Genomic DNA, 55,153 nt, shown 5'->3' with positions numbered 1-55,153 from the left:
GGCGGCGGGCGATCTGACCGGCGGACCCTTCCCGCTCGGGGACTGGGGCGAGCCCGCCGAGCGGCTGGACGAGCTCTACCGGCGGGTCGAGGCGGATGCGCTGCGCACCGCGGAGTGGTACATGTCCGACCGTGCGTGGAAGCGCCGGGGTGCGCGGATCCTGCGCGTGGGCGCCGCCGCGGGGGCGGTCGTCGGCGCCGCGATGCCGCTGCTGGAGCTGACCGGGTCCGTGCCGGGCGCCACCACGTACGGCTGCCTCTCGCTGCTGCTGGCCGCGGCCTGCGTGGCCTGCGACAAGTTCTTCGGGCTGACCTCGGGCTGGATGCGGGACGTCGCGACGGCCCAGGCGGTGCAGCGCCGGCTGCAGACCCTGCAGTTCGACTGGGCCTCGGAGAACGTGCGGGAGGTGCTGGGCCCCACCGAGGGCACGGCGAGCGAGGCCGCGGAGCGCTGCCTGACGGTGCTGCGGCGGTTCTCGGAGGACGTGACCGAGCTCGTGCGCTCCGAGACCGCCGAGTGGATGCTGGAGTTCGGTTCGGGGCCCGCCCCGCTGGTGCTCCAGGCACTGGGCGCGCCCGCCCCCCGCCCGGAGGCCGGGGTCCCGCCGGCCCGGTTCCCCCTGCCGCCGGGGACCCGGCCCAACATGCCGCGGCAGCGCCCGCCGGAGCAGCCCCGCTGAGGCGCGGGGCCGACCGGCGCGCCCTCAGCTGAAGATGATCATCGAGCCCTGGCCGAGGCTACGGGTCGCGGCCGCGTGCAGGCCCAGCCAGACGTGCCGCTCCCGGGCGAAGGGGCTGTCGTCGTACGGAACCGGACCTGCCGGCTCCTCCAGTGCGGTCGGCCGGCCCGGCGGGGCCGGCGCCACCGGCGGGTTCCCCGGGTCGATCCCGATCGCCGGAGCCACCACCGCCAGCTCCCGCAGCAGGCCGTGCGCCGACCCCAGCGGCCCGCCCGCGGCCAGCAGCTCCTCGTTCGCCAGCGGCGCCGCGAAGTCCACCGGGACGTAGGCCCCGGCGTGGTCGTAGTGCCACACCAGGTGCGACTGCTGGGCCGTGGCCTCGAACATCTCCAGCAGCTGCTCATAGTCCCCGCCCAGCCCGTCCACCGGGGTCACCGGCAGCCCACACACCTGGAGCAGGTACGCCCGCCGCAGGAAGTGCAGGGCGTCGTAGTCGAAGCCGGCGACGGGGGCGACGTCGCCGCTGAGGCCCGGCATGTACGCGAACACCGGCACGGACGGCAGTCCGGCCTCGCCCAGCGCCCTGTCGTACGAGGCGATCTCTTCCGCGAAGGGGTTGTCGGGGCTGTGGCACAGCACGTCGACAAGGGGGACCAGCCACAGGTCACAGGCCACTCGGGCTCCGATCAGTCAGTCGTTGCCGCCGATGCCGCCAGCGTAGTGCGCCGGACACCCTCCGCGAAGGCCTGCGCAGAACCCGGCCGGAGCCGGGTTCCGCGGCGACCGCCCGGCTGCTGCCGCGACGGGTGCCTACGCCCCCGGCCGGGCCGGGCCCGCGCCCGCCTCCGGGCGGGGGCCGACGCGCCAGACCCACACGTCCCGCACCTTCTCGGGCTGCTGCCCCAGCAGGTCGCTGATCAGGCCCTTCAGCTCGTCCGACCGCTCCTGGAACGGCAGCACCACCGCGCCCGCCTTCCAGAACTCCAGGTCCTGCCGGGCCTGCTCCCGCCACTGCGGCGTCACCTCGGGCGGCGCGGCCCCGTAGCGGACGTCCCGCAGCAGGTTCGACAGGTGGCGCGGGGCCGCCCCGTAGATCCCCACCCGCTCGGGCCCCCACGGGCCGTTGAAGTAGCCCCCGGCGAGCCGGAAGCCGAAGTCCGCCTCGACCTGCCAGTGCAGGGCGTCGGCCTGGCCCGGGTCGGGCAGCGGCACCGGGACGAGCACCCCGCCCTGCTCGACGTAGCCCTTCCAGGCGCCCGAGGTGACGAACGCGGGCACCGGCGCGCGGTCCCGGACCGCCAGCGGCAGCGGCAGGACCGGGACCAGGGCCGCCGCGACCGCCAGCACGCCGGCGGTGCGCAGCTCGCGGCTGCGGGCGCCGGCGACCCGGTCGAGCGCGAGGGCCACCAGGACGCCCAGGACCGGCGCGCACACCATCGCCACCCGGCCCTCGATCACCGATTCGAGCAGCGGCAGCTTGCCCAGCAGCGCCCAGGGGCCGGGGAACGCGAGGTCGGTGCGCGGTACGGGCACCCGCGGCCCGAGGGACAGCAGCAGGGCCACGGCCCCGGTGATCGCCAGCGCGCGGACGGCGGGGCGCCGCCACATCGCCGCGCACACGGCCGCGCCGAGGGCCAGCAGCGGCCAGCCGTAGAAGGCGTTCTGCTCGGTCGTGTTCATCGACAGGCGCCCCGCCGTCCCGGCATCGCCGAAGAGGGAGCGGGCGGCGTACTCGATCAGGGCGAGCGGACTGTTGCCGGCGTTGTCCCCGTGCAGGACGGAGTGGTAGCTCTGCGGGCCGAGGAACTGCCAGTACAGCGGGAAGGCCAGCAGCGGCAGGCAGACGGCCAGGGCGATCGCCAGGCCCCGCGCGAGCGGGGGCGCGGCGGCGAGGGCGCGACGGCGGTCGACGGCCAGCCAGGCGAGGCAGTAGACGAGCATGCCGAGGGCGGCGATGAGCAGCGGCTCCTCGCCCAGGAAGATCTGGTACGCCGCGAACAGCCCGAGCAGCACCCCGTCGCGGACCACGTTCCGCCCCTCGGCGAGGCGCAGCGCCCGGTCGACGATCAGCGGCAGCATGAACAGCACGACGAAGTTCGGGTGGCCGTTGGCGTGCGACACCATCGGCGGTGCGAACGCGGCGAGCGCTCCGCCGATGGCGGCCGCCCAGCGGTTCGGCGTGCAGCGGCGGCGGATCAGCCAGTACCAGGTCCAGGCGCTGGCGGCCATGCCGAGGGTCAGGACCAGGGCGAACGTGACGGTCTCGCCGAACAGCAGCGTGACCGGGATCAACGGCACGGTCAGGCCGAGCATCGTCGCGTTGGCCATCAGGTTCACGCCGTCGGGCATGCCCTGGGCGGTGGTGAAGAACGGATTGCGCAGGTGGGCGATGTTGTCGGTGGCGACGCCGACGAACCACTCCCACTGGTTCTGGTCCTGGAGCGCGTCCTTGAGGTAGCGGCCGTCGAGGTCGGCCCACAGGCCGTGGAACACGTAGAGGGAGAGGGCCAGGAAGACGGCGGCGACGGTGAGGCCGCCGGCGTTCAGGCGCAGCAGCTCCCCGAACCGGCGGCCCGGGCCGTCGGCGCCACGGCCGGCCGGCGCCGGCCGGCCGGCCCGCACCGCGGTCCGGCGGCGCACCGGGAGCTCCTGCACGGCCCCGGCTCCGGCCCGGCGCCGCAGCAGGCGCGTGACCTCGGCGTCGACGGCCGGGCCGTCGAGCGTGGAGGAGGCGAAGGCGGCCCGCGCCCGGTCCCCGTCGAAGAGGGCGAAGCCGCAGGTGTCGGCGCGGAACCCGGGGATTCCGGGCACGCCGAGGGCCCGCACGAAGCGGTTCCCCGTCCGGCCGAGGACGGCGGCGGGGGCGTCGGTTCCGCCGGGGGCGGGGGTACGGGGGCCGGCGGGGGTACGGGGGCCCGCGGGGGAGGGGGCGGGGGCGCCGGTGGGGGCGGGGGCGCCGGTGGGGGCGGGGGCGCCGGTGGGGGCGGGGGCGCCGGTGGGGGCGGGGGCATCGAGGAGCTGTTCGAGCCGGTCCAGCTCGTCCAGCGGGGTGCCGAGCCCGGCGTCGGTCAGCAGCACCCGCCGCCCGGCGGTGACCGCCACGCCGGCGCGCAGCGCCGCGCCCTTGCCGCGGGGCCCGTCCAGGCGGACCAGCCGGATCCGCGGGTCGCCGGCGGCCGCCCGCCCGGCGGCGGCCGCGGTGTCGTCCGCGGAGCCGTCGTCGACGACGACGAGCTCCCAGTCGCCGGGCCCGGTGCCGTAGCGGACGTCGAGGTGTTCGCGTACGGCGGTGACCGTCGCGCCGATGCGGTGCCCGTCCGCGCGGGCGGGGATGACGACGGAGAGGCCGACGGACCCGGCCGGGCGCCGCGGCTCCTGTGCGGTCGCCGCGCCCGCCGCGACGCCCGTGTCCGCGGCGATGCCCGCGCCCGTGCTGTGGTTCACGCCCGGGCCGGTCACGGGGCGACCGGCTTCAACGTCGCGGCCCAGTCCAGGCTGTGCTGGTTGTAGGCGTACACGAGGCGGCGCACCTCGTGGGCGTCCGCCAGCGCCACCGCGTCGACCAGCTCGTTGTGGCCCGACCACAGTCCGGCGTGCAGGTCCGGTGCCGCCTTCAGGTGCGGCACGGCGAAGGCCCAGCACTGCACCCGGATGCGGTGCAGGAAATCAGAGATGTACGTGTTGCCGACCAGCCCGCTCAGCTCCCTCCAGAAGCGCAGGTCGTAGCCGATCAGCACTTCGAGCGAGCCGCTCTGGGCAGCCCGACACGCCTCCTCGGCCCGACGGCGCACCGACACCAGCATTTCGCCCGAGCCGGGCGCTGTGCCGCGCTCCACGAGCCGCCGGAAGATCCCGTCGACTATGAGCGTACGGGCCTCGATCATCCCCCGGAAGTCGTCCGGGGTGTAGACACGCACGCGGAAGCCCCGGTGCTGCACCGACTCCAGCAGCCCCTGGGCGGAGAGGTCGACGAGCGCCTCGCGGACCGGGGTCGCGGAGACCCCGTACTGCTCGGCGATCTGCTTGACGGTGAACTCGGTGCCCGGAGGCAGCCGTCCCGCCAGCACCTCGTCGCGCAGCGCGTCCGCGATCTGCTGGCGAAGTGTGTTGCGGGTGACAGCGGCGCCGCCTGGCATAAGGGTCCGTCTCCTTCGGTGAACTTCGGACACCTTAGGCCAGGCGGTGCGGCCGAAACCGTTCGATTCCGGGCTGTTATACGGATCTATACGTACATACAGATCGCGTTCGGGCCCGTCAGCCGGCCGTGGTGTGCCGGTCCGCGACGGTCAGCGCCTCGTCGAGGAGCGCCAGGCCCTCCTTCGCCTCCGCCTCCGTGACGGTGCAGGGCGGCACGACGTGCACCCGGTTCATGTTGACGAACGGCCACAGGCCCGAGGCCTTGCAGGCCGCCGCGAACTCGGCCATGGGCACGTTGTCGGCGCCGGCGGCGTTGTAGGGGACGAGGGGCTCACGGGTCTCGCGGTCGCGCACGAGCTCCACGGCCCAGAACGCGCCCAGGCCGCGGACCTCGCCGACCGACGGGTGCCGCCCGGCGATCTCGGCGAGCGCCGGGCCGATCACGTTCTCGCCGAGGTGGGCGGCGTGCTCGACGACCCCCTCCTCCGCCATGGTGGCGATGGTCGCCACGGCGGCGGCGCAGGCCAGGGGGTGGCCGGAGTACGTGAGCCCGCCCGGGTACGGCCGGCGGGCGAAGGTGTCGGCGATGGCGGCGGAGATGGCGACGCCGCCGAGGGGGACGTATCCGCTGTTCACGCCCTTGGCGAAGGTGATCAGGTCGGGGGTGACGTCCCAGTGCTCGGCGGCGAACCAGGTGCCGGTGCGCCCGAAGCCGGCCATGACCTCGTCGAGGACGAAGACGATGCCGTGGCGGTCGCAGAGCTCGCGGACGCCGGGGAGGTAGCCGGCGGGCGGGACCATGATCCCGGCGGTGCCGGGGACCGTTTCGAGGATGATCGCGGCGATGGAGGCGGGCCCCTCGAAGGCGATGGTGTCCTCCAGGTGGCGCAGCGCGCGCTCGCACTCCTCGGCCTCGGTGGTGGCGTGGAACGGGGAGCGGTAGAGGAAGGGCCCCCAGAAGTGCACGACCCCGGCGGCGCCGACGTCGGAGGGCCAGCGGCGCGGGTCGCCGGTGAGGTTGATCGCGGCGGCGGTGGCGCCGTGGTACGAGCGGTAGGTCGAGAGCACCTTGTGGCGGCCGGTGTGCAGGCGGGCCATGCGGACGGCGTTCTCGACGGCCTCGGCTCCGCCGTTGGTGAAGAACACCTTGTCGAGGTCGCCGGGGGTCCGCTCGGCGATCAGCCGGGCGGCTTCGGAGCGGACGTCGACGGCGAAGCCGGGGGCGAGGGTGCACAGGCGGCCGGCCTGCTCCTGGACGGCGGCGACGACCTTGGGGTGCTGGTGGCCGATGTTGGTGTTCACCAGCTGGGAGGAGAAGTCGAGGTAGCGGCGGCCGTCGTAGTCCCAGAAGTACGAACCCTCGGCCCCTGCGACGGCCAGCGGGTCGATGAGCTCCTGCGCGGACCAGGAGTGGAAGACGTGCTTGCGGTCGGCGGCCTTGACGGCGACTCCGTCCGCGTCGAGAGGGAGGTGAGGGGTCATTCGGCCACGCTAGAAGTGCGCAGGTCGGAGGGGACATCGGCGGACTGTATGGACCCTGGGCCCACCCCTCGGCAGTCTGTCGCCCGGCCCGCACGCCGACCCGCTGCCCCACTCCCCACCATTGACAGCATGCTGGCGAAATGCCAGCCTACTGTCATACGAGCGCACGGAGCTCCACCCCTTCGAACGGCAGGAGGCACGGCCATGGCAGCGCAGAAGCGGGTCCACCTGGCGGTCTACGACACGTACGCGGACTGGGAGACCGGCCACACCACGGCGCACCTGACCCAGCGCGGCCACCGGATCCGCACGGTCGGCCTCAGCGCGGAGCAGCCGGTCACCACCATGGGCGGCGTCCGCATCCAGCCGGACATGGCCCTCGCGGACCTCTCGCCCGAGGACTCGTCCCTGCTGGTCCTGACGGGCGCGTCCCTGTGGGACACCGGTGACGCGCTGGCGCCGTTCGCGGCGAAGGCGCGGGAGTTCCTGGCGGCCGGAGTGCCGGTCGCGGCGATCTGCGGCGCCACGGCGGGGCTCGCCCGCGCGGGGCTGCTGGACGACCGCGCCCACACCAGCGCGGCCGCCGAGTACCTGGCGCACCAGCCGGGCTACGCGGGCGCCGGGCGGTACGTGGAGGCCGACGCGGTGGCGGACGGCGACCTGATCACGGCCGGGCCGACGGAGCCGGTGGCCTTCGCCCGCGAGGTCTTCGCCCGCCTGGGCACGTACCAGCCGGAGGTCCTGGACGCGTGGTACCGCCTGTTCCACGACTCGGACGCGAGCGCGTTCCCGGTCCTCATGGCGGCGGCGGAGCGCGGAGATGCCTGACCCGGAGCCGGGCACGGGCACGGCAGGCCCCCTGTCTCTGCGCGCCCGCCAGGACCTGCTCAGTCGCACCGCCCTGGGCGTCTTCGGCCTGAACGGACGCTTCCTCGCCCTCTCGGAAGAGCTGGCCCGGCCGGCCGGGCTGACGGCGGCGCGCTGGCAGGTGCTGGGCGCGGTCCTCCAGCAGCCGCTGCCGGTGGCGGGCATCGCCCGCGCCATGGGCATCACCCGGCAGAGCGTCCAGCGGATCGCGGACCTGCTGGCCGCGCAGGGCCTGGCGGAGTACGCACCCAACCCGGCACACCGGCGCGCGAAACTGCTCCGCCCGACGGACGAGGGCCGCGCCGCGGTCGCCCGCATCAACCCCGGCCACGCGGCGCTGGCCACGGCCCTGGCGGAGCACCTGGGCGAAGCCGCGTTCCGCGAAACGGTGGCGGTCCTGGACCGCCTCACCACAGCCCTGGACTCCCTCCCGCCCCACCCGTCCGACCCCACCGACGCTTGAGCCGCGGGGCCGCCCTCCCGGCCCCGCCAGCGCCTGAGGCGCGGGCCCGCCCTCCCAGCCCCGCCGGCGTTTGAGGCGCGGGGTCCGGGGCGGAGCCCCGAAGCGCCCGGCTGCGCCGCCTGCCCGGGCCGGGCCGAGGCGGGTCCGGGGCGGAGCCCCGGGGAACGGGGGAAGGGCGGGGCGGGGAGGAAGCCCCGCGCAGCGGCACACCGGCGGCCGCATCCCACGCCACGCCACCCCACCCCAGCCCGGCCCGGCCCGGCCCGGCCCGGCCCGCCCCAACATGACGAAGTCAATAAGCCTGCGGGCAAGGCTTGTTGCCCGCCCCCAGCCCCCCGCACACTGCCGCCCATGGACCCGTTGAAGGTAGTGGCCCAGCTATGGGAGCGCATCGACGCACACGACTGGCACGGCGCGTCCCTCCTCCTCTCCGAGGACGCCGTCATCGAATGGCCGGTCAGCGGCGAACGCATCGTCGGCCGCGCCAACTTCATCGCCGTCAACAGCGATGACGCCTACTCCGAGGCGAGGCGCGTCCATGTCCTCCGCATCTTCGCCGCCGCCGACGGCGACGACGTGGTCACCGAGGTGGAGATACCTCAGGACCACGTCGTCTACCGCGCCGTCTCCCTCTGGACCGTCCGCGACGGCAGCATCGTCGCCGCCCGCGAGTACTGGACCAGCCCCGGCCAGGACCCGGCCCCCCGCTGGCGCGCGGGCTACGTCGAACCCCTGCTGGCAGACTGAGCCGCGTGCTCACGCAACTCATCGCCGCGACCGGCGTCCTGGCACTGCTCACCCTGGTCCCCGGCCCCGACATGGCCATCGTGACCAGGCGTGCCGTCGCCCGCGGCCGGGCGGACGGCCTGCGCACCGTGGCCGGGATCACCGTCGGCCTGCTCCTGTGGGGCGTGCTCACCGTCGCCGGCCTCGCCACCCTGCTCGCCGCCTCGGCGGAGGTCTACCTCACGGTGAAGCTCGCGGGCGCCGCCTACCTCTGCTTCCTCGGCATCCAGTCGCTGCGCCGCCCGGGCGCGGACCCGGCCCCCGAGGGCCCCGGCGTCCGGACGGAGGGCGCCGGCGCCTGGCGCACCGGCCTGGTCAGCAACGCCCTCAACCCCAAGATCGCCGTGTTCTACACCGGCCTGCTGCCCGCCCTCGCGCCGTCCGGCCCGCGCCCGGCGGCGGGCATGGCGCTGCTGGTGCTGATCCACGTACTGCTGACGGTGGCCTGGCTGGGCACCTACGTGTACGTCCTCTCGCGCGCCCGGCGGTTCTTCGGCAGGCCGCGCGTGCGCCGGGCCCTGGACCGGGTGACCGGGGTGGTCCTGATCGGCTTCGGCATCCGGGTGGCGACGACCCCGTAACCCGGCCCGGGTCACTGCGCCGTGTGGCCGCCCAGCCGGTCGAGTTCCTCGCCGATGGCCGCGCGCAGCCCGTCGTGCCGGGGGCCGAGCTCGTGCTCGCCGCCCCGCCAGTACTGCTCCTCGTACAGCCAGACGGGCAGCTCGACCCGGTCGGCGGGCTCCCAGTCGTAACGCGGCCAGACGTGGGCGTGGAGGTACGGGTCCTTGTTGCCCAGGATCTCGATGTTCACCCGGCGGAACGCCGGGTCGAGGCGCCGGCAGGCCCGTTCGACGGCCTCGGCGAGCCGTTCCATGTCGCCGAGGTACGCGGCCCTGCGCGCCCGGGGCAGGTCGGAGAGCCGGGTCACCGACGGGTCGTCGGTCAGCAGGACCGAGTAGCCGGGCAGGAACTGCCGGTCCCCGATCACGGCGAAGCCCTGGCCGAGGCGGCGCAGCACGGTGGGGTTCCCACCCCGGTGCGCGCTGCCGATGCGGTCGTTGCGCCAGTCGTTTTCGGTCATGTCCGTCACCGTAACGGCCGCTGCTCCGCCGCGTCGGGCCTCAAGTCCACGATCTGCGAGGGGGCTTGCACTCCGCCCGGGGGATGCAGCCCGACGGGTCATCGACTCCGCCTCCCGAACAGCCCCGCCTGGCTCCCAGGTTGCCCCTGTCATACCTGAGAGCTATTCACAAAGGCGGCTCCCCAGCGGGACGCCGACCAGGTCCTTCCCTTTCTAACTTCGATACCAGAAAGCGCAGTAGAGCCGGCCGCCGTCACAGGCACCGCTCGGAGGGGCCGAGGGGCACCGCGCGCAGGCGAGCGAAGGAGCAGGGGGACCGCCATGACCCGCCTCGAAGGACGCCTCGAAGGACGCCTTGACGAGCTGCCCGACGGACCCCCCGAGGGGCGGCCCGCAGGACGGCCCGAGGGACGCCGCACCGCAGCCCGCCTGCGCGGCCGTCTGCGCCGCACCCTGCTGGCGGCCCTCGTCGCCGCGGCCGTCGCCGTCCCCGTGTCCGCCGCCGCCTCCTCGGACGTGCCGGCGCCGGTACCGGCGGCCACGGAGCGGGCCGCACCCCGGGAGGCGTACGCCACGAACCTCGCCAACCTCGCCGAGGCGGCCCGCACGGCCCGCGACGCCGGGCGGACCGGCCGCGCCGACCGGCTCCGGGCCATGGCGGCGGAGGGGACCGCGCAGTTCCTCGCCTTCGACGGCCGGGGCCGTGGGCGTGCCGTCGAGGTGTTCGGCGACCTGGAGACCGCCGACCGGATCACCGTCCTGGTGCCCGGCTCCGACACCACCCTGGACACCTACCAGCGGTTCCGGGCCGGGGCGGTCGCCCTGCACCAGCGGCTGAAGGCCGAGCACGGCCGATCCGCCGTGGTCGCCTGGCTCGGGTACGACACGCCCGGCACCGTCAGCGCGACCGTGCTCACCGCCGGCCGGGCGGATGAGGCCGCCGCCGGACTGGCGCCGTTCCTCCGCCGGTTGGAGGAGCTCTCCGTCCCCGACGCCCGGCTCTCCCTCCTGTGCCACTCCTACGGCTCGGTGGTCTGCGCCCGTACCGCCACCGGCCCCAAGGTCGGCGACCTGGTCCTGTACGGCAGCCCCGGCACGGGCGCGGCCTCCGCCGCCGAGCTGCCGACGGCCGCCAGGGTCTGGGCCGGGCGCAGCGCCGACGACTGGATCGGGCGCGTCCCGCACGTCCGGGTCGGCGCGGTCGGGTTCGGCACCGATCCCGTCTCCCCCGCCTTCGGCGCCCGTGCGTTCGCGGCCGGGCCGGGCGCCCACAGCGACTACCTCAAGCCCGGCACCGAGTCCCTCGACAGCCTGGCCCGCATCGTCCTCGGCACCCCGGAGGTCCCCCGTGCGTAAGCTCCGCGCCCGCTGGTCCGCCCTCGCACACCGGGTGGAGGCGGCCACGCCCGCCGGCCGGGACCGGACGGTGGATGCGCTGCGGGCCTTCGCCATCCTCGGTGTGGTGCTGGGGCACTGGCTGGTCACCGCGCTGACCGCCACCGCCGACGGCGGCCTGAGCACCACCAGCCCGCTGTCCCGGATGCCCTGGCTGGCACCGGCGTCCTGGGTGCTCCAGACGCTGTCCGTGTTCTTCCTGGTCGGCGGTCATGTCGCGGCCCGCGGGCAGGCGGCGGCGCGTGAGCACGGGGTGTCGTACGGCGCCTGGGTCGGGCAGCGCCTGTCCCGGCTGTTCCGGCCCGTGGCCGCGGTGCTGGCCGTGTGGGCCGTCGCCGCGGGCGGGATGCTGCTCGGCGGTGCGGAGCCGGCGACCGTCCACGCGCTGGTCCGGCTCGTCCTGTCCCCGCTGTGGTTCCTCCTCGTCTTCGCCGCGCTCACCGCCGCCACCCCGCTCGTGGCCCGGCTCAACCCGCTGTGGCCGCTGGCCGTGGTGGCCGGCGTCGACCTGTGGCGGTTCGGGCTCGGCGGGCCCGAGTGGATCGGCTGGGTCAACGTGGCCGCCGGCTGGCTCGTCCCCTACACCCTCGGCGCCGCCTGGTCCCGGGGCGCGTTCGCCCGGCGCACCCCGGCCGTCCTGCTCCTGGCCGGCGGTGCGGCCGGCACCGCCGGCCTCGTCCTGTGGGGCGGGTACCCGGCGTCCATGGTCGGTGTCCCGGGGGCGGCGATATCGAACCTGAACCCGCCGACCCTGGCCGCGGCCGCCTTCGGCCTCGCCCAGTGCGGGCTGGCGCTGCTGCTGCGCGCGCCCCTGGCCCGGGCCATGCGGCGACCCCGGGCCTGGGCCGCGGTGGCCCTGGCGAACCTGTCCGCGATGACGGTCTTCCTGTGGCACCAGACCGCGATGATGGCCGTCACCGCGCTCGGCCTGCTGGCCCCCGCCGACCTGCCCGGGCTGCACACCGTGCCCGACTCCCCGCTGTGGATAGCGGCCCGGCTGCTGTGGTTCCCGGTCTTCGCCGCCGCGCTGGCCGTGTGCTGGACCGCGTTCCGGGCGTACGAGCAGGCCGCGCGGCCCCGGCGGGGCACCCCCTCCCGTAGGGTCGCGGGCTCCGCCGTCCCCGCCGCCCGTCGGCCGGCAGCCGAGGAGAAGATCACCCATGTCTAGGCTGGGCCGCGTGACCGACCAGAGCGAACGACCGGCAGCCCTCGTGGTCCGGGCACCGGGCGGAACCGCCGGCCCGGCCCGGACCCCGGCCCCCGCGGAGACCGCCGCGCGGGGCCGGACCCTGTTGCGCACCGTGGCGCTGGACCTCTTCACCCTGGAACGGAACCCGCTGCCCAGGCTGTCCCGGCCCCGCTGGCTGGCCTGGCTGCCCCACGCCGTCGTCGTCTACGTCGCGGTGTTCTTCACGTTCCTGACCACCGAAGAGATGAGCAACAGCTACCACGTCACCGGCGGCTGGCCGCTGGTGGCGGCGCTGGCGACCGGCGGGTCGATCCTGCTCGCGCTGTTCCGGCCCGTCGCCGCCTGGTGGCTCGCCCTCCTGGCCGCGGGCCTGGTCGCGACACATATCCACGACCACGTCGGTGAAGGGCAGTCCTGGCCCTGGACACCGAACGGGATGGTGGCCTTCGCCGTGATGCTGCTGCTGGCGGCCCTGCGGGTGCCGCCGCGGGTGACCGCGACCCTCGTCACCGTCCCCGTCGTCCTCACCGGGCTGGCCGAGACGCTCCTGCAGCCGAAGCACAGTGAGAGCTTCATCCTGGGCGTCCTGCTCCTCTTCGGCTTCGTCGGCCTGCTCGGGTACGCGCTGCGCGCCACCCGGCTGGCCCGCACCAAGCTCGTCGAGCAGGAGACGCTCACCGAGGAGGAGCGCGCCCAGCGCACCCTGCTGGAAGAACGCAGCCGCATCGCCCGCGAGCTGCACGACGTGGTCGCCCACCACATGTCGGTGATCTCCATTCAGGCGCAGGTCGCCCCGCACCTGGTCGAGAACCCGTCCGAGGAGCTCAAGGAGAACCTGGCGGGCATCCGGGAGAACGCGCTGGAGGCTCTCACGGAGCTGCGCCGGGTGCTGGGCGTGCTGCGCTCCGAGCACCCCGACGACGCGGCGAACCCGCACCACCCGCAACCCACGCTCGCCGAACTGGACGGCCTCGTCGACAACGTGCGCGGTGCGGGCCTGACCGTCACCACCGAGATCGCGGGGACACGCCGGCCGCTGGCCCCGGGCGTCGAGCTCACCGCGTACCGGATCGTGCAGGAGGCGCTGAGCAACTGCCTGCGTCACGCGCCCGGTTCACGGGTCGAGGTGGGCGTCGCGTACGGGCCGCGCGAGCTGCTCCTGTGCATCGCCAACACCGCGCCCACCCGCCCGGCACCGCCCTCGCCGGGGACGGGGCACGGGCTGCTGGGCATGCGGGAGCGGGCGGGCATGCTGGGGGGCGAGCTGGCCGCCGGTCCGCGGCCCGGCGGAGGGTACGAGGTGAGCGCCGTGCTTCCGATGGACCCCGTGACGAAGAAGGGCTGAGAAGACAGATGACGACGCCGGCCGACCCGATCCGGGTGATGATCGCCGACGACCAGATGATGGTCCGGCAGGGCTTCACCGTCCTCCTCAACGCGCAGCCGGACATCGAGGTCGTCGGACAGGCCGTGGACGGCGCCGACGCGGTGGCGAAGACCGCCGAGCTCGGGCCGGACGTGGTGCTGATGGACATCCGGATGCCCGGCATGGGCGGCATCGAGGCGACGTCCATCATCACCGCCGCGGGCTCCGCCGCGAAGGTGCTGGTGCTGACCACCTTCGACCTCGACGAGTACGTGTACGAGGCGCTGCGCGCCGGGGCCTCCGGCTTCCTGCTGAAGGACGCTTCCGCCGACCAGCTCGCGGAGGCGGTGCGCGTGGTGGCGGCGGGGGAGGCGCTACTGTCCCCGAACATCACCAAGCGGCTGATCACCGAGTTCTCCCGGCTGGGGCCGCCGCGGGCGCCGTCGAAGGCGCGGATCGCGGAGCTGACGGAGCGGGAGACGGAGGTGCTGGCGCTGATCGCGCAGGGCCTGTCCAATGCGGAGATCGCGGCGCGGCTGGTGGTCGCCGAGCAGACGGTGAAGACCCATGTGGGTCGGATCCTGGTGAAGCTGGGCCTGCGCGACCGCACCCAGGCGGCGGTGTTCGCGTACGAGACGGGTCTGGTCCGTCCATCGGGCTACTGAAGGCGGCGGGTAGTACCTGAGAGGGAGGCCGGGAGATCCCCTTCAGCGCCGACGCGGACGACGGGGAGCCCGGCCTACCGTGGGGGCATGACCGAGACGACCACATCCGGGGCGCCGCCCCGGGCCCCCGAGTTCCGGCTGGCTTCCGAGCTGCTGCAGGGCCTGCGCGAGGACCTGATCACGGATGCGTTCGCATACCGGCCGCTGCCGCCGATGCGCACCGACGGCCCACTGCTGCGCCGGCTCCCGCAGCGGATACGCAGGCGGTCGGTGTACCTGCGGCATGCCGTCGTGGCCGCGGTCGCCCTGTTCGTGCTGCTGCTCGCCGCGACCAACAGTGGCACCGACTGGGCGCTCGGTAGTCTCGTGGTGGGGCTGGTTGCGGCCGCGCCGGTCCTGATGACCCTGGTCCGTCCCGTGGGGGCGTTCTGGGCGGCGCTGTTGGCCACCGGGGCCCTCTCGCTGGTGGGTTCGGACGTGGGCCTGTGGCCCCGCTCACCGGGCGCCTTCGTCATGTACCTGTTCGTGGTGACCGTGGTGGCGATGCGGACCCGGCCCCGGGCCGCCGGCTGGATGTGGCTGATCACCCTGCTGGTCGGGCTGGTGATCCCCACCCTGCTCGGGCTGGGCGAGCCGGACTACGTGGCGCCGATCGCCTTCCTCCTGGCGGTGTCCCTGCTGGTGGTGACGGTCCGCCATGTCCGCCGGGAGGCCGCGCAGGAGGTCAGTGCGCAGCTGGAGGTCACGGCCGTCGAGCGGGACCGGCGAACCCTGCTGGAGGAGCGCACGACGATCGCCCGCGAGCTGCACGACGTGGTGGCGCACCACATGTCGGTGGTGGCGATCCAGGCGGAGGCCGCACCCTACCGGGTGAAGAACCCGCCGCCGGAGCTGGAGGCCGCGTTCGCGACCATCCGGGAGAACGCGGTGGCGGCGCTGACGGAGCTGCGGCGGGTCCTGGGCGTGGTCCGCTCCGCGGACTACGCGGCGCCCGACGCCCCGCAGCCGACGCTGGCCCTGTTGGACGGGCTGCTGGCCAATGTCCGCGATGCCGGACTGGGCGTGGAGAAGACGGTGACGGGCGCGGTGCGGGAACTGCCGCAGGGCGTCGAACTGTCGGCGTACCGGATCATCCAGGAAGCGCTGAGCAACACGCTGCGCCATGCCCCGGGCGCGGCGGCCGAGGTCGAGGTCAGCTATGTGCTGGGCGGGCTCGGGATCCGCGTGGTCAACGGGAAGCCGACCGGGGGCGCGCGCCCCTCGCCGGGTGCAGGGCACGGGATCACGGGGATGCGGGAGCGGGTGGCCATGCTGGAAGGGGAGATGACGGCCGGGGAGACGGAAGCGGGAGGGTACGAGGTGGCGGTGTTCATACCGGTGCGGGGACGGCAGGAACCGGCCCAGGACACGGCGCAGGCACCGGCATGACGATCAGGGTGCTCATCGTCGACGACCAGATGATGGTCCGGGAGGGCTTCTCCGTCCTGCTGAACGCGATGGACGGGATCGAGGTCGTCGGTGAGGCGGTCGACGGCCGGGAGGCGATCGCCCGGGTCGCGGCGCTGCGGCCGGACGTGGTGCTGATGGACATCCGGATGCCGGTGATGAACGGGCTGGAGGCGACGCGGGAGATCGTCGCCGCGGACACGGACGCGAAGGTGCTGGTCCTGACGACCTTCGACCTCGACGAGTACGTGTACCAGGCGCTGCGGGCCGGGGCCTCCGGCTTCCTCCTGAAGGACGCCTCGGCCCGGCAACTGGCCGAGGGGGTGCGGGTGGTCGCGTCCGGGGAGGCGCTGCTGGCGCCGACGGTCACCAAACGGCTGATCCTGGAGTTCTCGAAGCTGTCGGCGACGCCGCGGCTCGCCGGTTCGGCGGCGGTCGAGGCACTGACGGAGCGGGAGACGGAGGTGCTGGTCCTGATCGCCCAGGGCCTGTCCAATGCGGAGATCGCGGACCGGCTGGTGGTCGCCGAGTCCACGATCAAGACGCATGTGAGCCGGATCCTGGTGAAGCTGGGCCTGCGCGACCGCACCCAGGCGGCGGTGTTCGCGTACGAGACGCGGCTGGTGACCCCGTCGTAGCGGGGTGTCCGCCCACCCAGAGCGCTGTTCCGGGTGGGCGGACGGGCGGACCGGCAAGTGGTGCACCGGTCCGACGGGCGCCTCGCGGGCGTCCGGCAGTGTTTCCTACGGATCCACGGTGATGTGTCATTCGTCGGTGTCATGCCGTGTGTCTGGTGCCGATGCCGTTCGTTTCTCGCCCCGGCCACGCTGGCGGAACGTGTCGGCTGGTGCACCGACCTGGTAGCCGGCATGACCGCCAGGCTGCATACGCCACCTCGCCGCCGAGGCCGGCATCGCCGTGGTCACGGTACCCCCGCGCAACACCTCCAAGCACTGCCCCATGTGCCTCACGTCGCTCCGGCATCGCAAGGCCCCGACCGGCCCACCGCGAGCGGCTGGAAGTGGGCCATCTGCCCCAACCCCGGGTGCGGCTGGCAGGGCGACCGCGACCAGGGCGCTTGGCGCCGTATCGCCGCACGCGGACTCGCCCACCAGGCCAAGACCTTTGCGGACCGCACCAGCGGCACCATGGTGATCCGCGCATTGACGGACACGATGGAGGCCAAGGCCGTCATCACCGCGTATCCGGAAACCAGCCGGGCCGACCGGTCGAAGACCGGCTCCACCCGGCCGAGCCACAACCGCCCCGCGCCCAGGCGACGCAGGGTTCCCTCCCCGGCGCGGCTTTCGGGCCATGCCGGCCAGCGTCCGGAGGGACACGCACCAACGGGCCGGAGGATGCTGCCCCGCGCAGCCCACCGGCACCAGGGCGTGCACGCGATCAGCACACCCACCACCCGCCGACACCGGCTAAGAGGAGCAGCACTGGGCGCGGGATTCCACCTCCACGCTCACGCCGCCCCACCCAGGTGGGAAGAACCCACGCCGAACTCCACGGTTCGCATGGCATCGCTCAGCTGATCAGAGACACTGCGGAGATGGGCTTTGATCCGTGGGATGCCGCGTTCGTCGCCGATCCGTACCCCGCCTACCGGGAGCTGCGCGCTCAGGGCCGGGCGATCTGGTGGGAGACCACCGGGCAGTGGCTGGTGCCGCACTACGCCGATGTGAGTGCGCTGCTGCGCGACCGGCGGCTGGGGCGGACCTATCTGCACCGGTTCTCGCACGAGGAGTTCGGGCGGCAGGCCCCGCCGCCGGAGCACGAGCCGTTCCATGTGCTGAACGGGAACGGCCTGTTGGACCTGGAGGATCCGGCGCACGGTCGGGTGCGGCGCCTGGTGTCGAAGGCGTTCACCCCGCGGACGGTGGAGCGGCTCGCGCCGGCCGTGGAGCGGCTCGCCGGGGAGCTGGTGGGGCAGTTGCTCGCGGACGGCGGCGGTGATCTGCTGACCGTCGTGGCCGAGCCGCTGCCGGTGGCGGTGATCGCCGAGCTGCTGGGGGTTCCGGAGGCGGACCGGGGGCTGTTGCGGCCCTGGTCGGCGGACATCTGCGGGATGTTCGAGCTGCGGCCGGACGAGGAGACGGCGCGGCGGGCGGTCCGGGCGAGCGTGGAGTTCAGCGCGTACCTGCGGGAGCTGATCGCCGAGCGGCGGGGGCGGCCCGGCGAGGACCTGATCTCGGGGCTGATCGCCGCGCACGACGAGGAGGGGCGGCTCAGCGAACAGGAGATGATCTCCACCTGTGTGCTGCTGCTGAACGCGGGGCACGAGGCGACGGTCAACACCACCGTCAACGGCTGGTGGGCCCTGTTCCGCAATCCGGAGCAGCTGGCCGCGCTCCGTCCGGAAAAGTTGTCCACAGCTGTGGATGAGCTGATGCGCTACGACACTCCGCTCCAGATGTTCGAGCGGTGGGTCCTCGACGACATCCGGGTCGGTGACACGGTCATCCCCCGCGGGGCGGAGGTCGCCCTGCTGTTCGGGTCCGCGAACCGGGACCCGGCCCGCTTCGCGGACCCGGACGTGCTGGACCTGTCCCGGACCGACAACCCGCACCTCAGCTTCGGCGCGGGCATCCACTACTGCCTGGGCGCCCCCCTGGCCCGCCGTGAGCTGACGGCTTCCTTCGGTGCCCTCCTGGCCGACGGCGTCCCGCCGCTGAAGCTCGTCCGCGAACCCGAGTGGCAGCCGGGCTACGTCATCCGGGGCCTGCGCGAGCTCCAGGTCGCCTTCTGAGTCGGGGGCCGTCGCGGACGGTACGCGCCGACGGCCCCCGCGGATCACGCGGGGGCCGTCGGCGCGTTCCGGGTCAGGCGGCGAGGTCCCTGCGGCGGAGGGCGGCGAGGCCGGCCGCGAGCAGGGCCGCCGCGAGGGCGGTCAGGGCCAGCAGCGGAGTCCAGGCCAGGGCCTGCGCTCCCGGGAGCTTCGGCAGGTGGGCGAAGGGCGAGAGGTCGAGGACGCCCTGCGGGAGGTTCAGGGCCGGGCCGATCCAGCCCAGCAGCAGCACGGCTCCGGCCACCCCCCAGGCGCCCGCGGCGTACTTCGGGGCGGCGCCGTGCAGCAGGGCCGCCAGGGCGCCGATCACCCACACCGCCGGGAGCTGGGCGAGGGCGGCGCCGGTCGCCGCGGCCACGTCCCGGCCGTGCCCGAGGCCCAGGCCGAGCCCGCCGAGCAGCAGGATCAGCGCGGATCCGCCGAAGGCCACGGCCAGGTGCCCGCCGGCCCAGCGCAGCCGCCCGACCGGGGCGGCGAGCAGCGGTTCGGCGCGCTGCCCGGTCTCCTCGGCGGTCAGCCGCAGCACCGCCGAGACGATGTACAGGGCGGCGACCATGCCGAGCATGCCGGCCATGGTGGCGAGGAACGCGTCGGCGAGTGCGCTCTGCCCGCCCATCCGCTGGATGATCTCGCGGGTCCGCTCGTTGTCGCCGACGAGCTGGGTGGCGCCGTCCGTCATCGATCCGAAGACCGCCCCCGCCGTCAGGAAGCCGAGGCTCCAGCCGGCCAGGCCGCCCCGCTGGAGCCGCCAGGCCAGCGCGCCCGCACTGCCGATGCGGCCCTCGGCGGGCCCGGGCCGGGCCGGGAGGAAGCTCATGCCGACGTCGCGGCGTCCGGCGAGGACGTACGCGGCCGCCACCAGCAGCGCGGCCGCCGCGGCGAACAGGCCGAGCACCCACCAGCGTTCGCCGGCGAAGGCCCGTACGTGTTCCAGCCAGCCGAGGGGCGAGGCCCAGGTCAGCGCGCTCTCCCCGGCGGGGGTGCCCGCGTCGCCGGCGGCGCGCAGGACGAACGCCGCGCCGATCAGCGCGCCCGCGAGGCCCTTCGCGAGCCGGGCGCTCTCGGTGAGTTGCACGGTGACGGCGGCGATGCCGGCGAAGAGCATGCCGGTGGCGCCGATGCCCAGCCCGAGTGCGAGGGCGCCGGCCGCGCCGTGCGCGCCCGCCAGGCCGCCGGTGACGAGCAGCACGGCGGCCGCGTTGGCGGTGAGGGCGGCGAGCAGTGCGGCCGTGAGCGGGGCGCGCCGCCCCACCACGGCGGCCGAGAGGAGCTCCTGGCGGCCCGTTTCCTCTTCCTCGCGGGTGTGCCGGACCACGACGGCCAGGCTCATGATGCCGGCGAGCACCCCGGCGAAGACCGCGCCGCGCCAGGCGGTGAGGGCGCCGAGGGAGTCCGCGAAGACGGGCCCGTACAGGGCGCGCAGCGAGCCGTTGGTGTTCATGGTGGCGGCCAGTCGGGCCCGGTCTGCGCCGGTCGCGTACGCCGATTCCAGGGCGCCGGGCAGGCTCAGCACCATCAGGGCCACGACCAGCACCCACACCGGCATCATGATCCGGTCGCGGCGCAGGGCGAGCCGCAGCAGGCCGGCCGTTCCGGCGAGTTGGCCGAGTCGGTTCTTCATCGCGCCGCGCCCGCCTTCGTCCGCGCCGCCGCGTGCACGTCGTCCGCGTAGTGGCGCAGGAAGAGTTCTTCGAGGGTGGGCGGGGTCGCGGTCAGCGACCGCACCCCGGAGGTGGTGAGGGAGCGCAGGACGGCGTCCAGTTTGTCGGTGTCGGCCTGGAGGCGGATCCGCTGCCCCTGCACCTCGACGTCGTGGACGCCGGGCAGCTGTGCGATGCCGTTCGGCGGGCCGGCGAGCTCGGCGCTGATCGACGTACGGGTGAGGTGGCGCAGCTCGGCGAGGCTGCCGGTCTCGACGGTGCGGCCCTTGCGGATGATGCTGACGCGGTCGCAGAGGGCTTCGACCTCGCTCAGGATGTGCGAGCTGAGCAGGATGGTGCGGCCTTCGGCGCGGGCCTCGGCGACGCAGTCCTGGAAGACCCCTTCCATCAGCGGATCGAGGCCGGAGGTGGGCTCGTCGAGGACGAGCAGCTCGGCGGTGGAGGCGAAGGCGGCGACGAGGGCCACCTTCTGGCGGTTGCCCTTGGAGTACGTGCGCCCCTTCTTGGTGGGGTCGAGCTCGAAGCGTTCGATCAGCTCGGCGCGGCGGGCCCGGTCGAGGCCGCCCGCCCGTCGCCCACCACCACCCTGCCCGACGCGCTCCGCGCGGCTGCTCTGGTGCAGCCGCCCGTAGAGGTCGATGACCTCGCCGCCGGACAGGTTGCGCCACAGGGTGACGTCGCCGGGGACGTAGGCGACGCGGCGGTGGAGCTCCACGGCATCGGCCCACGGGTCGCCGCCGAGCAGCTCGGCGGTTCCGGAGTCGGCGCGCAGCAGGCCCAGCAGGACGCGGATGGTGGTGGACTTGCCGGCGCCGTTGGGGCCGAGGAAGCCGTGGACCTCGCCGGTGGCGACGGAGAGGTCGAGTCCGTCCAGGGCGTGGGTGCGGCCGAACGCCTTGTGGAGTCCGGCGACGCTGATTGCCTTCGTCATGATTCTGAACGTACGCTAGTTTCACAAGTTTGTGAAGCTCGGGAATCACGTAAAGTTCGGAGGGTGGCGAAGCAGATGGACACCGGAAGCACGCAGGACGAGCGCGAGGGACGGGACACCGAGGCGGTCTCCCGCTTCGTGGAGCGCTTCGCGGCCCAGCTGGCCGACGCCGGCATGCAGCGCATGGCCGCCCGCGTCTTCGCGCAGCTGCTGGCCAGCGACAGCGGCGCGATGACCTCGGCCGAGCTGAGCGAGGCCCTGCAGATCAGCCCGGCGGCCGTGTCGGGCGCGGTGTCGTACCTGACGCAGGTCAACATGGTCAGCCGCGAGCGCGAGCCGGGCTCCCGGCGCGACCGCTACGTGCTGCACAACGAGCTCTGGTACGAGACCTTCACCCGCCGCGACCAGGTCCTGACCCTGTGGGAGAAGACCCTGCGCGAGGGCGCGGCCGGCCTCGGCGCCGACACCCCGGCCGGGTCGCGGATCGCCGAGACCGCGGCGTTCTTCGAGTTCCTCCAGCACGAGCTGCTGGGAATGATGGACCGCTGGCGCGCCCACCGCGCCACCCTCGACCTGACGTGACCCGACGCGACCTGACGCCGCGCCCCGACCTGACCTGACCAGGCGTCACGCGGCCTGGCCCGCACGCCCGTTCGGGCCGATCGGCGCGCCGGGCGCCGGAGGCACCTGCTATAATCCACTCGCTGCCTTCGGCGCCCCAGTGGAGCGTCCGGAGGCTTTTTTCATGCCTTCTGACACTCCAGAACCCGCAGCCGCAGCCACCACACCCGCACCCACGCCCCCTCCCGCCCCCACCGGCTACCGCGCCCTGCTCCGCAACCGCGAGTTCGCCGGCCTCTACGCCGGCCTCACCCTGACCGTCGCCGCGAGCACCGTGTCCGGCTTCGCCCTCGGCACCCTCGTCGACCGGCAGACCGGCTCCCCCTTCCTGACGGCCGTGAGCATGTACGGCGCCACCTTCGCCACCGTGCTCGGCGCGCTCACCCTCATGTCCGTCGCCGACGGCAAGCACCCCCGCCGCACGCTCCTCGCCCTCCAGAGCCTCTCCCTGGCCGGGGTCGCCGCCCAGGCCGTTCCCGGGCTGCCGCTGGCCGCCCGGTTCGGGCTGCTCCTGCTGCTCGGCTTCTTCCAGTCCCTGGGGACCGGCACCCGCATGGGCCTGCTCGCCGAGACCGTGCCCGCCTCCGCGTACGCCCTCGCCCGCTCGCTCATGAACATCACCGCCGGCGCGGTGTCCGTGCTCGGCTTCGCCCTCGGCGCCGTACTGCTGGGCCGGCTCGGCCCGTACCGGGTGTTCGCCGTCGCCGCCGTGCTGACCGGCCTCGCGCTCGCCGTCGTGGCCGCGACCGTACGGGAGCGGTCGATCCGGCCGACCCGCCGGCCCGGCCTGCGGCAGACCTGGACGACCAACGCCGAACTGTTCGCCCACCCCGACCGGCGGGCCCTGCTGCTGAACCTGTGGGTGCCGAACGGCCTCGTCGTCGGCTGCGAGGCCCTGTTCATCCCGTACGCCCCGCAGCACGCCGGCACCCTCCTCGCCGCCGGCTCGGCCGGAATGCTCATCGGGGACCTCGCCGTCGGCCGGCTGCTCACCGAGGAGCGCCGGCGCCGGTACGCCTTCCCCCTGCGCCTGCTGCTCGCCGTCCCCTTCCTCGGCTTCGCCTTCGACCCGCCGCTGCCGCTCGCAGCGGCCGCGGTGTTCGCCGCGAGCGCCGGCTTCGCCGCCACCCTGCCGCTCCAGGAGCAGCTGCTGGCCCTGACCCCCGACGCGGTGCGCGGGCAGGTCCAGGGCGTCGAGTCGGCCGGCCGGATGACCTGGCAGGGCATCGGCGCCGCCCTCGCCGGCGCGGCCGCCCAGTACCTGGGCCCGGCCACCGCGATGACCGTGCTGGCCGCCGCTTCCGCGGCGGTCACCCTCGCCTCCCGCCGCGCCGTGGCCCGCGCCGCCACCGCGGACACCACAACCACCGCGGACACCACAACCACCGCCGGCGCCACAACCACCGCGGACACCGCAGACCCCGGCGACACCGGCGACACACCGGCGGCCCCGCAGGTCAGCGCGGGAGGATGAGCCCCCACGCCGCCGGCCGCAGGGTCCAGGTCCGCCGGCGCACCGGCCCCGCGACGGCCTCGTCGGCCCGGTACCGGAAGTCCGACCCGGTCACGGTCACCACCCGGGCCCGGGCCCCGACCGCGGTCCCGTCCACCCGGACGACGACCTCCGCGAGCCCTCCCCCGCCCGGCTCCAGCGACAGGTCCTCCACCGGCCGGTCCACATCGGCCAGCACCACCCCGTCGGCCTCCACCCGCAGCCGGTGCCCGCCGGCCCCGCCCCGCGCCGGTCGGGCCGCGGCCGGCGGCGGCCCGACCAGGGTGCGCACCAGCGAGCGGTACGCGCTGCGCACCGAGGGCCCCGCCGGCCTCGGCACGGGCGGCCGAACGGGTGGAATCCGCAGCCCCCCGAGCACCACCCCGTCACTGTCGTCCACCAGCAGGTCCCGCATGCCGACGACCCCGTCCAGGGCCGCCCGGGCCGCGGACACCGCCGACAGCGGGACTCCCAGTGCCCTCACCAGCCCCAGCGTTCCCATCTGCCCCACCGGGACGACGGACACGACGCCCGCGGCGCCCCCGCCGAGCCCGCGCTCCCGGTGCAGCAGCCCCACGGCCCGCACCAGCGCGCGGTCGTCGCCCACGATCACGGGCCGCCGATGGCCCCGGCGGGCGAGGGCCCGCGCGAACTCCTCCGGTGAATCCGGGAGGCTGACCTTGGCCGCCGCCCCCGCCGACAGAACATCCCTCGCGATCCGCACGGACTCGCCGTCGAGACGGCGGGCGACCGGGTCGACGAGCACGAGCAGGCCGCCGACCGGCGCGCCCGCAGGGCTCATGGTGGGCTCCGGAGCCGACACCTCGGTCCTTCCTCGGGTAGCATCTTTGTGCAAGAGGCCCTTGCGCTATTGCGCCAGGGCCTTCGTCTATTCCGGGGTACCGGTCCGACGGCCCAGCCTGCGGTGTACATCGTCGTACGCCCCCTGGCCTTGGACATGCCCCATCCGGAAGAGGTGTACGCCTGTGCCCGCTCTTGTGCTGCTCGGAGCTCAGTGGGGTGACGAGGGCAAGGGAAAGGCCACCGACCTGCTCGGTGGATCCGTTGACTACGTGGTGCGCTACCAGGGCGGCAACAACGCCGGCCACACGGTCGTCGTAGGCGACCAGAAGTACGCACTGCACCTTCTCCCTTCCGGCATCCTCTCCCCCGGATGCACCCCGGTCATCGGCAACGGCGTCGTCGTCGACCCGTCCGTACTCCTCTCCGAGCTGCGCGGGCTCAACGAGCGCGGCATCGACACGTCCAAGCTGCTGATCAGCGGAAACGCCCACCTGATCACGCCGTACAACGTGACCCTCGACAAGGTCGGCGAGCGCTTCCTCGGCAAGCGCAAGATCGGCACCACCGGCCGCGGCATCGGCCCGACCTACGCGGACAAGATCAACCGCGTCGGCATCCGCGTCCAGGACCTGTACGACGAGTCGATCCTCACCCAGAAGGTCGAGGCGGCGCTGGAGAACAAGAACCAGCTGCTCGCGAAGCTGTACAACCGCCGTGCGATCGAAGCCGCCGCGATCGTGGAGGAGATGCTCCAGTACGCGGACCAGATCAAGCCGTACGTCGCCGACACCACGCTGATCCTCAACAACGCGCTCGACGAGAACAAGGTCGTGCTGTTCGAGGGCGGCCAGGGCACCCTGCTCGACGTCGACCACGGCACGTACCCGTTCGTGACCTCGTCGAACCCGACCGCGGGCGGCGCCTGCACCGGTACCGGTGTCGGCCCGACCAAGATCAGCCGGGTCATCGGCATCCTGAAGGCCTACACCACCCGCGTCGGCGCCGGCCCGTTCCCGACGGAGCTGTTCGACCAGGACGGCGAGGACCTGCGCCGCATCGGTGGCGAGCGCGGCGTGACCACCGGCCGCGACCGCCGCTGCGGCTGGTTCGACGCGCCGATCGCGCGCTACGCCACCCGCGTGAACGGTCTGACCGACTTCTTCCTCACCAAGCTGGACGTGCTGACCGGCTGGGAGGAGATCCCGGTCTGCGTCGCGTACGAGATCGACGGCAAGCGCGTCGAGGAGCTGCCGTACTCGCAGACGGACTTCCACCACGCGAAGCCGATCTACGAAACCCTCCCCGGCTGGTCGGAGGACATCACCAAGGCCAAGACCTTCGCGGACCTGCCGAAGAACGCGCAGAACTACGTGAAGGCCCTGGAGGAGATGTCGGGCGCCCCGATCTCCGCGATCGGCGTCGGCCCGGGCCGCACCGAGACGATCGAGATCAACTCGTTCCTGTAGGAACGGGCCGCCTCCCGTCGGGAAGGGGGCGGTGCGCCGGTCGGCGCACCGCCCCCTTGCCCTTTCCGTGCGGCTACTTGTTGTCGTAGTAGCCGAAGACGTCGACGATCAGGTCGACGGACTTCCAGCTCTGGTTCCAGAAGTCGACGACGCCGTGCTCGCCGGCGGCCGCCTGGACCAGGTTCGGGACGGTCTTGAAGCTGTTCCAGTTCAGCGTGGAGGACACCGGCCGCGGCGGCTCGCCCGCGGTGCCTTCCGCGTACTGGTCCCACGAGTTCGCGTCCGGGGCCACCGAGAGGAAGCCGTTGCTGACGGTGTTGGTGACGGTGGTGTTCAGGACGAACGCCTCGTAGTTCTTCGCGCCGTACGACAGCGGCAGCCACGCGTAGCCGCGGGCCGGGACGGGGCCGGCCTCCTGCTGAGTGCTGCGGGTGTCGAGCATGCGGTACGGCGTCGACATGGGCAGGTAGGACGCCTTGCTGTCGGGGCTGTAGTAGCCGACGATGTCCACCACCACGTCGGCGTCCATCCAGCTGCCGTTCCGGATGCTGATCTTCCCGTCCGCGCCGACCGGCACGATCACCGCGTTGGCCGCGGTCGTCCACGCCGCGAAGTTCACGTTCGACGTGGCCGGGGCCGCCCCGCCGCTCGGGAACAAGGTCAGGTGGCCGGGGGCCCGCTGGTCGGTGGCCGTCACGTTCAGCGCGACGGCGGTGGCACCCGCGGGCACCTTCCCGCTGCCCGCGACCCGGACGTCGAAGGAGCCGTGGCCGGCCACCCGCTGCTGCCCGCCGAGCCCGGTCCGGGTGTCGACGATGCGCTCGGGGGTCAGCGCGCTGTAGCCGTTGGCCGCCGACCGGGTGAAGTAGCCGGTCACGTCCGCGATCAGGTCGACCGCGTCCCAGCCGCCGTTGGTCAGTTCCACGGTGCCGTCGGGGCCGACCGGCACGATGACCAGGTTCGACACGGACTGGCCGGCCTCGTAGTTGAGGTTCGACGTGGTCGGCGGGGCCGTCCGGCCGGGGTGCGCCGTGATGTGGCCGGCGGACGTGGTGTTGGTGACGGTCACGTTCAGGGCGACGGCGGTGGCCCCGGCCGGGACCTTCGCGGCGCCGGCGACCTTCAGGTTGAGGGCGGACCGGCCGCGGAGCCTGGTCTTGGCGCCGGTGCCGTCGCGCGTGTCGAGCAGGCGGGTGGGCGCGTGCGGCGTGAAGTCGGAGCCGATCGTGCGTATCGGGAGCTCGTTGACGGCCTGGACGCCCCGCTCCGCGTCGACCACGGTGACCTTCACGGTGTAGTCGCCGAGTTCCGCGTACTGGTGACTGTGGGTCAGGGTGACGCTGCCGGACACCTGGGCGGTGTCCTTGGTCCCGTCGCCCCACTCGACGGTGACGGAGAGCGGCCCGGTGGCACTGGTGACGACGGTCTCGAGGTCGAGGCCGTGCGCGGTCCCGGTCGTGGCGCTGAGGGCGACCCGCAGGTCCGGGTTGCCGTCCACGGCCCCTGCCCGCGGAGCGGCGTCGGCCTTGCCCTGTGCGGCGGCCAGCGGCTTGCGGACCGTGCGGTCCGCCGGACTGGTGAAGGCCTGCGCGGCGGCCTTCGGCTGGGCCTGGCCGGCCTTGGGAGCGGCGGCGACCGGGCGCGCGTCCTGCGCGGACGGCCCGGCGGCCTGCGCGGGCACCGAGACGAGACCTACCCCTGCCGCAACGAGAGCGGCGGAAAACATGACACGGCGACGAAGCACCGTACCCCCCTTGGTCAGGTGCGAGGAACCCTGCAAACGGATTCGAACGTGCGTTCAGAATACTGACATTGAGGGAAATATCCACCGACAGAACGCAGGTCAACACATCAGACCGCCCGGAATTATCCGGAATCAGGACTTCCCCGCCCACAACAGAACCTGTTGCACGAGAGATGGCCGTGACGCCCGGTGCGGTTCCCTGTACCGGCACCGAAAATCGGACAACAAACGGCGCCGCAGGGCCGAAACCAGCCGCCTTCACGGGGTGTCGGCGTCAGCCCGCCGCCAGGAGCGTGTCGATGCTCGCCTTGATGCGGTCGAGCGGCACCTCGCGCTCCACCGTCAGGTGCTCGAACAGGCTCGGCACGAACGGGGCGAGCAGCAGGTGGGCGAAGACCGGCGCGTCCACCCCCGGCCGGGTCTGCCGGAGCAGCATCGCCACGTGCGTGTGCAGGGTCAGATAGGCACCGCTGTGGTACCGCGCGCCCGGTGACGCGGCCTCGGCGGCGGCCATCACCGCGCGGTTGCCGACGAGCCGCTCGGCCAGCGTGAACAGGAACGCCCGCAGCCGCTCCTCCGGCGGCGCCTCGGGCCCCAGCGGCGGCGGCCCACTGAGGAAGGCCTCCTGGAAGCGCCGCTCGTCGTCGTCGAGCAGGGCGATCAGCAGCCGGCTGACGTCCCCGAAGCGCCGGTAGACCGTGCCGACGCCCATCCCCGCGGCGTGCGCGACGGCGTTCATGGTGACGGCGTCCGCCCCCTGCTCGGCGACCAGGCGCGCGGCCGCGTCCAGGATCTTCCGCCGGTTGCGGGCGGCGTCCGCACGTTCGGGCGGGGCTTGACCCGAGACGGGCAGTTCGATGCGGCTCATGCCCCGAGATTACCGGACACCCCCTTGCCAAACGGATCGCTATCCGTTTAACTCTGAACCAGTGCAGGAACCGGATATCGATCCACTTAGGCAGGGAACCGTCATGAGCGCCAAGGTCGCCGTCATCTACTACTCCTCCACCGGGAACGTCCACGAGCTGGCGAAGGCGGTCGCCGAAGGAGCCGAGAAGGCCGGCGCCGAGGTCCGGCTCCGCCGGGTCCCCGAGCTCGCCCCGGACGCCGCGATCGACTCCAACCCGGCCTGGCGCCAGCACGTCGAGGACACCAAGGACGTCGAGGTCGCCACCCTCGACGACCTCGCCTGGGCCAACGCCTACGCCATCGGCTCGCCGACCCGCTACGGCAACATCTCCGGCCAGCTGAAGCAGTTCCTCGACACCACGGGCGGCCTGTGGCAGCAGGGCGTCCTCTCGGACAAGCCCGCCACCGGCTTCACCAGCGCCCACAACGCCCACGGCGGCAACGAGTCCACGCTGCTCGCCCTCTACAACACGTTCCACCACTGGGGCTCGATCATCGTCTCCCCCGGCTTCACCAACCCGGCCGTCTTCGAGGCCGGCGGCAACCCGTACGGCACCTCGCACCCGGCGAGCAGCGGCGAGGTCAGCGAGGCGACCCGGACGGCCGCCCGCTACCAGGGCGAGCGCCTCGCGACGATCGCGGCGCGCCTGGCCGGCTGAACACCGCGGCCCGGCCGGCTAGCCGTCGCGGCGCCGGGCTTCCAGGGGCCGGGCGTCGTCGGGCAGCCCGGAGAGGACGAGCGCGACGGTCTCGACGGCGTCGCCCGTCTCCCGCACCCGGCCGTCGGCCGTCCGCACCTCGTGGCGGCCGTCCCCGAGCGCCCGGACCCACGGCAGGTCGGTGCAGATCGGCGAGTGTGCCACCGCGCCGGCCGCTACCAGGCCAGTTGCGAGATCTCCTCGGCGACCACCGCGCAGGCGTCGGCCGCCGGGTCGATCAGCGGGAAGTGGCCGATGCCGTCCAGCAGCGTCAGCCCGACCGTCTCCCCCGCCTTCGCCGCCGCGGCCACGTACGATTCGGCCACCTCCGCCGGGACGACGATGTCCTCCCGGCCGTGCACCACGGTCGTGGCGATCCCGGTCGGCAGCAGTGCCGCCGGGTCCGCGTACGGGAGCCGCTGCGCCCAGTGCGCGTCCCCGCCCAGCAGCTGCGCCGAGGCGCCGCCGCAGACGCCGAGCTCCTCCGCCGCCTCGAAGTCCGCGATGGGGGCCAGCGCCACCACGCCGCGCAGTACGGGTGGGGCCGGCAGCCGCCAGCCCGCCGGGGCGTCGGCCGGCAGGACGTGCCGGGCGGCGGCCCACAGTGCGAGGTGGCCGCCCGCGGAGTGGCCGGTGAGGACGGTACGGCGCAGGTCGGCCTGCGGGAGGTGGGCGGAGGCCAGCGCGGGCAGGGCGTCCAGCGCCGCGGCCACGTCGTCGAAGGTCTCCGGCCAGCGGCCGGCGACCGGCCCCCCGGCGTTCTGGTGCGGCAGCGAACTCCCGCGCCGGTACTCCACGCTGGCCACCGCGAAACCGCGCCGCGCCAGGAAGTCGGCCAGCGGCGACACGTGCTCCCGGTCGTACGGGGCCCGCCAGGCACCGCCGTGCAGCAGCACCACGAGGGGAGCGGAGACGGCCACCCCGTCCGCCCCACCCGCACCACCGCCCCCGCCGGCGGGGGCCCGCGGGGCGTAGAAGTCGACGACGTGGTCCGGGTGGTCCCCGTACGCGGCGGACGCGTCCGGGGCGACCGGCGGGTGGGCGAAGGCCGAGGCGGCCTCGGCGGCGTCCCGTTCGACAGCGGGGTCCGTCATCGGCTCAACCTCTCGGTAACGCGTGGGACTGGTGTTCCGGCTGCCGGGACTCCGCAGCCCGGAGCGCCCCGGCCTGCGGCGGCTCCGGGCTCCGGGTTCCTTCGATCCGGCAGAGCCGGACCGTATCAGGCCGGAACAGGCCTGTCCCCGGAGGTTTTTGTCACGTACCCCGGCCCGCATGGAAACCGGCCGCGGCGGGCAGGGATCATGCCCTGCCCGCCCCGTGCCGTGACGTTTCGCTCCCGGCCCGGCCGGACATCACCCGAAAATGCGACCCAGCGTCCGGGCCGCGCGCTCCGCATCCGCGAAGCCCACGTACAGCGGCGTGAACCCGAACCGCAGGACGTCCGGGGCCCGGAAGTCGCCGATCACCCCGCGGGAGATCAGCTCGTCCATCACCGCGCGGGCGTCCTCGGTGCGCAGCGACACCTGGCTGCCGCGTTCCTCGTGCGGCAGCGGCGTCACCGGCTCGACCTTCCCCGCCGGGACGTACGCGGCCACGCACTCCAGGAAGAAGTCGGTCAGCGCCAGCGACTTGGCCCGTACGGCGGCCACGTCCACCCCGTCCCACGCGTCGAGCGCCGCCTCCAGGGCCAGCATCGACAGGATGTCCGGGGTGCCGACCCGGCCGCGGACCGCACCCTCGGCCGGGGCGTAGTCCGGGGTCATCGCGAAGGGCTCGGCATGGCCGTTCCAGCCGGGCAGCGGGGAGTCGAAGGCCGCCTGGTGGCGTTCGGCGATGTAGAGGTACGCCGGTGAACCGGGCCCGCCGTTGAGGTACTTGTACGTACAGCCCACGGCCAGGTCGACGCCGTGCTCGTCGAGGCCGACGGGCAGGGCGCCGGCCGAGTGGCACAGGTCCCAGACGATGACCGCGCCCGCGGCGTGCGCCGCCCGGGTGATCCCGGGCAGGTCGTGGAGCCGTCCGCCCCGGTAGTCGACGTGGTTGAGCAGGACCACGGCCGTGTCCTGACCGCGCTCGCGCAGCCGGGCGGCCGCGTCGGACGGGTCCACGGGGACCACGGTCAGGCCGGTGAGCCGGGCCGCCGACCCGGCGATGTAGCCGTCGGTCGGGAACGTGGACGCGTCGACGAGCAGCTCGGTGCGGCCGGGCCCCGCCAGGCGGGCGGCGCCGACCAGCGCCTTGAAGAGGTTGACGCTCGTGGAGTCGCCGACGACGACCTGGCCGGGGGCCGCCCCGACGAGCGGGGCGATCCGGTCGCCGATCCGCTCGGGCGCGGTCCACCAGGTGCCGCTGCTCCAGGAGCGGATCAGCTCGGTGCCCCACTCGTGCGCGACGACCTCGGCGACCCGGTCCGCGACGCCCACGGGGAGCGCGCCGAGCGAGTTGCCGTCGAGGTAGACGACGCCCTCGGGGAGGGTGAAGCGCTCACGGAGCCCGGCCAGCGCGTCGGCGGCGTCGAGCTGTGCGGCGCGCGCGGCCAGGTCCGACGCGGCGGTCGCCGGGGCGGTGGTGTCGAGGGCGTCAGACATGGCTGCGCGCCGTCCACAGCTCGGGGAAGACGTTCTTCGAGGCGCGCTTCTCCAGCCAGGCCACCCCGGCGGAACCGCCCGTGCCGGTCTTCGCGCCCATCGCGCGGCGGGTGGCGACCAGGTGGTCGTTGCGCCAGCGCCAGACGAGCTCCGCGACGTCCGTGAGGGCCTCGCCGAGCCGGTGCAGGTCGGGGTGGAGGTCCGGGTCCTCGTACAGGGAGGTCCAGACGGCCTCGACCGCGGGCGAGGCCTCGTAGCGCTGCGCGAGGTCGCGGTCGAGGACGGACTGCGGGACCGGCAGGCCGCGGCGGGCGAGCAGGCGCAGCACCTCGTCGTAGAGGCTGGGCTCGTGCAGGGCCTTCTCCAGCTCCGCGTGGACGCGCGGGGCGCCGCGGTGCGGGACGAGCATCGAGGCCGACTTCTCGCCGAGCAGGAACTCCATCCGGCGGTACATCGCCGACTGGAAGCCGGAGCCCTCGCCGAGGGCGGCGCGGTACGAGTTGAACTGGCCGGGGGTGAGCTGGGCCAGCGGGCGCCAGGAGGCGTTGAGGGCCTCCAGCTCACGGAGGGATCGTTTCAGCGCGTCCATCGCGACGGGGACGCGGTCCTCGCGGAGGGCCTTCGCGGCCGTCTCCCACTCGTGGACGATGACGGTGAACCACAGCTCCATGACCTGGGTGGTGACCAGGAAGACCATCTCGCCGGGATCGTCCGAACGAGGGTGCTGGAGGTGGGTGAGGACGTCCGCCTGGACGTAGTCCTCGTACGGGGTCGTGCCGGCGAAGTCGAGGTTCGGGGTGTCCGAACCGGCTCCGGAGGCATCAAGGGTGTTCGACATCGCTGTCTCCTCGACACGTGCTTCCGGGTAGCGGTCCGCTCCTTCCGATTGGGTATGTGGAGCCCCGGTCCCCTGCCCGCATCATAGGACCGCTTCCCGGCCGTCCTCCAATGGCGAGTGACGGGCGTCACAGATACGTTTCGGACACGGAGGCGCATGCCGGGCGGTGCCGGCCAGCCACCGGCCGAGGGCTGGTCAGTGCCTGACCGGACGCCGGTCGGGGCCGGTCAGGCACTGATCACCGCTGGTCAGGCGCTACCGAGGACGTCCGCCGCCGTCTCGGAGGAATCGCGCAGGAAGGTCGTGCAGCGCTCGTACTCCTCCTTCTCGCCGATCGCGCCGGCCGCGCGGGCCAGGGCGTGCAGGGCGCGCAGGAAGCCACGGTTCGGCTCGTGCTCCCACGGCACCGGGCCGTGCCCCTTCCAGCCCGCGCGGCGCAGCGCGTCGAGACCGCGGTGGTAGCCCGTACGGGCGTACGCGTACGCCTCGACGGTCCGGCCGGCGGCGAAGGCCTCGTCGGAGAGGACGGCCCAGGCGAGGGAGGAGGTGGGGTGCGCGGCGGCCACCTCGACGGCCGGCGTGCCCGCCGCGATCGCGCCGCGGCCCGGCTCGTCGGGGAGGTGGGTGGGGGCCGGGCCCCCGAGCAGGTTCTGGTGAATGGACATGGTCCAAGTCTGGGGCATCCGGCCCGGGATGCCGGGCCCCTCCCCCGGTGTCGCCACCCCCGCGGCCCGGTGGTGGCGCGGCCACCACGAGGGCGCGCCCGAGCGCCCGATGGTGGGCGCCCCACCACCCGGCGGCCCAGTCAGGTGCCCGGCACACCTCCCCCGGAACGGGGCCCCGGGCCGACGGTAGGAGTGCCATCGACGAAGGGGGAAGTCGTGAACACCGCCATCAGCACACGCCTCGGCACCGCCACCGCAACCGCCTCCCGCACCGCCGCCCGCACCGCTGCGGGCGGCCGCGCCCACCACCGGGACACCGCGGCGGCCTACGCCCCCGGCCTCCTCGGCGGCCGCACGGAAGGCGCCCGCCCGGAGGGCCCCCGAGCGGACGGCCCCCGTACGGACGGCGGCCGCACCGACGGCGCCCGCACCGACGCGGCCGTCGAGGAGCTGTGCGCGGCGGTGTTCACCTCCCTGCGGCGCAAGGACCAGCGCGAGCGCGGCCGCCAGTACGTGCGCGGGCTGCTCGCGACGAAGGGCCGCAAGTCGATCCGCAACATCGCGCACCAGATCAGCGGCGGCGAAACGGCCGGCGGCAGCGCGGCCGCGGAGCAGAGCCTGCACCACTTCATCGCGGCGTCGACCTGGGACTGGCAGCCGATCCGGACCGCGCTGGCGCAGTACCTGGGGCAGACCGCCCCCCTGAGCGCCTGGGTGGCGCAGCCGATGGCGATCCCCAAGGGCGGCGAGCACTCGGTGGGCGCCGGGCACCGCTTCGACCCGCACCGCGGTCAGATGTTCCGCGGGCAGCAGGCCTTCGGGATCTGGTACGCGTCGGCCGGCATGGTCACCCCGGTGGGGTGGCGGCTGTTCCTGGACGAGGAGTCGGCGCAGGAGCCCTCGCAGGACTCCGTGCAGGAGGCGGGCCCCGGCGGCGAGGAATCGTACGAGGGCTGCGCGGTCAGCGGCGTGCTGAACACGGTGCGCGAGGCGGGCATGGCCGTGCGGCCGGTGGTGCTGGACATCCGGGACATCGCGACGCGGGCCACGCTGAACCGGTTCGCCGAGGCGCGGGTGCCGGTGGTGGGGCGGATCAACCCCGAGGCGCGGCTGCTGGTGACGGACCCGCGGCTGCCGGGCTTCGGCGCGGGGACGCTGGCCGCCCGGGACATCCTGCAGAACGTGCGCGGGCTGCGGATGCCGGTGGAGTGGCCCGACCCGGCGGTGCCGGGGGCGCGGCGCACCTCGCTGGTGGCCGCGGTGCGGGTGATGGTGCCGGACCCGGCTCCGGGGCGGCGGCGCGAGGTGCTGCTGTTCGGTGAATGGGAGGCGGCCCGGCGGCTGCCGACCCAGCTGTGGGTGACGGACATGGTGCGCACCGACCCGGCGGTGCTGGTGCGGCTGACGAAGACGGCGCTGCGGGTGTCGGTGGCGTCGGCGGCGAGCGTGCAGGAGGTCGGCCTGCGGGACTTCTCCGGGCGGTCCCTGTCGGGCTGGCACCGGCACGTGACGCTGGCCTCGGTCGCGCACGCGGCCCGCAGCCTGAGCGCGGCGCCGGCGGTCCCGGCGCAGCGACCGGCGGACCTGACACCCGCCCCGGCCCGGCACGCCCTGCGCCGCCCGGCCCCGGCCGCCCGCCCGGCCCCGACCGCCCGGCCGCACCCGGCCCTGGCCACCCGCTGACCCGCGGCTCCGGCCGCACGACACGCCGAGCCGCGTCCCCGTCCCACCCGATCTGCCCGGCCCGCGCCCTCGGGCCCTCCCCTTCCCCCGTGACGGGACCCGAGGAGCGGGCCGGGCCTCCTTCCGCCCCCCACGCCGAAGGGCCCGGCGCACCGTACGAGGACGGTGCACCGGGCCCTTCGGTCGTGCGGCCCCGGCCTTACGGCCTTACCGGGTCACTTCAGGCGGGTGCCGGTGGAGCGCAGGTTCGCGCAGGCCTCGGCCACGCGCTTGGCCATGCCCGCCTCGGCCAGCTTGCCCCAGGTGCGCGGGTCGTAGGTGGACTTCTTGCCGACCTCGCCGTCGACCTTCAGGACGCCGTCGTAGTTGCGGAACATGTGGTCCACGACCGGGCGGGTGAAGGCGTACTGGGTGTCGGTGTCGAGGTTCATCTTCACGACGCCGTTCTCCAGCGCGGTGGCGATCTCCTCCGCCGTGGAGCCGGAGCCGCCGTGGAAGACGAAGTCGAACGGGCTGGACTTGCCGTACTTCTCGCCGACGCCCTGCTGCAGGTCCTTCAGCAGCTCCGGACGCAGGACGACGTTGCCCGGCTTGTAGACGCCGTGCACGTTGCCGAAGGAGGCGGCCAGCAGGTAGCGGCCCTTCTCGCCCAGGCCGAGGGCCTCGGCGGTGCGGATCGCGTCCTCGACGGTGGTGTACAGCTCGTCGTTGATCTCGTGGGTGACGCCGTCCTCCTCGCCGCCGGTCGGGGTGATCTCGACCTCAAGGATGATCTTCGCGGCGGCGGCGCGGGGCAGCAGCTCCTGCGCGATGGCGAGGTTGTCGGCCAGGGTCTCGGCGGAGCCGTCCCACATGTGCGACTGGAACAGCGGGTTGCGGCCGGCCTTGACGCGCTCCTCGGAGAGGGCGATCAGCGGGCGGACGTACCCGTCCAGCTTGTCCTTCGGGCAGTGGTCGGTGTGCAGCGCGATGTTGACGTCGTACTTGGCGGCGACGATGTGCGCGAACTCGGCCAGGGCGACCGCGCCCGTGACCATGTCCTTGCTGTGCTGCCCGCCCAGGAACTCCGCACCACCGGTGGAGATCTGGATGATGCCGTCGCTCTCGGCCTCCGCGAAGCCGCGCAGGGCAGCGTGCAGGGTCTGGCTCGAGGTCACGTTGATGGCCGGGTAGGCGAACTTGCCTGCCTTCGCCCGGTCGAGCATCTCGTTGTAGACCTCGGGGGTTGCGATGGGCATCTGTCCGCTCCTTGGGTGTGCGGGGAGTGTGCGATTGCTGACCCTGACCTGGGGGCGACGTAACCGTCGCGCCTATCTTTCCAGACTCCGCACGGCACTCCACCCGTGCCGGGTGGGCGGATTCCGGAAATCGCGCCACCCGGCAACAAAAGAGCAGGTCAGACCCTGTGCAGCAGCGCCGTGGAGGCCTGGTTTGCCGCCCGGACCGGTTCCGGAATGCAAGACCGGAGGGTCCGGGACCCGGGCAGCGGCCCCTCCTGCGGCCCCGGCGGCGGGGGCTGCGGTCAGGCCAGGCCGAGGTCCGACAGCCGGTAGCCGGTCAGGTACGGCAGCCCGGCCGCGGCGATCGCGTCGGCGGCGCCGCGGTCCACGATCGTGGCGACGGCGACGACCTCGCCGCCCGCCTCGCGGACGGCCTCGACGGCGGTCAGCGGGGAGCCGCCGGTGGTGGAGGTGTCCTCGACGACCAGGCAGCGCTTGCCCTGGACGTCGGTGCCCTCGATGCGGCGCTGCATGCCGTGCGCCTTCTGCGCCTTGCGGACGACGAACGCGTCCAGGCGCCCGCCGCGCGCCGCGGAGGCGTGCAGCATCGAGGTGGCGACGGGGTCGGCGCCCAGGGTCAGGCCGCCGACGCAGTCGTATGCGAGGTCGGCGGTGAGGTCGAGCATGACCTGGCCGACCATGGGGGCCGCCTCGCCGTCCAGGGTGATCCGGCGGAGGTCGATGTAGTAGTCGGCCTCCTTGCCGGAGGAGAGGGTCACCTTGCCGTGCACGACGGCCTTGTCCTTGATCTGCTGCAGAAGCGCATCGCGTACGTCACTCATGGGCCCGAGCTTAGTTGCGCGCGCCGGGCCCTACGACAGGCGGCGCCAGGTCCACGTCGTGGCGACCTCCAGCGGGTCCACGGGCGTGACCAGCCGCGGCAGCGTGTTCAGCCCGTTCGGCGGCCCGGACTGCGGCTCCACGCAGACGGCCTCGGGCTGCTCGTCGTAGACCACGACCCACTCGGCCCGGCTGGTGACCTTCAGCTCGATCTCGCCGGGCCAGGTGAGGGTGGCCTCGACGCCGTCGGGCATGCCGAAGCAGTCGTCCCAGGGGCCGGGCCGCGGGTCGATGCGCTTGCCGGTGGGGAGGTGGTCGTCGCCGCGCTCCTCCTGCCAGGCGGGGGCGAAGTCGAGGCGGACGTCCTCGCCGCCGGCGCCGAGGTTGCGCAGGAACCAGGGGTGCCAGCCGGCCTGGGCCGGGAAGGAGTCGCCGTACGTCTCGATGCCCAGGGTGAGGGTCAGCGAGTCCGGGCCGAGGTCGACGAGCTGGGTGACCCGGCCCGGGTACGGCCAGGGGTCGGCCAGGTCGTACGTGAACGCCGCCCCGGTGGCCGAGGAGTGGGCCCGGCGCCAGGGGGCGTCGCGGCCGAAGCCGTGGATGGCGTGCGGCGGCTGGTTGACCGGCATCCGGTGGACGGCCGCGCCGTCGCGGAACTCCCCGTACGCGGTGCGCCCGCACCACGGCACCATCGGGAAGCAGCCGTACCGGGCGCCCTGGCGCAGCAGCTCCTTGCCGTCGATCCGCAGACTGCCGATCCGGCAGCCGTTGTCCTGGTCGACCGTCACCTCGGCGCCGCCGGCGCTCAGTTGCGTGCTCATGCGGTCGAGCCTAACGACCTCCGGCGGATCAGCGGCGCCTGCGCAGGGCCCGGCCCAGCACGACCGCCGAGGCCAGCGCGAGGGCGGCGGCCGGGGCGATCCAGCGCAGGCCCGCGCCGGCGGCGGCGGACGCGGGTGCGGGGACCGGGGCGTAGCGGCCGCGCGGCGGCGCGTGGTCGACCTCCTCGGCGCTGCGGCCGATCATGGTGCGGCGGGCGTGGGCGGCTTCGGCGGGGGGCTGCGGGGGGCCGGCGAAGGCCTCGACGCCGCGCAGGCGGTCCAGCTCCCCGAAGTCGGAGGCGCTCCCGATGTCCTCCAGGTCCCCGAGGGCGCCGAGCTCGCCGAGGCCGTCGAGGTCACCGATGCCGCCGAGGGCCTCCTCCGGCAGCTGGTCCGGGGCGGGAGGCGGCTCCTCGGCGTCGGGGCCCGCGGCCCCGGCCGGCCCGCGCCGCTCGCCCCGGCCGCCGTCCTCGCCCTGTTCTCCCCGCTCGTCCTCGTCGCCCGCCCGTACCGCCAGCTGTGCGGCGGTCCGGTCCAGCAGCCGCTGCACGGCGGCCCGCACCGCCTCCGGCGCGAAGCCCGCGGCCCGCCCGCCGGCCTCGCCCCCGGCGGTGAACTTGAGCGAGGTCCCGCCCTCGGCCGCCACCAGCCGCAGCCCCACGGTCAGCGTGACGGTCCCGCCGCCCCGGAGCTCGGCGCCCTCGCCGGACACGGTGAAGTGGTCCGGGTCGCTCTCGGTGACGGACAGGGTGCCGCGGTAGGTGACGGTGTTCGCGCCGACCTTCAGCTTCAGCCGGCCCGACACCGGCTGCCCGGCCCCCGGCTGCGGGGCCGTGTCCGGCTGGAGCCCCGGTACGCAGCGGGCCACCCGGGCGGGGTCGCGCAGCACGGCGCGGAGACGGTCTGCGGGGACCGGAACGAACACCTGATGCTCCATGCGGTCGAGCCTACCGACGACATCCCCCGGCGCACCCGGTCGGCAGGTCACCGGTTCCGTGTCCCGGCCGGGGCTCCGGTGCGCACGCCCGCCCGGGGCGGGTCACGAGTACCGCGGGTGGGGCAGCGTGGACGGCGGCAGCCCCGCCACCCGCATCCGCTCCGCGTCGCGGGCCGCGTCCCGCAGGGACTGCGTGGTCAGCGAGCGCAGCCCCGGCGCGTCCGGGTCGACGCGCAGCTCCGGGGCCCGGTCGCGGGCGGCCAGGACGAAGCCCCAGTCCTGCGGCGGCGCGTCGGTCGTCCCGGGGCTGCGGTCCGGGCCGGCGGCGAAGCCTGAGCGGCGGCCGCCCGCGCTGTAGGGCACCGTGCGCAGGCCGGCGGCGCGCAGCGTGGCCTCGACGGTCCAGTAGGTGTGCGGGCGGGTGGCCAGCGGGCCGGCGTGCACGACGATCCGCCCGCCGGGGGCCAGGGCGCGGGCGGCGAGCCCGTAGAACTCCTGCGAGTACAGCTTCGTACTGGGGGTGATGCCCGGGTCGGGGAGGTCGGAGACGATGACGTCGAAGCGGCGGTGGGCGGCGGGGCCGCGCAGCCAGTGGAAGGCGTCCTGGGTGACGACGCCGAGGCGGGGGTCCTCGTGCGCCCGGCCGTTGAGCGCGGACAGCATGGGGTCGGTGCGGGCGAGGCGGACCACGCCGGGGTCGAGCTCGACGACGGTGACGGACTCGACGTCGCGGTGGCGCAGCACCTCGCGGGCGGCGAGCCCGTCGCCGCCGCCGAGGACCAGGACGCGGCGGTGCGGGCCGGTCATCGCGGGGTGGACGAGGGCCTCGTGGTAGCGGTACTCGTCGTAGCCGCTGACCCGCAGCCGGCCGTCGAGGAACAGGTCGAGGGAGCGGGGGGAGCCGGTGGCGGGGCCGGTGAGGACGAGCTCCTGTATCCCGGTCTGGCGGGCGACGCGCACCTCGCCGCCGTACACGGCGCGCCGGGCGACCTGCTCGAAGTCGCCGGCGAGGGCGGTGGCGCAGCCGAGGGCGGCCAGGACGGCGGCGTTCATGCAGATCAGCAGCCAGCGGGAGCGGCGGCTCAGGTCGCGGCGGAACAGCCACAGGACGAGGCCGGCACCGACGACGGCGTTGACGGTGCCGGTGAGCGTGGCGCCGGTGAGCTGGCCGAGCACCGGCAGCAGCAGGAAGGGGAAGGCGAGGCCGCCGACCAGCGCGCCCACGTAGTCGGCGGCGAACAGGTCGGCGACGGCCCCGCCGGCGTCCTGACGGCGGATCCGCTGGATGAGGACCATCAGCAGCGGGATCTCCGCGCCGATGAGCACGCCGATGACGAAGGAGAAGGCGACGAGCGCGGGCCGGGACTCGCCCAACCAGGCGAAGCTCGCGTACAGCGCCATGGCCGAGAGTCCGCCGAGCAGCGCGAGGGCCGCCTCGATGACGGCGAATCCGAAGGCGGGCCGGGTCCGCAGTCGCTTGGCCAGCAGGGAGCCGACGCCCATGGCGAAGACCATGACGGACAGGACGACGGATGCCTGGGTGACGGAGTCGCCGATCAGGTAGGAGCCGAGGGCGAGCAGTTCCAGCTCGTAGACGAGACCGCAGGCGGCGCAGACGAACACGGTGGCCAGGACGAGGAGTCGGCCGGTCCGGGGCCGTACGGGAAGGGCGGCCGGGACGGTCTCCGTGCCCCGCGGCTCCGGGGCCGGGAGCACCCGGCGCGGGACGGAACGGTCGATCATGCAGCGAACCGTACGTCACCGCCCACACACATCAGGTCACCCACATGGGTGTAAGTCCGGTTTCGCTCCCGCCAGTTGGCGCAACCGGTGGACCGTACGGGCGAGGCCGGCGCGCGGCGCCCGCCGGGCCGGGAGCCCGGTCACCGGGCGGCGGGCTCCCGGCTGCCCGCGGGTGCGCCGGCGCGCACACCGACCCTCGTTCGAGTGGCCACCAACTGGCCTTCCTGCGGGTACGCGTGCCAGGTCCGCCAACGGACCTGCCCTTCGTGGCGCTGCGCGAGCATCGCGGTGAAGGCGTGCGGGCTGCCCGGAAAGGTTCCGGCCAGTCCGTTCGGGTGATCCGCGACCAGGGCGAGGAGCTCCTGCGCCCGTCCCGCGAACGACCCCTGCGACAGGGTCTCGACGCGCGCGGCGAACTCGTACTCCCAGCCGGTCATCCGCTTGGCCACGCCGAGGGGCAGCGGCGTACGGCTACCGGGCATGCAGGCGACCGTCTCCGAGCAGAGCACCGCGCCCTCCTCGAGGAGCACCTGGTGGGAGGCCCCGAGCAGGCGCAACTCCACCTTTGCGCCCGCCAGTTCGAGGTTCAGCACGGCCAGGGCGGGCAGCCGGTCCCGACCCAGGGCCCAGGCGAGGTCGGCGGCACGCGTGTCGGTGTAGGTGGTCTGGAGGGTCGTGAGCATGAGTCGGCTCCGCAAACGCGCGAGGGAGAGGGGCCGGACCCCGCCAGCGGTAGTCAACGGGTGGGGGGACACCGGCTCGGGTCCACAGGAAGTCCCGGGAGGGTCCGGGGACTGGTCTACTCAACCGAGGGAATCATGAAAGGCACGGCACTCACAGCGTTTTTACCCAACATGGTTGGGTTTACATCCCCGCGGGGGCTCCACAGTTCACGTGTTCACCGGCTCCGCCGAACCGGCCGGTCGCGGGCCCGGAGACGGGCCCGGAGCCCGGACGCGGGTCGGGGCCGACCCCGCCCGTCCCCGCCCGTCCCCGCCCTCAGCTGCCGCCGCCGCATCCGCCGCCGCAGGAGGACCCGCCTCCGCAGGACGACGAGGAACCGCCGCAGGAGGACGAGGAGCCGCAGCCGGCCCCGCCGCCGCCCGAGCCGCCGGCCCACCAGCTGTCCCGGGAGCTGCGGCGGGAGCTGCTCCAGGTGCTCCGGGAGCTGCGGCGGCCCTTCGAGAGCGACACCTTGGACCGGTTGGAGGCGGCGGTGGCACGGCTGCCGGCGATCGCCAGGAGCACCACGACGCCGACGGCGAACATACCGAGCAGGATGAAAAAGGCCAGGAGCACGGTCCTTCGACCTCCTTGTGACGGCCCCGGTCTCCCGGGGGAGCGGGACCCCCCGTCCCGCGTGCCAGGGGGATGCCCGCGCGCCACGGCATCCAAAGCGCACTTGAGCAAGTCCAGAGGTTCCCCCCAGGATGACGGCCATGAGCGCTCCCGCGGCCGGTCGCCGCCCCCACCTCAACCGCCGTCTGGCGTCCTTCGGCACGACGATCTTCGCGGAGATGTCGGCCCTGGCCGCCCGGACCGGGTCCATCAACCTCGGCCAGGGCTTCCCCGACACCGACGGCCCCGCGCAGATCGCCGAGGCGGCCTCCCGCGCCGTACTCACGGGGCTCGGCAACCAGTACCCGCCGGGCCCCGGCGTCCCGGAGCTGCGGGCCGCGGTCGCACGCCACCAGCAGCGGTTCTACGGCCTGTCCTACGACCCGGAGACCGAGGTGCTGGTCACGGCGGGCGCGACCGAGGCCATCGCCGCCTCCCTGCTGGCGCTGCTGGAACCGGGCGACGAGGTCGTCGCCCTGGAGCCGTACTACGACTCGTACGCGGCGTGCATCGCGATGGCCGGCGCCACCCGGGTCCCGGTCACGCTGCGGCCGCACGCCGGGGCGTTCGCCCTCGACCTCGACGAGCTGCGCGCCGCGGTCACCCCGCGCACCCGCCTGCTGCTGCTGAACAGCCCGCACAACCCGACGGGCACCGTGCTGGGCCCGGCCGAGCTGGCCGCCGTCGCCGAGCTGGCGGTCGAGCGGGACCTGCTGGTCGTCACCGACGAGGTGTACGAGCACCTGGTCTTCGACGGCGTCCACACCCCGCTGGCCTCGCTGCCCGGCATGCGGGAGCGCACGGTCACCATCTCCTCCGCGGGCAAGACGTTCTCGTTCACCGGCTGGAAGGTCGGCTGGATCACCGCCGTGCCCGAGCTCGTCGCGGCGGTCCGCTCGGCCAAGCAGTTCCTGACCTTCGTGGCGTCGGGCCCGTTCCAGTACGCCATCGCCGAGGCCCTGGACCTGCCCGACGCCTACTACGACGGCTTCCGCGCCGAGCTGGCCGCCAAGCGGGACCTCCTCTCCGAGGGCCTGGCCGCCGCCGGCTTCGAGGTGTTCCGCCCGCAGGGGACGTACTTCATCACCACCGACATCACCCCGCTCGGCGAGAAGGACGGCCTGGCGTTCTGCCGCGCCCTGCCGGAGCGGTGCGGCGTGGTCGCCATCCCGAACCAGGTCTTCTACGACGACCGCTCCGCCGGCGCCACCCACGTCCGCTGGGCCTTCTGCAAGCGCACCGAGGTCCTGAAGGAGGCGGTGGACCGGCTGGGGGCGCTCGCGCGCTGAGCGGCGGGAGGTCTTCATCCGGGGTTCGGCCGGGGTTCGGCGGGCGGGCTGCGGGCGGGGCCCTCGTGCTCTGCGCCGCGGCCTGGTGGGCCGGGCGCAGCCCGCTGGGGGTGCGCGGGGCACTCCTGGGACTCCGTCCGGCAGCTGCTGACCGGCCGGCCCGTGCCGCTCGGCACCACCGTGACGGCCGTGCTGCTGGGCGCGGCCCTGCTGTCGGCGGGGCTGCTGCTGGCCGGGCGGCTGCCGGTACCCCTGCCGCTGCTGATGTACACCGCGGTGCTGCTGGTGATCTCGCTGGGCGGGGCCGGCTACTTCGAGTCGAAGCCGCGCTTCCTGCTGCCCGCGTTCCGCTGCTACTGGCGCCGGCCGCCGCAATGGCGCGAGCCCGACCGTGCTCCGCGGTGCTGGCGACCGCGGGGCTGGCCGGGCTCTCGTACGGCTACGGGGTGTACCTCCTGGTGATCGCCAGGATGCCTCCCTGAGCGCGGGGCGGGGGCGGGACTAGCTGTCCTCGCCGTCCGTGTCCTCGCCCTCGCCGTCGGCGGAGTCGAGGTCCTTCTCCAGGCCGAGCTGCTCCACGAGCCACTTGTCGAACTCGATGGAGGCACGGACCCAGCTGACCGTGGAGGACACGAAGTGCTCCAGGCTGACGCCGGTGCCGATCAGCATCTGCGCCTCGCCGATCAGGCGGACGGAGCCGTCGTCGTGGGTGTGGCTGTAGACCTTCGGCCACAGGGTGCGGCGGTTCCAGTCGTCGATGGACTCCAGCAGCTGCGGCTTGTCCTCGATGGCGTGGGGGCGGTCGTAGAAGGTGCGGACGGAGAAGACCTGCTGCTCGTTCTCGCCACGGAACATGAAGTAGGTGCGGAACTCCTCCCACGGCGCCGCGAGGTCACCCTCGTCGTCGACGACGTACTTGAGCTCCATCTGCTCCAGCAGCTGCTTGACCAGATCCTGGTCCGGGACCACGGGGCCCGCCGGTCCTGTGGCCTGCGGTTCGGGCTGCTGCCCTCCGAAATTCGGAATCGAGGCCGGGTCGATGCTCACCGTGTTCTTCCCTTCGTGCGGATGCTGTCATCCTCCCCCATCCCTCCTACCCCGTGTCCAGCCCCACACGTCCGATCCGCTCCGAGCGGACAGGGACGGGCCCCCGGCGGGGGTGCGGCACTGCCGCGGTACCCCGGCCGGGGCCCGCCCGGGGGCCGTCAGAGGGCCTTGCCGACCAGCAGGTCGTCGCCGGCCACGTCCACCCGTACGGTGTCGCCGTCGCGGACCTCGCCGGCCAGGATCTCCTTGGCGAGGCGGTCGCCGACCGCCGTCTGGATCAGGCGGCGCAGCGGGCGGGCGCCGTACGCGGGGTCGTTGCCCTTGTCCGCGAGCCAGGCCAGGGCCTCGGGGGTGACGTCCAGGGTCAGGCGGCGGTCGGCCAGGCGCCGGGCGAGACTGCCCACCTGGAGCTCGGCGATGTGGGCCAGCTCGTCCCTGGTCAGCGCGGAGAAGACGACGAGGTCGTCGAGCCGGTTGAGGAACTCCGGCTTGAAGGAGGCCCGGACGACCTCCAGGACCCGCTCCCGCTTCTCCTCCGCCGAGGTGCCCGGGTCCATCAGGAACTGGCTGCCCAGGTTGGAGGTGAGGATGAGGATGGTGTTGCGGAAGTCCACGGTGCGGCCCTGGCCGTCCGTGAGCCGGCCGTCGTCGAGGACCTGGAGCAGGATGTCGAAGACCTCCGGGTGGGCCTTCTCGACCTCGTCCAGCAGGACGACGGAGTACGGGCGGCGGCGCACCGCCTCGGTCAGCTGGCCGCCCTCCTCGTAGCCGACGTAGCCGGGCGGGGCGCCGACGAGGCGGGCCACGCTGTGCTTCTCGGAGTACTCCGACATGTCGATGCGGACCATGGCCCGCTCGTCGTCGAAGAGGAAGTCCGCGAGCGCCTTGGCCAGCTCGGTCTTGCCGACGCCGGTCGGCCCGAGGAAGAGGAACGAGCCGGTCGGCCGGTCGGGGTCGGCGATGCCCGCGCGGGTGCGGCGCACGGCGTCGGAGACGGCCCGCACGGCCTCGCCCTGGCCGATCAGGCGGCGGCCCAGCTCGGCCTCCATGCGCAGCAGCTTCTGGGTCTCGCCCTCCAGGAGCCGGCCGGCCGGGATGCCCGTCCAGGCGCCGACGACGTCCGCGATGTCGTCGGGGCCGACCTCGTCCTTGACCATGGTGCGCTTGGCGGCCTCCGCTTCCGCCTCGGCCTCGGTGGCCTCGGCCAGCTCCCGCTCCAGGGCCGGGATCTCCCCGTAGAGCAGCTTGGAGGCGGTGTCGAAGTCGCCGTCGCGCTGGGCGCGCTCGGACTGGCCGCGCAGCTCGTCGAGGCGCTCCTTGAGCTCGCCGACCCGGTTCAGGGACTGCTTCTCCTTCTCCCAGCGGGCGGTCAGGCCGCGCAGCTCCTCCTCCTTGTCGGCGAGGTCCTTGCGGAGCTTGTCCAGGCGCTCGCGCGAGGCCGGGTCGGACTCGTTCTTCAGCGCCAGCTCCTCCATCCGCAGGCGGTCGACGGCGCGCTGGAGCTCGTCGATCTCCACCGGGGAGGAGTCGATCTCCATGCGGAGCCGGGACGCGGCCTCGTCGACGAGGTCGATGGCCTTGTCGGGCAGGAAGCGGGAGGTGATGTAACGGTCGGAGAGGGTCGCGGCGGCCACCAGCGCGCTGTCGTTGATCTGCACCTTGTGGTGGGCCTCGTAGCGGCCCTTGAGCCCGCGCAGGATGGCGATGGTGTCCTCGACGGACGGCTCGGCGACCAGGACCTGCTGGAAGCGGCGCTCCAGCGCCGGGTCCTTCTCGATGCGCTCGCGGTACTCGTCGAGGGTGGTGGCGCCGACCATGCGGAGCTCGCCGCGGGCCAGCATCGGCTTGAGCATGTTGCCGGCGTCCATGGCCGAGTCGCCGCCGGCGCCCGCGCCGACGACCGTGTGGAGCTCGTCGATGAAGGTGATGATCTGGCCCTCGCTGGACCTGATCTCGGCGAGGACGGTCTTCAGGCGCTCCTCGAACTCGCCGCGGTACTTGGCGCCCGCGACCATCGCACCGAGGTCGAGGGCGACCAGGCGCTTGTTCTTGAGGGACTCGGGGACGTCGCCCTTGACGATGCGCTGGGCCAGGCCCTCGACGACGGCGGTCTTGCCGACGCCGGGCTCGCCGATGAGCACCGGGTTGTTCTTGGTGCGCCGGGACAGGACCTGGACGACCCGGCGGATCTCGTGGTCCCGGCCGATGACGGGGTCGAGCTTGCCCTCGCGGGCCGCGGCCGTGAAGTCCGTGCCGAACTTCTCCAGGGCCTTGTACTGGCCCTCCGGGTCGGGGGTGGTCACCCGCCGTCCTCCTCGTGCGTTCTCGAAGGCCTCCAGCAGCTTCTTCGCCGTCGCGCCCTGGGCGGACAGTACCTCTCCGGCCGCGCCGCCCTTGGCGGCGATCGCGATGAGCAGGTGCTCGGTCGAGAGGTAGTCGTCGCCGAGCTCCTTGGCCTGCTGGTCGGCCTCGGCGAGGACGGCGAGCAGGTCGCGGGTGGGCTGCGGCGGGGCGACCGTGGAGCCCGTGGCGCTGGGCAGGGCGGCGAGGAGCCGCTCGGCGCCGGAGCGCACGGCGGCCTGGTCGGCCTCGGTGGCCGCGAGGAGGTCGGTGAGGTTCTCGTTGTCCTCGCCGGCGAGCAGGGCCAGCAGCAGGTGTGCCGGGCTCAGGTCGGCGTGGCCGTCCTTGACTGCGCGGTTGGTGGCGTTGTTCAGCGCGTCCCGGCTCTTGTTGGTCAGCTCGGCGTCCACGTGCGGCTTCTCCTCTCCGTGCGGTGCATCCGTGTCGGGGCTGCATCAGGCGATTGACACACTCAACGTGCGTAAAGTTGAGTCTATTCCACTCAAGGCAGCTGGAGGCGGGTTTCCGGACGCGGAGTCGTACGCTCTGCGCATGTCCCATGACGTACTCAACCCGACGCCCGAATACCTCGCCTTCTGGCGGGAGCGGCACGTCTGCACGCTGACCACCCCGCGCCCGGACGGCACCCCGCACGTGGTGCCCGTCGGGGTGACGTACGACCCGGAGGCCGGCCTGGCCCGGGTGATCAGCAACAAGCACAGCAAGAAGGTCCGCAACGTGCTGGCGGCCCAGGCGGTGGGGCCGGGCTCGGCGCGGGTCGCGGTGTGCCAGATGGAGGGGCGCCGCTGGGCGACGCTGGAGGGCCGCGCGGTGGTGCGCACGGACGAGGAGGCGGTCGCGGACGCGGTGGCGCGCTACGCGCAGCGGTACGGGCGGACGCCCTCGCCCAACCCGGACCGGGTGGTCATCGAGATCGCGCTGGACCGGGCGATGGGCCGCGCCTGAGGGGTGGGGTGCGGACCGGACGGTTCAGGATTCGCCTTGTCCGGTTCGACCACTGGACGCCGACATCACAACGGCGCCATCGTGGTCAGGTCCACGATGGCGCCGTTGTGTGGGGGAAGCACCTGGAGCGATCTGCAACGACGGGGGAATCGCTTCAGGCACTGCGGGGGGTGGCGGTGGTGATGTCGGGTTCGAAGAGCTGGTGGTCCCGCTGATCGAGGTTCACGAAGACCATGCCGTAGCGCACCTCGCAGCGGACCGGCTGCGGCGCGCCGCGGGGGCGGCGCAGGCAGCGGTACGCCCGCACGTCCTCGTCCTCCTCCCGCGTGATCACGATGGGCTGGCCGAAGAGGGTGACCATCAGCGAGTCGCCGACCTGGGGGATGGCCGTCGCGAGGTCGATGAACTGCCAGCCGGAGCGATAGGCGGAAGCCATTTCGCGGCGGAAGCCGCGGTCATCGGGGGTCATACCGTGCTCTCCACGACAAGGGCTGCGGAATCGGCATCTGCGGGGGTCGAGCGCCACCCGCTGTCCAGCGGGGCCTCACGCCATCCGCTGTCCGCCGAGGGCTCGCGCCATCCGCTGTCCTCCGCCTGGATGTCCGCGGCACCTCCGGCGCCCCCCAGCGCGGCTGCGGCGAGTCCCAGACCGGCCACAGCCGAGAAGATGACGGTGGCAAGCGCCGAGCGAAGCATTCTCTTGTTCATGGTCGGCTTCGTCCTCACTTGATGAAATCCTCTCCCCCGCCTGTCAGACGATGGCTCATTCAGGCACGTCGCTGCCACAGGGACGATGCATCATGTTCTTGCATGTTCAGGACCCTGGGGGGTGGAGATTTGACAATAAACACAACAAAAGCGACACATCCCCACTCGGTCGCGAACCTGTGCTCCGAAGGAGCGCGCCTCTACACGAGCGCGCTGCGGACCGGTCGCATCGCACGTGGCGACGTGGAAGCGGCGCCCTGCCTGCTCGACCTGGCCCTGCTCCAGCCGGATCCTGATGACGTCAATTCACTGCGCCCGGTTCCACCGGCGGTTGCGCTGGCCCAGCGGCTGCATCCGATCGAACGCGAGATCCGCGAGCGGCACCGCGATTCTCTCGAACTCTCCGAAGCGTTCGAGCCGTTTCTCGCCATCAGTGCGCAGGCTCCGGCCAGTACCCACGCCATCACCGTGCTGGAGGGCTTCGACGCCATCAACGCCGCCCTCAACCTGGCCACCGCCGAGTGCCACACCGAGATGCTCACCGTCCAGCCCGGCGGCGCCCGCCCCAGCCTGGAGCTTACGGAAGCCCTGGAGCGCGACCAGCCGCTGACCGACCGCGGTGTCCGGATCCGGACCCTCTACCAGCACACGGTCCGCCACAGCCGGGGCACGCTCGCGTACGTCGACATCCTCAAGGCCGGCAAGGTCGAGGTGCGCACGCTGGAGGAGCTCTTCGAACGGCTCATCATCTTCGACCGCACGGTCGCCTTCATCCCCGCCAGCGACGACCGCCAGGTGGCCCTGGAGCTGCGCCACCCGGGGCTCGTGGACTACCTCATCAAGGTGTTCGAGCAGCTGTGGCACCGCGCGGTGCCGCTGCAGGAGGAAGTGACCTACCAGCCCACCCGGGACGGCATCTCGGGCGTGCAGCGCACCATCGCCCAGCTCCTCGTCGAGGGGCACGTGGACGAGGCCATCGCCCGCCGGCTGGGCATGAACGTACGGACCTGCCGGGCGCACATCGCCAAGCTCGCCAGCACCCTCGGCAGCGGCAGCCGCGCCCAACTCGGCTTCCTCATCGCCCGGTCCGGGATCCTGGAGGAGCGCGGGCCGGACTGCTGAGGCGGGACGGCCGCGAGGACGCCGAAGGCCCCGCCCGGGAGGAACCCGGGCGGGGCCTTCGTCATGTCGGCGTGTCGCCGCGTCGGCGGGCCGCCGCGCCGCCGCTAGTCGTTCGTCCGCTTCGGGGCGGGACGCCAGACGACGAGGGCGTTGCCGGCCACCGGCGGCTGGTACTTGACCAGGTCGCGGCGGTACGAGGCGTGCACCTGGGCCTCGCGCTGCTGCATCACGGCGGCCGCGCCCTCGACCGCGGCCGAGAGCTCGGCCACGCGCTGCTGGAGGGCCTCGACCTGGTTCTGCAGCTCGATGATCCGCTTGATGCCGGCCAGGTTGATGCCCTCGTCCTGGGACAGCGCCTGCACCGTGCGGAGCAGCTCGATGTCCCTGGCCGAATATCGCCGTCCGCGGCCCGCCGTGCGGTCCGGGGAGACCAGACCGAGGCGGTCGTACTGGCGCAGGGTCTGTGGGTGCAGACCCGAGAGCTGGGCGGCCACCGAGATCACGTAGACCGGGGTCTCGTCGGTCAACTCGTAGGCCCCGCCACCGAAGCGGGGCTGTCGTCGGCGGCCGTCCATGTCATGCTCCCTTCGCAGACTCGAACAGCGCGGCACGCGGGTCGTCCGACTCCGTCGCGTCGCGGTACATCTCCAACGCCTCGCGGGCCTTGTCCGTCAGCGCGGACGGGACCGCGACCTCCACCGTCACCAGCAGGTCGCCGCGGGTGCCGTCCTTGCGGACCGCGCCCTTGCCGCGGGCCCGCATGGTGCGGCCCGTCGGGGTGCCCGGCGGCAGCTTCAGCGTCACCGCGGGCCCGCCCAGGGTCGGGACCTTGATGTCGGCGCCCAGGGCCGCCTCGGAGATCGTCACCGGGACGGTCACCGTCAGGTTGTCGCCCTTGCGGCCGAAGACCGGGTGGCTGCCCACGTGGACGACGACGTACAGGTCGCCGGCCGGGCCGCCGCGCTCGCCCGGCGCGCCCTTGCCGCGCAACCGGATCCGCTGGCCGTCGGAGACGCCCGCCGGGATCCGGACCTGCATGGTCCGCGAGGACTTGGCGCGGCCGCTGCCCTTGCACACCTCGCAGGGGGTTTCCGCGATCAGGCCCCGGCCCTTGCAGTCCGCGCAGGGGTCGGTCAGCGAGAAGCCGCCGCCGCTGCCCCGCGAGACCTGGCCGGTGCCGACGCAGGTCGGGCACACCCGGGGGGTGCCGTTCTTGTCGCCGGTGCCGGAGCAGGCCTTGCAGGGGGCCTGGGAGGACATCCGGAGCGGGACCGTGGCCCCGTCCACCGCCTCCGTGAACGAGAGGGTGACCTCGGACTCGATGTCCTGGCCCCGGCGCGGCTGGGTCCGGGTTCCCGGACCGGCGCCGCCCCGGTTGAACAGGCCGCCGAACACGTCGCCGAGGCCGCCGCCGCCGAAGCCGCCCGCGCCGCCGCCCTGGGCACCCCCGAAGAGGTCGCCCAGGTCGAAGTTGAAGGAGCCGCCGCCAGCGCCGGGACCGGGGCGGAAGCCACCGTTCCCGAACAGCGCGCGGGCGTCGTCGTACTCCTTGCGCTTCTTGGCGTCACCGAGGATGTCGTTCGCCTCGGAGATCTCCTTGAAGCGCTCCTCGGCCTCGGCGTCGCCCTTGTTGGCGTCCGGGTGGAACTCGCGGGCGAGCTTCCGGTACGCCTTCTTGATCTCCGCTTCGGTGGCGTCCTTGGGGACACCGAGGACCTTGTAGTAGTCCTTCTCGACGAAGTCCTTCGTGCTCATCCCCGGCGTCCCTCCTCTCGTGCCGTCACATGATCAGCTTTACGGACGTCAGCCCTTGTCGGCTGCATCCGCGTCCTTGTCCGAAGGCGTGTCGCCCTCCCCGGACTCGGACTTCGGGGCCGCACCCGGCTGGGGCTCGGCCACCGCGACCCGCGCGGGGCGGATCGTGCGCTCGCCGATCCGGTACCCGGGCTGCAGGATCGCCACGCAGGTCGTCTCGGTGACGTCCGGCGCGTACGAGTGCATCAGGGCCTCGTGGATCGTCGGGTCGAAGGGCTCGCCCTCCTTGCCGAACTGCTGGAGGCCCAGCTTGGCCGCAGCCGTCTCCAGCGATTCGGCCACCGACTTGAAACCGCCGACCAGTTCGCCATGGTCCCTCGCCCGGCCGATGTCGTCCAGGGTCGGGAGCAGCTCGGTCAGCAGGTTCGCGACCGCGATCTCCTTGACGGCGATGCGGTCCCGCTCCACGCGGCGACGGTAGTTCTGGTACTCCGCCTGGAGCCGCTGGAGGTCACCGGTGCGCTCGGAGAGCGCCGTACGGGCCTGGTCCAGCTGCGCCACCAGGGCCGCGTTCGCGCCCTGGGCGGAGGGGGTGGACTGGTCGGACTGGGCTCCGGAGTCCCCGGCCGGGGCCGCCGGCTCCTCGGAGGAGGAGTCGGCGGTCTTCGGCTCGGCGGCGTCCTCAGGGGTCGCGCCGTTGGGGACTTCGGGCTTCTCCTCGAAACCCGCGGTCTCCTCCGGCATCAGGCCGCGCCGCCCTTCGGCTTCTCGTCGTCGACGATCTCGGCGTCGACCACGTCGTCATCGGCCTTGGCCTGGCCCGCGTCACCGGCACCGCCGGCGGCCTGGGCGCCCTGGGCGTCGGCGTAGATCGCCTGGCCGAGCTTCTGGCTGACCGCGGCGACCTTCTCGGTCGCGGTGCGGATCTCGGCCGTGTCCTCGCCCTTGAGCTTCTCCTTCAGCTCGGCGACGGCGGCCTCGACCTCGGTCTTCACGTCGCCCGGGACCTTGTCCTCGTTGTCCTTGACGAACTTCTCCGTCTGGTACACGAGCTGCTCGGCCTGGTTGCGGGTCTCGGCGGCCTCGCGGCGGCGCTGGTCCTCCTCCGCGTACTGCTCGGCCTCCTCGCGCATGCGGTTGACCTCGTCCTTGCCGAGCGAGGAGCCGCCGGTGACGGTCATCTTCTGCTCCTTGCCCGTGCCCAGGTCCTTCGCGGTCACGTGCATGATGCCGTTGGCGTCGATGTCGAAGGAGACCTCGATCTGCGGGACGCCGCGCGGGGCCGGCGGCAGGCCCGTCAGCTCGAACATGCCGAGCTTCTTGTTGTACGCCGCGATCTCGCGCTCGCCCTGGTAGACCTGGATCTGCACGGACGGCTGGTTGTCCTCGGCCGTCGTGAAGATCTCCGAGCGCTTGGTCGGGATCGTGGTGTTGCGCTCGATGAGCTTGGTCATGATGCCGCCCTTGGTCTCGATGCCGAGGGACAGCGGGGTCACGTCGAGGAGCAGGACGTCCTTGACCTCACCCTTGAGGACACCGGCCTGGAGGGTGGCGCCGATGGCGACGACCTCGTCCGGGTTGACGCCCTTGTTGGCCTCCTTGCCGCCGGTCAGCTCCTTGACGAGCTCGGCGACGGCCGGCATGCGGGTGGAGCCGCCGACGAGGACCACGTGGTCGATGTCGGAGAGGGCGATGCCCGCGTCCTTGATCACGTTGTGGAACGGCACCTTGCAGCGGTCCAGCAGGTCCGAGGTCAGCTGCTGGAACTGGGCGCGGGTGAGCTTCTCGTCCAGGTGCAGCGGGCCCTCGGCGGAGGCCGTGATGTAGGGCAGGTTGATCGTGGTCTCCGTGGAGGAGGACAGCTCGATCTTCGCCTTCTCGGCGGCCTCGCGCAGGCGCTGGAGGGCCATCTTGTCCTTGGACAGGTCGACGCCGTGGCCGTTCGCGAACTGCTTCACCAGGTAGTCGACGACGCGCTGGTCCCAGTCGTCACCACCGAGGTGGTTGTCACCGTTGGTGGCCTTGACCTCGACGACGCCGTCACCGATCTCCAGCAGCGACACGTCGAAGGTGCCGCCACCGAGGTCGAAGACGAGGATGGTCTGGTCGTCCTTGTCCAGGCCGTAGGCCAGGGCGGCGGCGGTCGGCTCGTTGACGATGCGCAGGACGTTCAGGCCCGCGATCTCGCCGGCCTCCTTGGTGGCCTGACGCTCGGAGTCGTTGAAGTACGCCGGGACGGTGATGACCGCGTCGGTGACCTTCTCACCCAGGTAGGCCTCGGCGTCGCGCTTCAGCTTCTGCAGGATGAAGGCGCTCATCTGCTGCGGGTTGAAGTCCTTGCCGTCCAGGTTGATCTTCCAGTCGGTGCCCATGTGGCGCTTCACCGAGCGGATGGTGCGGTCGACGTTGGTGACCGCCTGCCGCTTGGCGACCTCGCCGACGAGGACCTCGCCGTTCTTGGCGAAGGCGACGACGGACGGCGTGGTCCTGGCGCCCTCGGCGTTGGTGATGACGGTGGGCTCGCCGCCTTCGAGAACGCTGACGACGGAGTTAGTGGTGCCCAGGTCGATGCCGACCGCACGTGCCATTTCAATTCCTCCAGCTGACTTGAGTGGAACAGGCTCAAGAGTGCCCGACGCCTCGTCCTGCGTCAACAGAGGTGAGTGGGGTCGACTCAACTTTTATCCCGTTCTTACGCTCATCCGCGAGCGGATCTCCAGCGGGGCGGGGCCGACACGACGGGCGGGGCGGGGCCCGACACCCTGACGGGGCGGGGCCGAGTGGGCGACGCACACCCCCTGCCGCTGCGCGGCATCCAGGAACCGCCACCGGGGCAGGGCACGGTGCCTGCATGCCGCTGCCGCCGCTCACGTTCCTCCCGGTCCGGCGCCCCGCACGCAGGCCCTCCCCGCCGCCCGACCGCACCCTGCGCCCGCCGCGGCCGCTCCGGCTGCCGCGGCGCCCCGCCTATCCGGCGAAGCGGGCGGTCGACCTCCTCGGGGCCGCGACCCTCCTGTGCGCCTTCCTGCTGCCGCTGCTCATCGCCGCCGCCCTGCTGTGCGCGGCCGGGGGGCGCGGCCGGGTCCTCGCCCGCGAGCCGGTGGCGGGGCTCGACGGCCGCACGTTCCGCACCTGGCGGCTGCGCACGGCGGGGGCCGGCCGGATCGGCCGGGTGGTGCGCCGCTGCACGCTGGACGCGATGCCCCAGCTGCTGAACGTGCTGCGGGGGCAGATGTCACTGGTCGGGCCGCGCCCCCAGGCGCGGACCGACCGGCCGGACCGGCTGCTGGTTCGCCCCGGAATGACCGGTCTGTGGCAGGTGAGTGCACGCTCCGACCTCCCCTGGGAGGAGATGGCCCTGCTGGACCGGCACTATGTGGAGAGCCATTGGCTGGGGATGGATCTCGCAATCCTGGCGCAGACCCCTCGGGCGGCCCGTGAACACAGGCATGCCTGAGCGACACAGATCACCGCACGCTCACCTACATTGCGGCGCGGAGAATGGGTAACCTCAAGCCTTGACTCAATAAGTTACTGCTTAGTAAGTTCCGCCCGAGGAGCCCTCCCATGCAACTCGCCGCGATCATCGTGTCGCTGGTCCTCACCGTGGTCGGCGTCGCGCTGCTCGCCCGAGCCGTGGCGCAGATCTACCGGTTCGTGAAGCTCGGACAGCCCGTGCCGGCCGGCAGCCGCACGGACGACCCGAAGGCCCGAACCATCACCCTGGTCCGGGAGTTCCTCGGGCACAGCCGGATGAACCGCTGGGGCATCGTCGGCTTCGCGCACTGGTTCGTCGCGATCGGCTTCCTGACGCTGCCCCCGACGCTGGCGCAGGCGTACGGCCAGCTGTTCCAGGCCGACTGGACGCTGCCGGTGCTCGGCGGCTTCCTGCCGTTCGAGCTGTACATCGAGTTCATCGGCCTCATGACGGTCGTCGGCATCGTCGTGCTGATGGCGATCCGCCTGATGTCGCTGCCGTCGCGGGCGGGCCGCAAGTCGCGCTTCGCGGGCTCCAAGGCCTGGCAGGCGTACTTCGTCGAGTACGTCATCCTCACCATCGGCCTCGCGATCCTGGCCCTGCGCGGCCTGGAGGGCGCGATCCACCACGTCGACTCGTACGAGCCGGCGTACTTCGTGTCGTACCCGCTGGTGCTGGCCTTCAAGGGCCTGTCGCTGCCGGCCCTGCAGAACGCCATCTACTTCACCGCGATGATCAAGATCGGCACCTCGCTGATCTGGATGATCACCGTCTCGCTGAACACCAACATGGGTGTCGCCTGGCACCGCTTCCTCGGCTTCCCGAACATCTGGTTCAAGCGCAACGCCGACGGCGCGAGCGCGCTGGGTGCGCTGCAGCCGATGACCTCGGGTGGCAAGGAGATCGACTTCGAGGACCCGGGTGAGGACGACGTCTTCGGTGTCTCGCAGGTCGAGCAGTTCTCCTGGAAGGGCATCCTCGACTTCTCCACGTGCACCGAGTGCGGTCGCTGCCAGTCGCAGTGCCCGGCGTGGAACACGGGCAAGCCGCTGTCCCCGAAGCTGCTGATCATGTCGCTGCGCGACCACGCGCACGCCAA

53 protein-coding genes and 1 pseudogene (1 of these 54 cut by a window edge) are annotated in these 55,153 nt (G+C 73.4%); 24 read left to right on the top strand and 30 right to left on the bottom strand.

Annotated features, from left to right (window positions below; translation table 11 throughout):
• Positions 1–679, top strand: the 3' portion of a protein-coding gene (locus ACZ4VL_RS17480) for an SLATT domain-containing protein (RefSeq protein ID WP_468200440.1). Its footprint begins 95 nt before the window's first position; 679 of the gene's 774 nt are visible here — the last part of the coding sequence; its start codon lies off the left edge, out of view; it ends in the stop codon at positions 677–679.
• A gap of 24 nt (positions 680–703) precedes the next feature.
• Here the strand turns inward: ACZ4VL_RS17480 and ACZ4VL_RS17475 are convergent, their stop codons facing one another.
• The 4 genes from ACZ4VL_RS17475 to ACZ4VL_RS17460 all read right to left on the bottom strand — a co-directional run bounded on the left by ACZ4VL_RS17475 (position 704) and on the right by ACZ4VL_RS17460 (position 6,298).
• Positions 704–1,354: a hypothetical protein gene (locus ACZ4VL_RS17475; protein WP_361097196.1), complete on the bottom strand. Its 651-nt coding sequence runs from the start codon at positions 1,352–1,354 to the stop codon at positions 704–706.
• A 135-nt stretch (positions 1,355–1,489) separates the two neighbouring features.
• Positions 1,490–4,123, bottom strand: coding sequence for a glycosyltransferase (locus ACZ4VL_RS17470; protein ID WP_468200438.1), 2,634 nt, complete (start codon positions 4,121–4,123; stop codon positions 1,490–1,492).
• 11 nt (positions 4,124–4,134) lie between these two features.
• Positions 4,135–4,815 (bottom strand): GntR family transcriptional regulator, encoded by a 681-nt coding sequence (locus tag ACZ4VL_RS17465; protein ID WP_468200437.1) that lies wholly within the window; start codon positions 4,813–4,815, stop codon positions 4,135–4,137.
• Between the two features lie 118 nt (positions 4,816–4,933).
• Complete coding sequence (locus ACZ4VL_RS17460) at positions 4,934–6,298, bottom strand: aminotransferase class III-fold pyridoxal phosphate-dependent enzyme (protein ID WP_468200435.1); 1,365 nt, start codon at positions 6,296–6,298, stop codon at positions 4,934–4,936.
• Between the two features lie 204 nt (positions 6,299–6,502).
• On the opposite strand from ACZ4VL_RS17460, the gene ACZ4VL_RS17455 reads away from it, so the two are divergent.
• The 4 genes from ACZ4VL_RS17455 to ACZ4VL_RS17440 all read left to right on the top strand — a co-directional run bounded on the left by ACZ4VL_RS17455 (position 6,503) and on the right by ACZ4VL_RS17440 (position 8,995).
• On the top strand, positions 6,503–7,126 hold the full coding sequence (locus ACZ4VL_RS17455) for a DJ-1/PfpI family protein (protein WP_468200433.1): 624 nt from the start codon (positions 6,503–6,505) through the stop codon (positions 7,124–7,126).
• Positions 7,119–7,628, top strand: coding sequence for a MarR family winged helix-turn-helix transcriptional regulator (locus ACZ4VL_RS17450; protein WP_468200431.1), 510 nt, complete (start codon positions 7,119–7,121; stop codon positions 7,626–7,628). Before ACZ4VL_RS17455 ends, ACZ4VL_RS17450 begins: the two co-directional genes overlap by 8 nt.
• Positions 7,629–7,979: 351 nt before the next feature.
• Entirely contained in the window at positions 7,980–8,375 is a 396-nt protein-coding gene (locus ACZ4VL_RS17445) for a nuclear transport factor 2 family protein (protein WP_468200429.1), read from the top strand.
• 5 nt (positions 8,376–8,380) lie between these two features.
• A complete protein-coding gene (locus ACZ4VL_RS17440) occupies positions 8,381–8,995 on the top strand; it encodes a LysE family translocator (RefSeq protein ID WP_468200428.1) in 615 nt (204 codons plus the stop codon).
• Between the two features lie 11 nt (positions 8,996–9,006).
• Here ACZ4VL_RS17440 and ACZ4VL_RS17435 read toward each other — a convergent pair whose 3' ends face one another.
• Positions 9,007–9,495 carry an HIT family protein gene (locus ACZ4VL_RS17435; RefSeq protein ID WP_468200427.1) on the bottom strand — a complete coding sequence of 163 codons (489 nt, stop codon included), beginning with the start codon at positions 9,493–9,495 and terminating at the stop codon, positions 9,007–9,009.
• A 321-nt stretch (positions 9,496–9,816) separates the two neighbouring features.
• Here ACZ4VL_RS17435 and ACZ4VL_RS17430 point away from each other — a divergent pair, with 321 nt between their 5' ends.
• From ACZ4VL_RS17430 to ACZ4VL_RS17395, 8 genes are all read left to right on the top strand, one after another.
• Entirely contained in the window at positions 9,817–10,851 is a 1,035-nt protein-coding gene (locus ACZ4VL_RS17430; RefSeq protein ID WP_468200426.1) for an alpha/beta hydrolase, read from the top strand.
• A complete protein-coding gene (locus ACZ4VL_RS17425) occupies positions 10,844–12,058 on the top strand; it encodes an acyltransferase family protein (protein ID WP_468200424.1) in 1,215 nt (404 codons plus the stop codon). Before ACZ4VL_RS17430 ends, ACZ4VL_RS17425 begins: the two co-directional genes overlap by 8 nt.
• Positions 12,059–12,068: 10 nt before the next feature.
• Positions 12,069–13,424 (top strand): sensor histidine kinase, encoded by a 1,356-nt coding sequence (locus ACZ4VL_RS17420; protein WP_468200422.1) that lies wholly within the window; start codon positions 12,069–12,071, stop codon positions 13,422–13,424.
• Between the two features lie 8 nt (positions 13,425–13,432).
• A complete protein-coding gene (locus ACZ4VL_RS17415; protein WP_468200421.1) occupies positions 13,433–14,110 on the top strand; it encodes a response regulator in 678 nt (225 codons plus the stop codon).
• Between the two features lie 87 nt (positions 14,111–14,197).
• A complete protein-coding gene (locus tag ACZ4VL_RS17410; protein WP_468200419.1) occupies positions 14,198–15,538 on the top strand; it encodes a sensor histidine kinase in 1,341 nt (446 codons plus the stop codon).
• Entirely contained in the window at positions 15,535–16,194 is a 660-nt protein-coding gene (locus tag ACZ4VL_RS17405; protein ID WP_361097157.1) for a response regulator transcription factor, read from the top strand. Before ACZ4VL_RS17410 ends, ACZ4VL_RS17405 begins: the two co-directional genes overlap by 4 nt.
• Before the next feature lie 280 nt (positions 16,195–16,474).
• Complete coding sequence (locus tag ACZ4VL_RS17400; protein WP_468200417.1) at positions 16,475–16,711, top strand: hypothetical protein; 237 nt, start codon at positions 16,475–16,477, stop codon at positions 16,709–16,711.
• A gap of 403 nt (positions 16,712–17,114) precedes the next feature.
• Positions 17,115–18,311 carry a cytochrome P450 gene (locus ACZ4VL_RS17395; RefSeq protein ID WP_468200415.1) on the top strand — a complete coding sequence of 399 codons (1,197 nt, stop codon included), beginning with the start codon at positions 17,115–17,117 and terminating at the stop codon, positions 18,309–18,311.
• 73 nt (positions 18,312–18,384) lie between these two features.
• Here the strand turns inward: ACZ4VL_RS17395 and ACZ4VL_RS17390 are convergent, their stop codons facing one another.
• Together ACZ4VL_RS17390 and ACZ4VL_RS17385 are read right to left on the bottom strand one after the other, a co-directional pair.
• On the bottom strand, positions 18,385–19,971 hold the full coding sequence (locus ACZ4VL_RS17390; protein ID WP_468200414.1) for an ABC transporter permease: 1,587 nt from the start codon (positions 19,969–19,971) through the stop codon (positions 18,385–18,387).
• Positions 19,968–20,942 (bottom strand): ABC transporter ATP-binding protein, encoded by a 975-nt coding sequence (locus tag ACZ4VL_RS17385; protein ID WP_468200413.1) that lies wholly within the window; start codon positions 20,940–20,942, stop codon positions 19,968–19,970. Before ACZ4VL_RS17385 ends, ACZ4VL_RS17390 begins: the two co-directional genes overlap by 4 nt.
• Before the next feature lie 75 nt (positions 20,943–21,017).
• Here ACZ4VL_RS17385 and ACZ4VL_RS17380 point away from each other — a divergent pair, with 75 nt between their 5' ends.
• A complete protein-coding gene (locus ACZ4VL_RS17380; RefSeq protein ID WP_468200502.1) occupies positions 21,018–21,524 on the top strand; it encodes a GbsR/MarR family transcriptional regulator in 507 nt (168 codons plus the stop codon).
• Between the two features lie 163 nt (positions 21,525–21,687).
• The gene (locus ACZ4VL_RS17375; RefSeq protein WP_468200411.1) at positions 21,688–23,037 is read left to right on the top strand and encodes an MFS transporter; all 1,350 of its coding nucleotides are present in this window, start codon (positions 21,688–21,690) and stop codon (positions 23,035–23,037) included.
• On the opposite strand, the gene ACZ4VL_RS17370 is transcribed toward ACZ4VL_RS17375, so the two are convergent.
• Positions 23,021–23,857 (bottom strand): diacylglycerol kinase, encoded by an 837-nt coding sequence (locus ACZ4VL_RS17370; protein ID WP_468200409.1) that lies wholly within the window; start codon positions 23,855–23,857, stop codon positions 23,021–23,023. The two genes, ACZ4VL_RS17375 and ACZ4VL_RS17370, sit on opposite strands and share 17 nt — an antisense overlap.
• Before the next feature lie 184 nt (positions 23,858–24,041).
• Between ACZ4VL_RS17370 and ACZ4VL_RS17365 the strand changes: the two genes are divergently transcribed.
• Complete coding sequence (locus ACZ4VL_RS17365; RefSeq protein ID WP_404236790.1) at positions 24,042–25,325, top strand: adenylosuccinate synthase; 1,284 nt, start codon at positions 24,042–24,044, stop codon at positions 25,323–25,325.
• A gap of 73 nt (positions 25,326–25,398) precedes the next feature.
• On the opposite strand, the gene ACZ4VL_RS17360 is transcribed toward ACZ4VL_RS17365, so the two are convergent.
• Positions 25,399–27,006, bottom strand: a complete 1,608-nt coding sequence (locus ACZ4VL_RS17360) for a hypothetical protein (RefSeq protein WP_468200407.1) — start codon at positions 27,004–27,006, stop codon at positions 25,399–25,401.
• 337 nt (positions 27,007–27,343) lie between these two features.
• Positions 27,344–27,937: a TetR/AcrR family transcriptional regulator gene (locus ACZ4VL_RS17355; RefSeq protein ID WP_468200406.1), complete on the bottom strand. Its 594-nt coding sequence runs from the start codon at positions 27,935–27,937 to the stop codon at positions 27,344–27,346.
• Between the two features lie 103 nt (positions 27,938–28,040).
• Between ACZ4VL_RS17355 and wrbA the strand changes: the two genes are divergently transcribed.
• Positions 28,041–28,637 carry an NAD(P)H:quinone oxidoreductase gene (wrbA, locus tag ACZ4VL_RS17350; RefSeq protein ID WP_468200404.1) on the top strand — a complete coding sequence of 199 codons (597 nt, stop codon included), beginning with the start codon at positions 28,041–28,043 and terminating at the stop codon, positions 28,635–28,637.
• A gap of 18 nt (positions 28,638–28,655) precedes the next feature.
• On the opposite strand, the gene ACZ4VL_RS17345 is transcribed toward wrbA, so the two are convergent.
• The 5 genes from ACZ4VL_RS17345 to ACZ4VL_RS17325 all read right to left on the bottom strand — a co-directional run bounded on the left by ACZ4VL_RS17345 (position 28,656) and on the right by ACZ4VL_RS17325 (position 32,767).
• Complete coding sequence (locus ACZ4VL_RS17345; protein WP_468200402.1) at positions 28,656–28,841, bottom strand: hypothetical protein; 186 nt, start codon at positions 28,839–28,841, stop codon at positions 28,656–28,658.
• An 11-nt stretch (positions 28,842–28,852) separates the two neighbouring features.
• Complete coding sequence (locus ACZ4VL_RS17340) at positions 28,853–29,770, bottom strand: alpha/beta hydrolase family protein (RefSeq protein ID WP_468200401.1); 918 nt, start codon at positions 29,768–29,770, stop codon at positions 28,853–28,855.
• Positions 29,771–30,028: 258 nt separating this feature from the next.
• The gene (kynU, locus tag ACZ4VL_RS17335; RefSeq protein ID WP_468200399.1) at positions 30,029–31,264 is read right to left on the bottom strand and encodes a kynureninase; all 1,236 of its coding nucleotides are present in this window, start codon (positions 31,262–31,264) and stop codon (positions 30,029–30,031) included.
• Positions 31,257–32,102, bottom strand: coding sequence for a tryptophan 2,3-dioxygenase (locus tag ACZ4VL_RS17330; RefSeq protein WP_468200397.1), 846 nt, complete (start codon positions 32,100–32,102; stop codon positions 31,257–31,259). Before ACZ4VL_RS17330 ends, kynU begins: the two co-directional genes overlap by 8 nt.
• 248 nt (positions 32,103–32,350) lie before the next feature.
• Positions 32,351–32,767 carry a DUF3151 domain-containing protein gene (locus tag ACZ4VL_RS17325; RefSeq protein ID WP_361097118.1) on the bottom strand — a complete coding sequence of 139 codons (417 nt, stop codon included), beginning with the start codon at positions 32,765–32,767 and terminating at the stop codon, positions 32,351–32,353.
• Positions 32,768–33,217: 450 nt separating this feature from the next.
• Here ACZ4VL_RS17325 and ACZ4VL_RS17320 point away from each other — a divergent pair, with 450 nt between their 5' ends.
• The gene (locus tag ACZ4VL_RS17320) at positions 33,218–34,450 is read left to right on the top strand and encodes an IS701 family transposase (protein WP_468200500.1); all 1,233 of its coding nucleotides are present in this window, start codon (positions 33,218–33,220) and stop codon (positions 34,448–34,450) included.
• A gap of 215 nt (positions 34,451–34,665) precedes the next feature.
• Here ACZ4VL_RS17320 and fbaA read toward each other — a convergent pair whose 3' ends face one another.
• The 7 genes from fbaA to ACZ4VL_RS17285 form a co-directional block, all read right to left on the bottom strand.
• Entirely contained in the window at positions 34,666–35,688 is a 1,023-nt protein-coding gene (fbaA, locus tag ACZ4VL_RS17315) for a class II fructose-bisphosphate aldolase (RefSeq protein WP_468200395.1), read from the bottom strand.
• A gap of 284 nt (positions 35,689–35,972) precedes the next feature.
• Positions 35,973–36,512 (bottom strand): orotate phosphoribosyltransferase, encoded by a 540-nt coding sequence (gene pyrE / locus ACZ4VL_RS17310; protein WP_468200393.1) that lies wholly within the window; start codon positions 36,510–36,512, stop codon positions 35,973–35,975.
• Between the two features lie 30 nt (positions 36,513–36,542).
• Positions 36,543–37,331: an aldose epimerase family protein gene (locus ACZ4VL_RS17305; RefSeq protein ID WP_468200391.1), complete on the bottom strand. Its 789-nt coding sequence runs from the start codon at positions 37,329–37,331 to the stop codon at positions 36,543–36,545.
• Positions 37,332–37,359: 28 nt separating this feature from the next.
• Positions 37,360–38,268: an SRPBCC domain-containing protein gene (locus ACZ4VL_RS17300; RefSeq protein ID WP_468200389.1), complete on the bottom strand. Its 909-nt coding sequence runs from the start codon at positions 38,266–38,268 to the stop codon at positions 37,360–37,362.
• 102 nt (positions 38,269–38,370) lie between these two features.
• On the bottom strand, positions 38,371–40,011 hold the full coding sequence (locus ACZ4VL_RS17295; protein ID WP_468200388.1) for a polyamine aminopropyltransferase: 1,641 nt from the start codon (positions 40,009–40,011) through the stop codon (positions 38,371–38,373).
• 140 nt (positions 40,012–40,151) lie between these two features.
• The gene (locus tag ACZ4VL_RS17290) at positions 40,152–40,694 is read right to left on the bottom strand and encodes a DUF2617 family protein (RefSeq protein ID WP_468200386.1); all 543 of its coding nucleotides are present in this window, start codon (positions 40,692–40,694) and stop codon (positions 40,152–40,154) included.
• A 316-nt stretch (positions 40,695–41,010) separates the two neighbouring features.
• On the bottom strand, positions 41,011–41,310 hold the full coding sequence (locus ACZ4VL_RS17285) for a hypothetical protein (protein ID WP_468200384.1): 300 nt from the start codon (positions 41,308–41,310) through the stop codon (positions 41,011–41,013).
• 131 nt (positions 41,311–41,441) lie between these two features.
• On the opposite strand from ACZ4VL_RS17285, the gene ACZ4VL_RS17280 reads away from it, so the two are divergent.
• Complete coding sequence (locus ACZ4VL_RS17280) at positions 41,442–42,638, top strand: pyridoxal phosphate-dependent aminotransferase (RefSeq protein WP_468200382.1); 1,197 nt, start codon at positions 41,442–41,444, stop codon at positions 42,636–42,638.
• 162 nt (positions 42,639–42,800) lie between these two features.
• Positions 42,801–43,100, top strand: coding sequence for a hypothetical protein (locus ACZ4VL_RS17275; protein WP_468200381.1), 300 nt, complete (start codon positions 42,801–42,803; stop codon positions 43,098–43,100).
• Positions 43,101–43,139: 39 nt separating this feature from the next.
• Here the strand turns inward: ACZ4VL_RS17275 and ACZ4VL_RS17270 are convergent, their stop codons facing one another.
• Together ACZ4VL_RS17270 and clpB are read right to left on the bottom strand one after the other, a co-directional pair.
• On the bottom strand, positions 43,140–43,685 hold the full coding sequence (locus ACZ4VL_RS17270; protein WP_468200379.1) for a type III secretion system chaperone family protein: 546 nt from the start codon (positions 43,683–43,685) through the stop codon (positions 43,140–43,142).
• Between the two features lie 158 nt (positions 43,686–43,843).
• On the bottom strand, positions 43,844–46,435 hold the full coding sequence (clpB, locus tag ACZ4VL_RS17265; RefSeq protein ID WP_468200377.1) for an ATP-dependent chaperone ClpB: 2,592 nt from the start codon (positions 46,433–46,435) through the stop codon (positions 43,844–43,846).
• 142 nt (positions 46,436–46,577) lie between these two features.
• Here clpB and ACZ4VL_RS17260 point away from each other — a divergent pair, with 142 nt between their 5' ends.
• Positions 46,578–46,991 (top strand): pyridoxamine 5'-phosphate oxidase family protein, encoded by a 414-nt coding sequence (locus ACZ4VL_RS17260; protein WP_361097082.1) that lies wholly within the window; start codon positions 46,578–46,580, stop codon positions 46,989–46,991.
• 154 nt (positions 46,992–47,145) lie between these two features.
• On the opposite strand, the gene ACZ4VL_RS17255 is transcribed toward ACZ4VL_RS17260, so the two are convergent.
• Entirely contained in the window at positions 47,146–47,460 is a 315-nt protein-coding gene (locus tag ACZ4VL_RS17255; RefSeq protein ID WP_114053450.1) for a Rieske (2Fe-2S) protein, read from the bottom strand.
• Complete coding sequence (locus ACZ4VL_RS17250; protein WP_468200375.1) at positions 47,457–47,699, bottom strand: hypothetical protein; 243 nt, start codon at positions 47,697–47,699, stop codon at positions 47,457–47,459. Before ACZ4VL_RS17250 ends, ACZ4VL_RS17255 begins: the two co-directional genes overlap by 4 nt.
• Before the next feature lie 102 nt (positions 47,700–47,801).
• On the opposite strand from ACZ4VL_RS17250, the gene ACZ4VL_RS17245 reads away from it, so the two are divergent.
• Positions 47,802–48,821, top strand: coding sequence for a helix-turn-helix transcriptional regulator (locus ACZ4VL_RS17245; protein WP_468200374.1), 1,020 nt, complete (start codon positions 47,802–47,804; stop codon positions 48,819–48,821).
• A gap of 104 nt (positions 48,822–48,925) precedes the next feature.
• Here ACZ4VL_RS17245 and ACZ4VL_RS17240 read toward each other — a convergent pair whose 3' ends face one another.
• Genes ACZ4VL_RS17240 through dnaK form a run of 4 tightly spaced genes read right to left on the bottom strand, consistent with a single transcriptional unit; the run spans position 48,926 to position 53,164 of the window.
• Positions 48,926–49,396 (bottom strand): heat shock protein transcriptional repressor HspR, encoded by a 471-nt coding sequence (locus tag ACZ4VL_RS17240; RefSeq protein ID WP_361097072.1) that lies wholly within the window; start codon positions 49,394–49,396, stop codon positions 48,926–48,928.
• 1 nt (position 49,397) lies between these two features.
• On the bottom strand, positions 49,398–50,576 hold the full coding sequence (gene dnaJ, locus ACZ4VL_RS17235; protein WP_404236821.1) for a molecular chaperone DnaJ: 1,179 nt from the start codon (positions 50,574–50,576) through the stop codon (positions 49,398–49,400).
• A 48-nt stretch (positions 50,577–50,624) separates the two neighbouring features.
• Positions 50,625–51,320, bottom strand: a complete 696-nt coding sequence (grpE, locus tag ACZ4VL_RS17230) for a nucleotide exchange factor GrpE (RefSeq protein ID WP_404236823.1) — start codon at positions 51,318–51,320, stop codon at positions 50,625–50,627.
• Positions 51,320–53,164 carry a molecular chaperone DnaK gene (gene dnaK, locus ACZ4VL_RS17225; RefSeq protein ID WP_468200371.1) on the bottom strand — a complete coding sequence of 615 codons (1,845 nt, stop codon included), beginning with the start codon at positions 53,162–53,164 and terminating at the stop codon, positions 51,320–51,322. Before dnaK ends, grpE begins: the two co-directional genes overlap by 1 nt.
• A gap of 263 nt (positions 53,165–53,427) precedes the next feature.
• On the opposite strand from dnaK, the gene ACZ4VL_RS17220 reads away from it, so the two are divergent.
• Both ACZ4VL_RS17220 and ACZ4VL_RS17215 read left to right on the top strand, forming a co-directional pair.
• Positions 53,428–54,033 carry a sugar transferase gene (locus ACZ4VL_RS17220; RefSeq protein WP_468200370.1) on the top strand — a complete coding sequence of 202 codons (606 nt, stop codon included), beginning with the start codon at positions 53,428–53,430 and terminating at the stop codon, positions 54,031–54,033.
• A 110-nt stretch (positions 54,034–54,143) separates the two neighbouring features.
• Positions 54,144–55,153, top strand: a pseudogene (locus ACZ4VL_RS17215) (iron-sulfur-binding reductase); the annotation flags it as partial.

It is taken from the genome of Streptomyces sp. NPDC029014, assembly GCF_055564695.1.
This window is presented reverse-complemented; position numbering and strand designations above follow the sequence as displayed.

Bases quoted from the DNA above. Each gene is read 5' to 3' on its own strand.
- ACZ4VL_RS17465 (WP_468200437.1), bottom strand. From the start codon at position 4,815: ATGCCAGGCGGCGCCGCTGTCACCCGCAACACACTTCGCCAGCAGATC.
- ACZ4VL_RS17460 (WP_468200435.1), bottom strand. From the start codon at position 6,298: ATGACCCCTCACCTCCCTCTCGACGCGGACGGAGTCGCCGTCAAGGCC.
- ACZ4VL_RS17455 (WP_468200433.1), top strand. From the start codon at position 6,503: ATGGCAGCGCAGAAGCGGGTCCACCTGGCGGTCTACGACACGTACGCG.
- ACZ4VL_RS17450 (WP_468200431.1), top strand. From the start codon at position 7,119: ATGCCTGACCCGGAGCCGGGCACGGGCACGGCAGGCCCCCTGTCTCTG.
- ACZ4VL_RS17445 (WP_468200429.1), top strand. From the start codon at position 7,980: ATGGACCCGTTGAAGGTAGTGGCCCAGCTATGGGAGCGCATCGACGCA.
- ACZ4VL_RS17435 (WP_468200427.1), bottom strand. From the start codon at position 9,495: ATGACCGAAAACGACTGGCGCAACGACCGCATCGGCAGCGCGCACCGG.
- ACZ4VL_RS17430 (WP_468200426.1), top strand. From the start codon at position 9,817: ATGACCCGCCTCGAAGGACGCCTCGAAGGACGCCTTGACGAGCTGCCC.
- ACZ4VL_RS17415 (WP_468200421.1), top strand. From the start codon at position 13,433: ATGACGACGCCGGCCGACCCGATCCGGGTGATGATCGCCGACGACCAG.
- ACZ4VL_RS17410 (WP_468200419.1), top strand. From the start codon at position 14,198: ATGACCGAGACGACCACATCCGGGGCGCCGCCCCGGGCCCCCGAGTTC.
- ACZ4VL_RS17405 (WP_361097157.1), top strand. From the start codon at position 15,535: ATGACGATCAGGGTGCTCATCGTCGACGACCAGATGATGGTCCGGGAG.
- ACZ4VL_RS17395 (WP_468200415.1), top strand. From the start codon at position 17,115: ATGGGCTTTGATCCGTGGGATGCCGCGTTCGTCGCCGATCCGTACCCC.
- ACZ4VL_RS17390 (WP_468200414.1), bottom strand. From the start codon at position 19,971: ATGAAGAACCGACTCGGCCAACTCGCCGGAACGGCCGGCCTGCTGCGG.
- ACZ4VL_RS17385 (WP_468200413.1), bottom strand. From the start codon at position 20,942: ATGACGAAGGCAATCAGCGTCGCCGGACTCCACAAGGCGTTCGGCCGC.
- ACZ4VL_RS17380 (WP_468200502.1), top strand. From the start codon at position 21,018: ATGGACACCGGAAGCACGCAGGACGAGCGCGAGGGACGGGACACCGAG.
- ACZ4VL_RS17375 (WP_468200411.1), top strand. From the start codon at position 21,688: ATGCCTTCTGACACTCCAGAACCCGCAGCCGCAGCCACCACACCCGCA.
- ACZ4VL_RS17370 (WP_468200409.1), bottom strand. From the start codon at position 23,857: ATGAGCCCTGCGGGCGCGCCGGTCGGCGGCCTGCTCGTGCTCGTCGAC.
- ACZ4VL_RS17355 (WP_468200406.1), bottom strand. From the start codon at position 27,937: ATGAGCCGCATCGAACTGCCCGTCTCGGGTCAAGCCCCGCCCGAACGT.
- wrbA (WP_468200404.1), top strand. From the start codon at position 28,041: ATGAGCGCCAAGGTCGCCGTCATCTACTACTCCTCCACCGGGAACGTC.
- ACZ4VL_RS17340 (WP_468200401.1), bottom strand. From the start codon at position 29,770: ATGACGGACCCCGCTGTCGAACGGGACGCCGCCGAGGCCGCCTCGGCC.
- kynU (WP_468200399.1), bottom strand. From the start codon at position 31,264: ATGTCTGACGCCCTCGACACCACCGCCCCGGCGACCGCCGCGTCGGAC.
- ACZ4VL_RS17330 (WP_468200397.1), bottom strand. From the start codon at position 32,102: ATGTCGAACACCCTTGATGCCTCCGGAGCCGGTTCGGACACCCCGAAC.
- ACZ4VL_RS17325 (WP_361097118.1), bottom strand. From the start codon at position 32,767: ATGTCCATTCACCAGAACCTGCTCGGGGGCCCGGCCCCCACCCACCTC.
- fbaA (WP_468200395.1), bottom strand. From the start codon at position 35,688: ATGCCCATCGCAACCCCCGAGGTCTACAACGAGATGCTCGACCGGGCG.
- pyrE (WP_468200393.1), bottom strand. From the start codon at position 36,512: ATGAGTGACGTACGCGATGCGCTTCTGCAGCAGATCAAGGACAAGGCC.
- ACZ4VL_RS17305 (WP_468200391.1), bottom strand. From the start codon at position 37,331: ATGAGCACGCAACTGAGCGCCGGCGGCGCCGAGGTGACGGTCGACCAG.
- ACZ4VL_RS17300 (WP_468200389.1), bottom strand. From the start codon at position 38,268: ATGGAGCATCAGGTGTTCGTTCCGGTCCCCGCAGACCGTCTCCGCGCC.
- ACZ4VL_RS17295 (WP_468200388.1), bottom strand. From the start codon at position 40,011: ATGATCGACCGTTCCGTCCCGCGCCGGGTGCTCCCGGCCCCGGAGCCG.
- ACZ4VL_RS17290 (WP_468200386.1), bottom strand. From the start codon at position 40,694: ATGCTCACGACCCTCCAGACCACCTACACCGACACGCGTGCCGCCGAC.
- ACZ4VL_RS17280 (WP_468200382.1), top strand. From the start codon at position 41,442: ATGACGGCCATGAGCGCTCCCGCGGCCGGTCGCCGCCCCCACCTCAAC.
- ACZ4VL_RS17260 (WP_361097082.1), top strand. From the start codon at position 46,578: ATGTCCCATGACGTACTCAACCCGACGCCCGAATACCTCGCCTTCTGG.
- ACZ4VL_RS17255 (WP_114053450.1), bottom strand. From the start codon at position 47,460: ATGACCCCCGATGACCGCGGCTTCCGCCGCGAAATGGCTTCCGCCTAT.
- ACZ4VL_RS17250 (WP_468200375.1), bottom strand. From the start codon at position 47,699: ATGAACAAGAGAATGCTTCGCTCGGCGCTTGCCACCGTCATCTTCTCG.
- ACZ4VL_RS17245 (WP_468200374.1), top strand. From the start codon at position 47,802: ATGTTCAGGACCCTGGGGGGTGGAGATTTGACAATAAACACAACAAAA.
- ACZ4VL_RS17240 (WP_361097072.1), bottom strand. From the start codon at position 49,396: ATGGACGGCCGCCGACGACAGCCCCGCTTCGGTGGCGGGGCCTACGAG.
- dnaJ (WP_404236821.1), bottom strand. From the start codon at position 50,576: ATGAGCACGAAGGACTTCGTCGAGAAGGACTACTACAAGGTCCTCGGT.
- grpE (WP_404236823.1), bottom strand. From the start codon at position 51,320: ATGCCGGAGGAGACCGCGGGTTTCGAGGAGAAGCCCGAAGTCCCCAAC.
- dnaK (WP_468200371.1), bottom strand. From the start codon at position 53,164: ATGGCACGTGCGGTCGGCATCGACCTGGGCACCACTAACTCCGTCGTC.
- ACZ4VL_RS17220 (WP_468200370.1), top strand. From the start codon at position 53,428: ATGCCGCTGCCGCCGCTCACGTTCCTCCCGGTCCGGCGCCCCGCACGC.